The organism is Streptomyces sp. NBC_01257 (genome assembly GCF_035917255.1).
GTDB lineage: Bacteria > Actinomycetota > Actinomycetes > Streptomycetales > Streptomycetaceae > Streptomyces.
In genome coordinates, this window is sequence record NZ_CP108472.1 from 7589077 (window position 1) to 7646276 (window position 57200).

Here is a 57200-nt window from a genome sequence, read left to right on the forward strand (position 1 = left end):
ACGTGGGACCCGGCGAAGATGTCCTCGTACTCCAGCAGGTCGCTCTCGTGGGCGAGGACCTGCTGGATGCGCAGCGACCACTGCTGGTCCCAGGGCCGGGGGAGCCCCAGCGCCTCGTTCCAGGCGGGCAGCTGCACGGCGCGGGCGCGGGCGTCCTTGGAGAGGGTGACGGCCAGCATCTCCAGCACGATGCGCTGGACGTTGTTCTCCGGCTGTGCCTCGGTCAGCCCGAGCGAGTTGACCTGCACGCCGTAGCGGAAGCGCCGCTGCTTGGCGTTCGTGATGCCGTAGCGCTCGCGGGTGACGCGGTCCCAGATGCGGCCGAAGGCGCGCATCTTGCACATCTCCTCGATGAAGCGGACACCCGCGTTCACGAAGAAGGAGATCCGTGCGACCACGTCGCCGAACTTCTCCTCGGGCACCTGTCCGGAGTCGCGGACCGCGTCGAGCACGGCGATGGCCGTCGACATGGCGTACGCGATCTCCTGGACCGGAGTGGCCCCGGCCTCCTGCAGGTGATAGCTGCAGATGTTGATCGGGTTCCACTTCGGGATGCGGTTGACCGTGTACGTGATCATGTCGGTGGTCAGCCGCAGCGAGGGCCCCGGCGGGAAGACGTGCGTCCCGCGCGAGAGGTACTCCTTGACGATGTCGTTCTGCGTGGTGCCCTGCAGCTTGTCCGCGTCGGCGCCCTGCTCCTCCGCGACCACCTGGTAGAGCGCCAGCAGCCACATCGCGGTGGCGTTGATCGTCATCGAGGTGTTCATCTGCTCCAGGGGGATGTCCTGGAACAGCCGGCGCATGTCGCCGAGGTGCGAGACGGGCACGCCGACCCGGCCGACCTCGCCGCGGGCGAGGATGTGGTCGGGGTCGTAACCGGTCTGGGTCGGAAGGTCGAAGGCGACCGAGAGACCGGTCTGGCCCTTGGCGAGGTTGCGCCGGTAGAGCTCGTTGGACGCCTCGGCGGTCGAGTGACCGGCGTACGTCCGCATGAGCCAGGGGCGGTCCTTCTGACGGCCGGTCATGTCAGATGTCCCGGAAGCGGTTGATGGCGTCGATGTGCTGCTCGCGCAGCTCCGCGTCGCGCACGCCCAGGCCCTCGGCGGGCGCCAGCGCCAGGACGCCGACCTTGCCCTGGTGGCGGTTGCGGTGCACGTCGTACGCGGCCTGGCCGGTGTCCTCCAGGGAGTAGACCTTCGACAGCGTCGGGTGGATCTTCCCCTTGGCGACCAGGCGGTTGGCCTCCCACGCCTCGCGGTAGTTGGCGAAGTGCGAGCCGATGATGCGCTTGAGCGACATCCACAGGTAGCGGTTGTCGTACTCGTGGGTGTAGCCCGAGGTCGAGGCGCAGGTGACGATCGTGCCGCCCTTGCGGGTCACGTAGACACTGGCGCCGAAGGTCTCGCGGCCCGGGTGCTCGAAGACGATGTCCACGTCCTCGCCGCCGGTCAGTTCGCGGATGCGCTTGCCGAAGCGCTTCCACTCGCGCGGGTCCTGGTTGTGCTCGTCCTGCCAGAACTTGTAGCCCTCGGCGTTGCGGTCGATGATCGCCTCGGCGCCCATCTTCCGGCAGATCTCCGCCTTCTGGTCGCTGGAGACGACACAGATCGGGTTGGCACCGCCGGCCAGCGCGAACTGCGTGGCGTAGGAGCCGAGTCCGCCGCTCGCGCCCCAGATCAGGACGTTGTCGCCCTGCTTCATGCCGGCGCCGTTGCGGGAGACGAGCTGGCGGTACGCGGTGGAGTTGACCAGTCCGGGCGCGGCCGCCTCCTCCCAGCTGAGGTGGTCCGGCTTCGGCATCAGCTGGTTGGACTTGACGAGGGCGATCTCCGCCAGCCCGCCGAAGTTGGTCTCGAAGCCCCAGATGCGCTGCTCGGGGTCGAGCATCGTGTCGTTGTGGCCGTCCGACGACTCCAGCTCGACCGAGAGGCAGTGCGCGACGACCTCGTCACCGGGCTTCCAGGCGTTGACGCCCGGGCCGGTGCGCAGGACGACGCCCGCCAGGTCGGAGCCGATGACGTGGTACGGCAGGTCGTGGCGCTTGCTGAGGTCGCTGAGCTTTCCGTACCGCTCCAGGAAGCCGAAGGTCGAGACGGGCTCGAAGATCGACGTCCACACGGAGTTGTAGTTGACCGAGCTGGCCATGACCGCCACCAGCGCCTCGCCCGGGCCGAGCTCGGGCACCGGCACGTCCTCGACGTGGAGGGACTTGCGGGGGTCCTTGTCGCGGCTGGCGACGCCGGAGAACATCTCGGCCTCGTCCTTGTGCACGGTCACCGCGCGGTACGACTCGGGGATGGACAGTGCCGCGAAGTCTGCGGCGGTGCTGTCCTGCGACTGGATCGCGTCCAGGATTTCCTTCACGGTGTGCCTCCGGCGGTGCGGCGTTGAGGGAACGCTTCAGGGGTCCCTGAGAACAGGGGTGACGGGTGTGGAGGTGTGCCGTCGGTTCGGCGGGCGGTGCTTCGGCTGCTTGCTCTGTGGAGCAGAAGGGTTTGCCTGTGACGCAGGCGTCCGGGCGCGCAGGCACGTGGCTTGCGGGGACAGCCGGCGTACGAAAGGTCTCTCAGCACGCCGGCCGCCCGGACGACTTCAACGTATGGCACTCCGTGACAGCTGGCAAGGCACTGGGTGCCAGCAATTTCCCTCAATTGTCATCCGGGTGCCACGCATGAGCAACACGAGGGGCGTTTTGCCGCCATGTGCCCCGTGATAGGTGGTTGGCAGGCTGCCGGCCGGTCAGGAGACGGGGCGGTAGACGTACGGCGTCGTCGTGCTCAGGGCCGTGAACCCGAGGCGCTGGAGGATCGGGCGGCTGTCCTCGGTGGCGTCGACCTGGAGGTACCGGTAGCCGCGCTCGGCCGCGATCCCCGCCCGGAAGGCGATCAGGGCCCGGTAGACGCCCCGGCCGCGCCACGCCTCGACCGTGCCGCCGCCCCACAGCCCGGCGAAGCCGGTGCCGGGGTACAGCTCCATCCGGGCCGAACTCACCGGCTCGTCGCCCGCCAGGGCCAGCACCCCGACGAAGTGGTCCGGATCCTCCTTCAGCCGGGCCAGCACCTGGTGCCGCAGCCGCGACCAGTCCGAACCGAACGCCTGCCCATGGGCCCGGGCCATCAGCTCCACATCGGCCTCGTCACGCACCGTGTGCAGCCGGACGCCGTCCGGGAGCCGGACCTCGGTGGACAGGTCCGCGACCGGCGCCACGAGCAGGGTCTCCGGCTCCTCCGGCTCGAAACCGGCCGCCAGCAGCCGCGCCCCCAGATCGGCCGGCCGGTCGTGCGCGTACAGCTTCCACTCGAACTCGTCGTACCCGAGCTCCGTCCAGTGGGCCACCTGCGCGGCGATGGCCGCGTCCGCCCGGGCGGCGTCCAGGCCGGGTGACGACCAGACGACGCCGTTCCAGTCGTGGGGCGCCCCGACCTGCCGTACGACGTCGCCGGCACGCTCGACGCGGACACCGGGGCCGTCGGGCCGGGCGAGTTCGCGCATCTCCCGGTCGAAGACGGCCAGCAGACTTTCGCGGTGTGGGGTCGTCCGTTCGCTCATCCGCACACCACAGCACCAAGCCGAGGCACCGGCAACCGATTTCACGGCCGTTGGATCACGCGGGTCTGGGCAGACGGCAGAGATGAATGATCTTGGAAGACTCATATCGGCACGGGCGGGGCGGCGTGCATGACGGCACCGATACGAGAGCGGTGCCCCGAGGGGTACACGAAGGCCTTCAGCGTGCGCAGGACTGCTTTCGGCTTCGGTGCCGTAGCCCTGCTGATCTGCGGTGGATGGCTGGCGGTGCGCACCGCGTGGGAGGGGGCGTGCAGGCATCCGGCAGCCGTGGTGCCGGTCGTGGCCCTCGTCGCGGCGGGCGTCCTGTTCCTCCACCTCCGCAGGCCGGGCCCCGCGCCGCGCGGAGGTCGCGGCCCGCTCTCCGAGGCCGTGCAAGAGCTCTTCGACCCGCCCCAGGAGCTGTTCGACCCCCCTCAGGAGCCGTCCGAACCGGTCAGCGAGCCGTACGGTCACCCTTACGAGGACGACGTCGCCCGTACGGCTGTCCTGACCGGACCGGAGTCGGAACCGGTGGATTCCGAGGAGGAACTCGCGGGCTACGCGGCCCTGGACGCCGACGCCTTCGAGGATGCCGTCGCCGCGCTCTGCGAGCGGGACGGCTGCTCCGACGTGGAAGTCGTGGGCGGTGCGGGTGATCTGGGGGCGGACGTGATCGCGACCGCCCCGGACGGGCGGCGCCTGGTCGTCCAGTGCAAGTGCTACGGCCCCGCCACCAAGGTCGGTTCCCAGGACCTTCAGAGATTCGGCGGAACCTGCTACGCCGTTCACGAGGCGGAGATCGCCGTCTGCGTCACCACCAGCGCCTACACGAGCCCCGCTCTGGACTACGCGGACCAGTGCGGGATCCAGTGCCTGGACGGCGAGGCCCTCGCGGCCTGGAGTGAGGGTTCCGCGCCGCCGCCGTGGCAGACCGACGAGGGACTCTGACGCTCCGGCCGGGCGCGCCGGGCGGGGCGGGCAGCCGGGAGCCGCACGGCCCCGCTCAGCGCTCCTTGAGCGCCTGCTGGATCGTGCGCATCACTTCGTCCAGCGGGGCGTCGGTACGCGCCACGGCGACCAGCACCTCACCCTCCGTGCTCACCGAGGCGGCCGGCGGTCCCGCCGGCTCGGTCCCGGCGGTCCGGCCCGCGCCGATCCCGGTCCCGAAGGTGTCGCGGACGATGGCGAACGCCTGGTCGAGCTGGGCCTCCACATCGCCCTGGCCGTCCGCCCGCAGCCAGCGCCGCAGCACGTGGTTGTGCGCCGTGACGACGGCGGACGCCGCGACCTCCGCCAGCAGCGGGTCGTCGTTGCCCGCCTGGTGGTCGCGCTCGTCGAAGTGGCCCAGCAGATAGCGGGTGAACAGCCGCTCGTAGCGGGCCACCGAGGCGATCTCGGCCTGCCGCAGGGTGGGCACCTCGCGGGTCAGCTTGTAACGGGCCACGGAGACCGCGGGCTTCGCCGCGTACATCCGCATGACTTCCTTGATGCCGCGGCACACCGTGTCGAGCGGGTGCTCGTGCGCGGGGGCGGCGTTGAGCACGGCCTCGGCCCGGACGAGGGTGTCGTCGTGGTCCGGGAAGATCGCCTCCTCCTTGGACCGGAAGTGCCGGAAGAAGGTCCGCCGGGCGACGCCCGCGGCGCCCGCGATCTCGTCGACCGTGGTCGCCTCGTACCCCTTCGTGGCGAAGAGCTCCATCGCCGCCGCGGCCAGTTCGCGGCGCATTTTGAGCCTCTGGGCGGCGGCGCGGGTGCCTGCGGCACTCTCCGGGACGTCGGGCGCGGCGGACACACGGGGGGACCTGGCGGGCTGGGACATGGTGTGAACGTACTGCATCGGTGCAGGAGAGCGCGCCTGTGGGGGCGGGCCGCCCGGTCGGCCGAGCAGCCCGCCCCAGCCCGCCTCCCGGTCAGCGGCGGGCATATTCGCGGAAGCCGCGCCCCGTCTTGCGCCCGAGGCAGCCGGCGGCCACCAGATGCTCCAGGAGCGGGGACGGAGCGAGGCCCGGATCGCGGAACTCGCTGTGCAGCACCTTCTCGATGGCGAGCGAGACGTCGAGGCCGACGACGTCCAGGAGCTCGAAGGGCCCCATCGGGTAGCCGCCGCCCAGCTTCATCGCCGCGTCGATGTCGTCGAGGGTCGCGTAGTGCGACTCGACCATCTTGATCGCGTTGTTGAGGTACGGGAACAGCAGGGCGTTCACGATGAACCCGGCCCGGTCCCCGCAGTCCACCGGGTGCTTGCGCACCTTGCCGCAGACCTCGCGGACCGTGGCGTGCACGTCGTCCGCGGTGAGCACCGTACGGACCACCTCGACCAGCTTCATCGCCGGCGCCGGGTTGAAGAAGTGCATCCCGATGACGTCCTCGGGCCGCGTGGTGGCCCGGGCGATCGACACGACGGGCAGCGAGGAGGTGGTGGTGGCGAGCACCGCGCCCGGCCGGCACACCTTGTCCAGCGTGGCGAAGAGCTGCTGCTTGACCGCCAGGTCCTCGGCGACGGCCTCGACCGCGAGGTCCACGCCGTCGAAGGAGTCCAGCGAGCCGGCCGCGGTGATCCGGGCGAGGGTCTCGTCCCGGGCCTCGGCCGTCAGCCGTCCCTTGGTGACCGACCGGTCGAGGGACTTCGCGATCCGGTTCTTGGCGAGGTCGGCCTTCTCCTGGCCGCGACCGGCCAGCACCACGTCGTATCCGGCCTTCGCGAAGACCTCCGCGATCCCCGAAGCCATCGTCCCGGAGCCCGCGACGCCCACCGAGCGCACGGTGCGTCCGCCACCCGTCCCGGCGTCCGCGGCCGGGGTCAGCGCGTCCGGCACCACGCTCTGGCTGCCCGGCTCCGCGTACGTGTAGAAGCCGCGGCCCGACTTGCGGCCGGTCAGCCCGGCCTCGCTGAGCTGGCCGAGGACCGGCGCGGGGGCGTGCAGCCGGTCGTGCGAGGCGGAGTACATCGCCTCCAGGACGGTGCGGGCGGTGTCGATGCCGATCAGGTCGAGCAGCGCGAGCGGCCCCATCGGCAGACCGCAGCCGAGCTGCATCGCCGCGTCGATGTCCTCGCGGGAGGCGTAGTTCGCCTCGTACATCGCGGCGGCCTGGTTGAGGTAGCCGAACAGCAGACCGTCGGCGACGAACCCCGGCCGGTCACCGACCGCGACCGGCTCCTTGCCCAGCTGCCGGGCGAGCGCGGTGACGGCCTCGACGGCCGGCGGCGCGGTCAGCACGGACGAGACCACCTCGACCAGCTTCATCGCCGGCGCCGGGTTGAAGAAGTGCAGGCCGAGGACGCGCTCCGGGTGCTGCGACTCCGCGGCCAGACGGGTCACCGACAGGGCGTTGGTGCCCGTGGCGAGGATCGCGGTGGGCGAGACGACCGCGTCGAGCTCCCGGAAGACCTGCTGCTTGATCTCGTACGTCTCCGGAACCACCTCGATGACCAGCTCCGCGTCCGCGGCGGCCTGGAGGTCGGAGAAGGTACGGAACCGGGCGAGCACGTCGCGCCGCTCCTCCTCGGTGATCCGCTCGCGCTGCACGGCGCGGGCGGTGGAGGCCTCCAGGGAGGCGACGGCCTGGCGGGCGGCCGCTTCGCTGACGTCGATACCGATGACCTCGCGGCCGGCGCGGGTCAGGACCTCGGCGATGCCGGTGCCCATCGTGCCGAGGCCGACGACGGCAATGGTGCTGAACGGGGTGTCCATCACGGGACTCCAGGGATGAGTGACGGCTGAGGGACGCACGCGGGGCGCGGCCGATGAGAGGGGCCGAAGGGCCCGACCGGCGCATGGCGTACGGGAATTGCCTGTCGTGGTGCTCGGGTCCCGGGCGCGAACCGCACGCCGGGGACGGGAAGGGGCGACGGACTCTGTCCCGGAGTCACGTCTCGCAAAGCTGCCGAACCGACAAACACTCCGGGTGGCTGCGTCACCAGGCCACCGGAGCCGGCGGGGGAGTGTCCCGCTCACATGAGGTTAACCGACGGGTAATGAGCGCGCCAGCCCCCGATTGTTGTGGCCCCCCTCACACCGAACGCCCCCGTCGGCACGCTGTGTGTCCACCGATACGCTGACGGTCATGGATGAGGAGTTCCGGTCACTGGCCCACCGGCTCGCGGACGAGTCGGGGGAGTCGGATGCCTACCGAAGACTGCTGGCCACCGATGACGACGAGGAACTGGCCCGGGTGCTCACCGAGCGCGAACGCCCGCTGTGGGCGCGCGAGATCGCCGCGTTCCGGCTGGGCTGCGGCGGCGACCGCCGCGCCTTCGAGCCCCTGGTGCTCCTGCTGAACCACCGCGACCCGGAGCGCTGCGTCGGCGCCGCCCACGCCCTGGCCCGCCTCGGCGACCCGCGCACGCCCCGCGCCGCGGCCGCCCTCGCCACCAACTCCCTGCGCACCGCCTACGCCCTGCACCCGGTCCGCCTGCTCACCGAACTGCGGGCCCCCGAATCCGTACCCGCCCTGATGCGCACGCTCTCCCGGCTGCTGGGACCGGACGAACCGCACTGGCGGGTGGCCCTGGCGTGTGTGGAGGGCCTGGGGCAACTCGGCGACACCCGGGCCCGTCCGGTCCTGGAGGCGGCACTGCCGCACCCCCGCCTCGGCGGCGCGGCCGAGGACGCGCTCAGCCGGCTGCCGTCGGGCTGAGGGGGCGTCAAGGTGTGTCTCCGCCGAAGGGGCCCCGGCACCCTTCGGCGCGCAAGCCCGCGCGTGCGTACGCAGAGCGGAGGGGCGTGCGCCGGAGCGGCCGTGACGGCCGGCCTCGCGCACGCCCCTCATGAGGTCACCGCCTCCGTCAGCCCCGGAACCCGAGCAGGCCGTGCAGCGTGCCGCCGCTCGCGTCCGTGCGGGATGCCGGTCGTGCGGACTTGGCCGTCACCGGCTTCGGGTCCGGCGTCTTCGCGCATACCGCGTCCACGTCCCCGCTACCGCCGCGCGGCACCGTCCCCTTGGCGAGATAGGCCGCCAGGTGGCGGTCCAGGCAGGCGTTGCCGCTCAGGGTGACGCCGTGGTTGCCGCCGCCCTCCTCGACGACCAGGCTCGAACCGGCGAGCTTGCGGTGCAGGGTGACTCCGCCCTCGTACGGTGTGGCCGCGTCCTCCGTCGCCTGGAAGAGCAGCACCGGCGGCAGCTTGTGGTTGGAGACCCGGACCGGGTTCAGCGGCTCCACCGGCCAGTCGGCGCAGGGGGCGTTGTACCAGGTGTTGCCCCAGGTCATGAAGGGCGCCTTGGCGTGGATGCGCAGGCTGTCGTTGCGCCAGACGTTCCAGTCGCGCGGCCACTGGGCGTCGCGGCACTGGACGGCAGAGTAGACCGAGTAACCGTTGTCGCCCTCGGCGTCGACCGCGCCGAAGCGCTCGTACGCCTTGACCAGGGCCTTCTCGTCCTTGTCGTTGACGTAGGCGGCGAACGCCCCGGCCAGGGCGGGCCAGTAGCCGTTGTAGTAGCCGCCCGGCAGGAAGGTGTCGTCCAGTTCGCCGGGGCCGACCTTCTTGCCCGCGGGATGCTTCCTGACCGCGTCCCGCATCCGGTACCAGGCCGCCTCGACCTTCGCCGGGTCGCTGCCCAGCTCGTAGGTGCTGTCGTACTTCGCCACCCAGGCCGCGAACGCCTTGTGGCGGCTGTCGAACGCGTAGTTCTGGGCCAGGTTGTCGTCGTACCAGACACCGTCCGGGTCGACGTTCGAGTCGAGGACCAGGCGCCGGACGCGGTCCGGGAACAGCTTGGCGTACACCGCGCCCAGGTAGGTGCCGTAGGAGTAGCCGAAGTAGTTCAGCTGCCGCGAGCCGGTCGCGCGCCGGATCACGTCGAGGTCCTTGGCCGCGCTGACCGTGTCCATGAACGGGAGCAGGTCCGGGTACTTCTCGCCGCAGGCGGCCGCGAAGTCGCGGGCGCGGTTCCGGTTCACCTGCTCGTCCCGCACGGAGTGCGGCACCGGGTCCGGCCGCACCGGGTCGAAGTACTTCGGCACGCAGTCCAGCGCCGGCCGGCTCTTCCCGACGCCCCGCGGGTCAAAACCGATCACGTCGTACTGGGCGGCCACCGCCTTCGGCAGCGAGGCGGCGACGAAACCCGCCATCGACAGACCGCTGCCGCCGGGGCCGCCCGGATTGACCAGCAGCGGCCCCTGGAAGGTCTTCGCCGTGTGCGGGACCCGCGACAGGGCGAGGGTGACCTGGCGGCCCGACGGGTCGTCATGGTCGAGCGGGGCGCGGACCGATCCGCACTGGAGCGTGGGGTACGACTCGGTGCCGCAGTCGGTCCACTTGACCGATGCGGCGCGCTGCGCGGCGGTGCCGGCGCTCGCCGGGGACGGCGCGGCGGTCACCAGACCGGCGACCGTCGCCCCGACGGCGAACAGAATTCCTGAACGGTTCGTCATATGGCCTCCCGTGGTGGGGGAACACGGCTGCGCGTGGCGCAGCCCCCGCCGGATGCTCCCCGTATTCGGAGGCGGAAGGACCTGTTCCGGTGAGAGATGACCCGTTTGCCCCGGGGCGTCACGCCCAGGTCAGAGCAGGGTCAGCTGAGTGGGCTCGGGACCGGCCGGCGGGGTCCGCTCCTCGCCGCGTTCCGGGAAGCCGCGCGGCGTGCCGTGGTGCGAGGGGCCGATGCCGTACTCGGCCGCCAGCTCGTGCACGTACCGGGTGATACGGCGCTGGTACCAGGTGGGGGCGTAGGCGCCGTCCGCGTAGAGCCGCTCGTACCGCCGGACCAGATGCGGATGGTGCAGGCCGAGCCACTCCATGAACCACTCGCGGGCACCGGGCCGCAGATGGAGGACGAGCGGGGTGACGGACGTGGCGCCCGCGTCGGCGACCGCGCGGACCGTGGCCCGCAGCTGGTCCGGCCGGTCGCCGAGGTAGGGGATGACGGGTGCCATGAGCACCCCGCATCCGATGCCGTGCTCGCTGAGGGTGCGGACGACGTCGAGGCGCCGCTCGGGGGAGGGCGTGCCGGGCTCCACGGTGCGCCACAGCTCCGGGTCGGTGAAGCCCACCGAGACCGAGACGCCGACCTCCGTGACCTCGGCCGCCTGTCGCAGCAGCTCCAGGTCGCGCAGGATCAGCGTGCCCTTGGTGAGGATGGAGAAGGGGTTCGCGTGGTCGCGGAGGGCGGTCAGGATGCCGGGCATCAGCCGGTAGCGCCCCTCCGCCCGCTGGTAGCAGTCGACGTTGGTGCCCATCGCGATGTGCGCGCCGTGCCAGCGGGCGGCGGAGAGCTCGCGGCGCACCAGCTCCGGGGCGTTGATCTTGACGACGATCTGCGAGTCGAAGCCGAGCCCGGTGTCGAGGTCCAGATAGCTGTGGGTCTTGCGCGCGAAGCAGTAGACGCAGGCGTGCGTGCAGCCCCGGTAGGGATTGACGGTCCATTCGAACGGCATCCGGGACGCACCGGGCACCCGGTTGACGATCGAGCGGGCCCGTATCTCGTGGAAGGTGATGCCCCGGAACTCGGGGGTGTCGAAGGTACGGGTCGTCACCGCGTCGGCGGCGAAGAGCGCGCCGGTACCAGGTGTGGTGGTCTTGGCGGGGTTATCGGCCAGATTGTCCCAGCGCATGGACGCCTCCTCGGTAGCACTGGTCCGAGAATAGAACACTTGTTCCCTTGATCGTTTTCTCCCCTTCGTCCCGGACCGGATTTTGAGCCGGGCTGCCGAGGTGGTTGGCTCAGCACACCCCGAACAACCGAGTGCTGGAGGAACAGCCATGGCGCAGGTCGAGGCCACGACAGAGCGGATCATCGCGGCGGACGCGGAAGCGGTGTTCGACGCGCTGGCCGACTACAAGGAGGTCCGCGGCAAGGTGCTGCCCGGCCACTTCAGCGAGTACGAGGTCCGTGAGGGCGGCGACGGCGAGGGCACCCTCGTCCACTGGAAGCTGCAGGCCACCAGCAAGCGGGTGCGCGACTGTCTGCTGGAGGTCAGCGAGCCGACCGACGGCCAGCTCGTCGAGAAGGACCGCAACTCCTCGATGGTCACCACCTGGACCGTCACCCCGGCCGGCGAGGGGAAGTCGCGGGCCGTCGTCTCCACCGTGTGGAACGGCGCCGGCGGCATCGGCGGATTCTTCGAGAAGACCTTCGCGCCCAAGGGACTTGGGCGCATCTACGACGAACTCCTCCAGAACCTCGCCACCGAGGTGGAGAAGTAGCGTCCGGTCCCGGCTTCCGGCCTCACCGGTTCGGGTGGTCTTTCCGGCCGGTCGGTTGTGCGCCGTAGTGGCTCTCACCGGGGGATAAGCCCCTGAATGCGCCCTCAGCGCCCCCTCGTCACGTTTGCCCTTGCTTGTTGCCCAATGCGCAAAATGGGTGGCGGCAGCGCGACGAGGGGAGCGGCACGTGGTGGGTGGCATCACTCTGGTGGAGGACGAGCCCGGCGGTACGGGGAGCGTCGAGGCGCGGCCCGCGGCCGCCCCGCCCCCGCCGCCCGCCGCGACGGAGTCCGTCGCCCCGGCCCCGCCCGGCGACGGTGCCGCGGACCGCCGCCGGATCCGCCTCGTCTTCATCGGTCTGATGCTCACGCTGCTGCTCGCGGCGCTCGACCAGATGATCGTGGCGACCGCGCTCCCGAAGATCGTCGGCGAGCTGCACGGCCTGGAGAAGATGTCCTGGGCGGTCACCGCCTATCTGCTCGCCTCGACCATCGGTCTGCCGATCTACGGCAAGCTCGGCGACCTCTTCGGCCGCAAGAGCGTCTTCCAGTTCGCCATCGTCGTCTTCGTCGTCGGCTCCGCGCTGGCCGGCTGGTCGCGCACCATGGACGAACTCATCGCCTTCCGGGCCATCCAGGGCGTCGGCGGCGGCGGGCTGATGATCGGCGTCCAGGCCATCATCGCGGACGTCGTGCCGCCCCGGGAGCGCGGCCGGTTCATGGGGCTCATCGGCGCGGCCTTCGGACTCGCCTCCGTGGCGGGCCCGTTGCTCGGCGGCTTCTTCACCGACCATGCCTCCTGGCGCTGGTGCTTCTACATCAACGTGCCTTTCGGCCTGGTGACGTTCGTCGTCATCACCGTCGTGCTGAAACTGCCGAAGCCCACGGTCCGGCCCCGGCTCGACATCCTCGGCGCCGTGCTGCTGGCCGCCGCCTCCACCTGTCTGGTTCTGCTGACCAGCTGGGGCGGTACGGAGTACGCCTGGGGCTCGCGCACCATCCTGGGGCTGGCCGCCGGAGCTGCCGGAACGACCCTGCTGTTCATCGCCGTCGAGCACCGCGCGCCCGAACCCATCATCCCGCTGCGGCTGTTCCGCGACTCGATCTTCAACGTCACGGCCCTGGTCGGCGCGGTCGTCGGGGTGGCGCTGTTCGGCGCGGCCAGCTATCTGCCGACCTTCCTGCAGATGGTCGACGGGGCCACCGCCACCGAGTCCGGCCTGCTGATGCTCCCGATGATGGGCGGCATCGTCGGCGCGTCCGTCGTCTCGGGCCAGCTGATCTCCCGTACCGGGCGCTACCGCGTCTACCCGATCGCGGGCAGCGCGGTCTCGGCGGTGGGCATGTGGCTGCTGTCCCGGCTGGAGACGGACACCCCGCGCTGGGAGTACAGCATCGCGCAGGCCGTCCTCGGCCTGGGGATCGGGCTGATCATGCCGGTGCTTGTCCTCGCCGTGCAGAACTCCGTGCGCCCCGCCGACCTCGGCACCGCGACCAGCGCCAACAACTACTTCCGGCAGATCGGCGGCAGCGTCGGCGCCGCCGTGTTCGGCACCCTGTTCGCCGGCCGGCTGGCCGACGCGCTCGCCGTCCGGCTGCCCTCCGGGGCCGGTCTGCCCGACCCCGAGTCGATCACTCCGCAGCTGGTCCACGCCATGGAGCCCGCGCTGCGTGACGCCTACATCCAGGCGTACGCCGACGCGATGCCCCGGATCTTCCTCTATCTCGTGCCGGTCCTCGTGCTCGGCCTGTTCTTCGCCTTCTTCCTCAAGGAGAAACCGCTGGTGTCCCACCACAGCCCCGAAACCGCAGCCGAGCCCGCGTCGATCCCCTCCGCCCGCACGGACCAGGGCCCCCCGCCGGCCGGATACCTCTCGGGCGTGCCGGTCTGCGGCAGCGTCCAGCATCCCGACGGTACGAAGGTCCCGCGCGCCGCCCTCACCCTCATCGACGTCCAGGGCCAGCAGGTCGGCCGGGGCGCCAGCGGGGACGAGGGACGGTACGCGCTGAGCGTGCCCGGGGCGGGTTCGTACGTCCTCATCGCCGCCGCCGGGGGCCACCAGCCGCAGGCGGTCAGCGTCACCGTGGGCGAACGGCCCGTGGAACTCGACGTGGTGCTCGGCGGTGCGGGCCGGCTGGCCGGGACCGTCGTGACGGCGGACGGTGTTCCCGTACGGGACGCGGCCGTCACCCTGACCGACGTACGCGGCGAAGTGGTCGCCTCCACCCGGAGCGGGCGGGAGGGCGGGTACGTCATCTCGGAGCTGGTCGCGGGGGAGTACACCCTCGCCGCCTCCGCGCCCGCGTTCCGGCCCGCCGCACTGCCCGTCAGCGTGCAGGCGGCCAGGGAGACCCGGCAGGACGTCGAGCTGGCCGGTGGCGCGGTGCTGCGCGGGATCGTCCGGGCCAGTGGCGGGCGGCCCGTCGAGGACGCCCGGGTGACGCTCCTGGACGCGGCGGGCAACGTGGTCGACACGCTGACCACCGGACCCGACGGGGCGTTCCGGTTCGTCGACCTGTCCACGGGTGAGTACACCGTGATCGCCGCCGGATACCCGCCGGTGGCGACCGTCCTCCAGGTCGCGGGCGGCGGGCGCACCGAACGGGATCTCCAGCTGGGGCACGAGGACTGACGCCAGGGGGGGGGCTGTCCCGGACGGTCCCCGGGTGTGGGTGGTGCGCCGGAGTGCGTGGGGCGCACCACCCCTGGGGGTGATTCCGTCGATGACCGGCGGACGCCGGACGGGGCGCCGTACCGTGGACGCACGGACCGCGGAACCTCGCGGTGAGGAAGGAGCCTTCCGCCCATGGACCTCGGTGTGCCGCCGCAGAGGACACCACAGCCGCGTGACGCCGCGGCGGGCCGCGTGCCGCTCGCCGTGGTCGTCGTCGACGCGGACGGACGGGTCTCGCACTGGTCGGCCGGTGCGAGGAGACTCTTCGGGGTCGCCAGGGAGGACGCCGTAGGGTGCCAAGCAGGTGAACTCCTGCCGGTGTCCGGGGCGTTACGGCAGCGGGGCGACCCGCTGCCGGACGGGGCGTACGAGGAGTTCGGTCCCGGCCCCGACAGCTCGCCGCCGATCGGCACCGTCGGCTATCCGACGGCCGGCCGGGCCCGCGTGGACGACGCCGGCCGGGGCCGCCTCGACGTGCTGTGGTGGGCCTACCCGCTGGTCGGTCCCGGCCCCGAGCGGCTGCTCGTGCTCGCCGCCGACTCCGGGCCCCTGCGGCGTGGCGGAACCGACGGGGACACCGAGACGATCGCCCCCGGATTCGCCCTGCACACCGACTTCCCCGGCTACCGGGAACTCTCCGGGCGGCTGCCCGAGATCCTGCCCAGCATGAGCGTCCGGGAAGCCACCAGGATCGTCTCCCAGGTCCTCGAACTCGGCTATCCGGTACTGGAGTTCAGTCATCGCGACCGGATCCCCGTGACCCCCGACTGGGGAGTGCCGCGGCGCACCGGACACCGCGCGGCCGACGGCCCGCGGCACACCGGCCCGGAGGCGCCCGCCCCGCACACCGCGCCCCGCCCCGAGCTGGACCTCGAATACGCGGCGGTCCGCGAACGGCTGGAGTTCCTCAACGAGGTCAGCGGCCGCATCGGCACCTCCCTCGACCTGGAACGCACCATCCGTGAGGTCACCAGCGCCGCCGTGCCCCGGTTCACCGACTTCGCGGGCACGCATCTGCGCGCCGCGGTCCTGGCCGGCGAGGGCTTCCCGGACGGGCCGCCCGACGTCACCACGGTCTGGCACCGCGTCTGGGTCGAGCACAACGACGAACCGGGCCGCTGGGACGACACCGTGCCCGTCGGCGAGTCCATCGCCTTCCCCGAGCACACGCCGTTCTTCCAGTGCATGGTCACCGGCGAACCCGTCATCGTCCCCCATGTCAGCGAGGAGTTGAGCAACCGCATCTCGGGCGAGTTCGAGAAGCGCGACCTGCGCCCGCTGATCACGCACCGCTCGCTGCTCATCGTGCCCCTCAAGGCCCGTGACGTGGTGCTGGGCTTCATGGTTTTGATGCGCCGCCCGGGCCGCGAACCCTTCGACGACATGGACCGCACCACCGGCGCCGAACTCGCCGCGCGGGCCGGGCTCGTCCTCGACAACGCCCGCATGTACACGTACCAGGAGAACGTCGCCGAGACCCTCCAGGACAGCATGCTGCCGCAGATCGAACCGCGCATGGCGGGCTGCGACATCGCCACCCGCTATCTGCCCGGAGCACGGCTCGGCAGGGTCGGCGGCGACTGGTTCGACTCGGTGAAGCTCCCCGGCTCCCGGACCGCCCTCGTCGTCGGCGACGTGATGGGGCACGGGCTCAACTCGGCTGCGATGATGGGCCAGTTGCGCACCGCCGTGCTGACGATGGCGACCATGGAGATGCCGCCCGCCCGACTCCTGCGCAACCTCGACGACCTGGCCCAGCGGCTCGGCGAGCAGTACCTCGCCACCTGCCTCTACGCGGTCTACGACCCGATCCGCTCCGAGCTCCAGATCGCCAACGCCGGACACATCCCACCGGTGCTGGTCCGCGCCGAGGACGGCCGGGCCGAGCTGCTCGACCTGCCGACCGGTGCGCCGGTCGGTGTCGGCGGGGTCGCCTTCGAGACCGCGACCGTTAAGGTGCGGCCCGGTGACCGGCTGGTGCTCTGCACCGACGGCCTGGTGGAGGTGCGCGGCCAGGACATCGGGGCAGGTCTCGCCGCCCTCTGCGCCTCCGCGGCCCACCCGGCCGCGTCGATGGACGACGCCTGCGACACGATCATCCGGGCCCTGAACCCCAGTGGCGGCCGCAAGGACGACGTCGCCCTGCTGATGGCCCGGCTCAACGGCATCCCCGACGGTGACGTCGCCGAGTGGCAACTGGCCCTGGACCCGCGCGAGGTGTCCCGGGCCCGCCGGCTCGTCCGCGGCAGGCTCCTGGACTGGGAGCTGCCGGACGCGGTCGAGGCAGCCGAGCTGATGGTCAGCGAGCTCGTCACCAACGCCGTGAAGCACGGCCGCACCCGTCACATCGGCCTCCGGCTGGTCCGCACCGGCGCCCTGCTGTGCGAGGTCAGCGACGACGAGCCGGCCCCCGCCACACTCCTGGGCACCACCGCACAGGACGAGTCCGGCCGCGGACTGGTCGTGGTGAGCGGCCTCGCCAGGGAATGGGGCACGAGCGCCACGGCGCACGGCAAGACCGTCTGGTTCGAACTGGCGCTCCCCCGTCTCCCGCACCCCCGGTCGAACGCCCGGTGAAATGCCCCTTCACCAGGCCGCGGATCCGGTGCGGCCCCTTGCCCCGCGCCGCCGCGACCGGTAGTCCGGTGCGGGGCGAAAAGCCTCGGGACGGCCTGACTCGGGAGTGCGCATGGATGTGTCACAGGGATACCGCGAGGCGTGGGAGGGGTTCTGGTCGACGACCTCGGACACCCCCGGCGAGGCCATCTGGGACGCCGACCCCTCGCTGAGCGCCGTGCCGCACAGTGAGCGGCTCCTGCCGTACGCCGACGCCTCACTGCCCGTCGTGGACCTCGGCTGCGGAAACGGCACCCAGACCCGCTACCTCGCCACCCGCTTCCCCCGCGCCATCGGCGTCGATCTCTCGCACGCCGCCATCGGCCACGCCCGCCGGGCGGACCCCGACGGCGTCGCCGAGTTCGCCCAGCTGGACCTCGTGGACGGCGCAGCGGTGCGCGCCCTGCACGAGCGGACCGGCGATGTGAACGTCTACATGCGTGCGGTGATCCACCAGAGCGAACCCGAGGCCCGGCCGGCCGTGGCCGCCGCCGTGGCGACGCTGATCGGGCAGCGGGGCCGGGCGTTCGTCGCGGAGCTGACCCCGTCGTCCAAGACGGTGCTCCAGCAGGCCGCGCAGGGTCCGGACGGGCCGCCGGCGAAGCTGCGCCGGGTCTTCGAGCACGGGCTGAAGCCGGCGGGCGCCACCGATGAGGAGGTGCCGGACCTGCTGCGGGCGGCCGGACTGGCCACCCTGGACAGCGGCGCCACGGTGCTCCCGCAGACCGAGTACCTGCCCGACGGAACCCGGATCGACCTGCCGGCGCGTTGGTTCGTCCTGGCCGCCCGCTGATCCGAGGACACCGGCACGGCCCCGACGGGGAACCCCGTCGGGGCCGTGCCGCCCCGGCGCGCGTCAGCGCGCGGAGTCGTCCCGTACCAGGGCCATCAGTGCCCGCGCTCCCGGACTCATCGCCTGCGCGGCCGGAAGCACCATGACGCTCTCGTAGTACGGCTGGTCCGCCCCGTCGAGCGTGACCGCGACCAGCCCCCGGGCCTCGGGCTTGCGGGAGAAGTGGTGCGGCACCACCGCGATCCCCAGCCCCTCGTGCACCAGCTCCAGCAGGCTGTGCACGTCGTTGACCTCCAGCGCCACCGTGCGGCGCACCCGCGCCGCCGCGAACGCCTCGTCGGCCGCACGGCGCGGGCCGAAGTCCGGATGGAAGTCGATGAACGCCTCGCCGGGCAGCTCGTCCCAGCCCGCCCGGTGCGCCGCCGCCAGCCGGTGGCCGGGGGCGCACAGCAGGACCATCGGTTCACGGGCCAGCGGGACCAGTTCGCCGCGCCACTCCACGGAGGACACCGTCGCCGCGAAGGCGATGTCCAGACGCCCGCCGGCCACCCCGTCCACCAGATTCGTCGTGCCCTCCTGGCGGAGCCGGATCTCCATGTGCGGGTGCGCGCGGTGGAAGGCGGCGAGCAGCCGCGGCAGGCTCACCCCGGCCACGCACTGCTCCACGCCCACCGACAGGGTGCCGCGCAGCAGCCCCCGTACGGCGTCGACGGCGTCCTTGGCCGCCCGCGCGCCCGCCAGCGTGCGCTCGGCCTCCACCAGCAGGGCGCGCCCGGCCTCGGTCAGCCGCACGCTGCGCGTGGTCCGGCTGAACAGCGGCGTCCGCAGCTCCTGCTCCAGGGCACGGACGGAGGCGGAGAGACCCGACTGGGACACCGCGACGCGCTCGGCGGCCCGGGTGAAATGCTGCTCCTGAGCGACGGCGACGAAATGTTCCAGCTGGCGCAACTCCATGATTGAGAAATATAGACGCTGAATCCAAGCGGAATCTCCTGTTGGACTACTGGATCGTTCTGCGCGAGCCTGGACCCCGCACGGCGTAGCCGCACCTCGTCGTGAACCGGCACGAACTATCCCTCCCGTGGAGTCCCGCATGTACATCCCGTCCGCCGACCGCTACCAGGACATGCCCTACCGGCGCACCGGGCGCAGCGGTCTGAAGCTGCCCGCCCTCTCGCTCGGCCTGTGGCACAACTTCGGCGGTGACCGGACACCGGAGTCGCAGGGGCAGATCCTCCGCCGCGCGTTCGACCTCGGCATCACGCACTTCGACCTGGCGAACAACTACGGCCCGCCTCCCGGCTCCGCAGAGACGGCGATGGGCCGCGCGCTGGGCACGGACTTCGCCCGGCACCGGGACGAGATCATCGTCTCCACCAAGGCCGGCTACCTGATGTGGGACGGTCCGTACGGGGAGTGGGGCTCGCGCAAGAACCTCCTGTCCTCGCTGGACCAGAGTCTCACCCGCCTCGGCCTCGACTACGTCGACATCTTCTACTCCCACCGGCCCGACCCGGAGACCCCGCTCGAGGAGACGATGGGCGCCCTCCACTCGGCGGTGCAGCAGGGCAAGGCGCTCTACGTGGGCGTCTCCAACTACTCGGCCGAGCAGACCCGGGAGGCCGCCCGGATCCTGAAGGACCTCGGCACCCCGCTGCTCATCCACCAGCCGCGCTACTCGATGCTGGACCGCTGGGTCGAGGACGGTCTGCTGACGGCCCTGGACGAGCTGGGTGTCGGCTCCATCGCCTACTCGCCGCTGGAGCAGGGCATCCTCTCGGACCGCTACCTCCGCGGCATCCCGGAGGGCTCGCGGGCGGCGGGCAGCAGCCCCTTCCTGTCGGCCGCCGCGGTCACCCCCGAGCTGGTGGGCCGGCTGCGCGAGCTGGACCAGCTGGCATCCGAGCGCGGTCAGTCGCTGGCCCAGCTGGCACTGGCCTGGGTACTGCGCGGCGGCCGGGTCACCTCCGCCGTGGTCGGGGCGAGCAGCGTGACCCAGCTGGAGAACAGCGTGGAGGCGATCCGTAACCTCGACTTCAGCGACAAGGAGCTCGCGAGGATCGAGAAGCTGCTGAAGGGCGCGAAGCGCCGCTGAGGCGAGGGAAGGCGCACGTACATGAAGATTCTGGTCGTAGGGGCAGGAGCCACCGGTGGCTACTTCGGAGCCCGTCTCGCGCAGGCGGGCAGGGACGTCACCTTCCTGGTCCGGCCGGGCCGCGCCGCCGCCCTCCGGGAGCGCGGCCTGCGCCTCACCGGGGTCGGGGAGACCGAGACCGTCACCCCGCGGCTCGTCACCGCTGACCAACTCTCCGGCCCCTACGACCTGGTGCTCCTCTCGGTGAAGTCCACGGCCCTGGAGCCGGCTCTCGACGACATCGCGCCGGCCGTCGGACCGGGGACCGCGATCGTGCCCCTCCTCAACGGCATGGCGCACCTGGCACGGCTCAACGAGCGGTTCGGCGACGAGGCGGTCCTGGGCGGCGTCGCCAAGATCATGAGCACGCTGAACGCCGAGGGCGACATCGTCCGCCTCGCCCCGCTCGCCGCGCTGGCGATCGGCGAGCAGCAGGGCGGGAGCTCCGCACGGGTCGAGGAGATCGCCGCCGTCTTCACCGACGCGGGCATCGACACCCAGCTGCCCAAGGACATCATCTCGGCCATGTGGAGCAAGTGGGTGCTCATCAGCACCCTGGCCGGGCTGACGTGCCTGATGCGCGGCACCACCGGCGACGTCGTGGCCGTACCCGGCGGGCGCGGCTTCGTCACCGCCCTGCTGGCCGAGTGCGCCGCCGTCGCGGCGGCCGCCGGCCACCCCGTGCGGGAGAAGGAACTCGCCGGTGTGTCCGCGATGCTCACCACGGAGGGCTCGGCGCTCACCGCCTCGCTGTTCCGCGATGTGAGCCAGGGCGCCCCGACCGAGGTCGAGCACGTCTTCGGTGACCTGGTGGACCGGGCGCGGCTCCTGTCCGTCGACACGCCGCTGCTCGATCTCGTCACGCTGAACCTGCGCGTCCACGGCCACCGCACCGCCTCCGCCGCCTGAGACTTGCGGGGCCGTACGCCAGGAGCCGCGGCCTTCAGTGGATTGGACCTCTGGAGGTCTCGGCGGCCCTGGCCTGCGCGTTCATCGGCGCGTACCGTGTGGCCGCATGAAGATCCTCGTCAGCGCCGACATGGAAGGCGCCACCGGTGTGACCTGGCCGGCGGACGTGCTTCCCGGCACGCCACAGTGGGAGCGGTGCCGCTCCCTGTTCACCTCGGACGTCAACGCGGCCGCCCTCGGCTTCTACGACGGCGGCGCCGACGAGGTGCTGATCAACGAGGCCCACTGGACCATGCGCAACCTGCTGCTGGAGCGGCTCGACGACCGGGTCCAGATGCTCACCGGCAAGCACAAGTCGCTGAGCATGGTGGAGGGCATCCAGCACGGTGACGTCGACGCCGTGGCCTTCGTCGGCTACCACACCGGCGCCGGCACGGAGGGCGTCCTGGCCCACACCTATCTGGCCAACTCCATCACCGGGGTCTGGCTGAACGGGACCAGGGCCAGCGAGGGACTCCTCAACGCCCATGTGGCCGCCGAGTACGGCGTCCCCGTCGTCCTCGTCACCGGCGACGATCTGACCTGCGTGGACGCCGAGGGGTACGCCCCCGACGCCCGCACGGTCGCCGTGAAGGACTATGTGTCGCGCTACGCGGCGGTCTGCCGCACCCCGGCCCGTACCGCCGCCGACATCCGTGCGGCGGCCAAGGAGGCGGTCGCGCTCGCCGGGCGGTACACGCCCGTCGACGGCGGCCCGTTCACCGTGGAGCTGGAGTTCGACGCCGAGCACCTGGCCGCGGCGGCAACGGTCGTGCCCGGCGTGGCGCCCTCCGGCGAGAGGCGTGTCGCGTACACGAGCGCGACGATGTACGAAGGTATCCGCACGTTCAAGGCGGTGACGACCATCGTGTCGTCCGCCGTGGAGGAGCAGTATGGCTGAGGCGAGCACCCCCCAGGACGGCGACGGCGTCGATGACCTCGCGCTCGACGAATCGGTGACGTTCACCTCCGAACTGATCCGCATCGACACCACCAACCGGGGCGGCGGCGACTGCCGCGAACGCCCGGCCGCCGAGTACGTCGCCGAGCGGCTCGCCGCCGCCGGGCTCGAACCGACGCTGCTGGAACGCACCCCCGGCCGCACCAACGTGGTCGCCCGCATCCCGGGCACCGACCCGGCCGCCGACGCGCTCCTGGTCCACGGTCACCTGGACGTGGTGCCCGCCGAGGCGGACGACTGGACCGTGCACCCCTTCTCGGGCGAGGTGCGCGACGGAGTCGTCTGGGGCCGCGGTGCCATCGACATGAAGAACATGGACGCGATGGTCCTGTCCGTCGTCCGGTTCTGGGCCAGGGCCGGTATCCGCCCCCGCCGCGACATCGTGATCGCCTACACCGCCGACGAGGAGGCCAGCGCCGACGACGGCTCCGGCTTCCTCGCCGATCAGCACGCGGCCCTCTTCGAGGGGTGTACGGAGGGCATCAGCGAGTCGGGCGCCTTCACCTTCCACGCCGGGCCGGCCATGCCGCTCTACCCCATCGCGGCCGGCGAGCGCGGCACCGGCTGGCTCAAGCTCACCGCCCACGGCAAGGCGGGCCACGGCTCCAAGGTCAACCACGCGAACGCGGTCAGCGCACTGGCCGCCGCCGTCGCCCGGATCGGTGAGCACGAGTGGCCGGTGCGCCTCACCCCGACGGTCCGCGCCGCACTCACCGAGATCGCCGCACTGCACGGCATCCACCCCGACCTCGACGCCCCCGGCTTCGACGTGGACGAACTCCTCGGCAAGATCGGACCGGCCGCCGAGCTCGTCGCGCCGACCGTCCGCAACAGCTCCAACCCGACGATGCTGGACGCCGGTTACAAGGTCAACGTGATCCCGGGCCACGCCACCGCCTACATCGACGGCCGGATGGTGCCCGGTGGCGAGGACGAGTTCCGCGCCACCCTGGACCGGCTCACCGGCCCCTCCGTCGACTGGGAGTTCCACCACCGCGAGGTGCCGCTCCAGGCACCGGTCGACTCGCCGACGTACGCCAAACTGCGCGCCGCCGTCGAGCGGTTCGACCCGGACGGGCATGTCGTGCCCTACAGCATGTCGGGCGGCACCGACGCCAAGCAGTTCTCCCGGCTCGGCATCACCGGATACGGCTTCTCGCCGCTGAAGCTGCCCGTCGGCTTCGACTACCAGGCCCTCTTCCACGGCGTGGACGAACGCGTCCCCGTCGAGGCCCTGCACTTCGGTGTCCGGGTCCTGGACCACTACCTGCGCACCGCCTGAACCACTCGGGGGAAACTCATCATGGAATCCACAGCGGCCTACGGAAGCTGGCCGTCGCCGATCGACGCCGCGCTCGCCGCCTCCCGCGACGGCCGCCCCGAGTACGTCGGAGCGGTCGGCGACGAGCTGTGGTGGACGGAGCCGCGCCCGGCCGAGGCCGGCCGCCGCGCCCTCGTCCGCCGGCTGGCCGACGGGACCACCACGGCGCTGCCCGCCCCGTGGAACGCCCGCAGCCGCGTCATCGAGTACGGCGGCCGGCCCTGGGCCGGCACCGAACGCGCCGAGGGCGGGCCGCTGATCGTCTTCGTCCACTTCGACGACCAGCGGCTGTACGCGTACGAGCCCGACGGCCCGCGCGCACCGTGGCCGCTCACCCCCGTCTCCGCCGTCGGTGGGGGACTGCGCTGGGCCGACCCGCGGCTGCACCCGGACCGGGGCGCGGCGGGCGAGGTCTGGTGCGTCCTTGAGGAGTTCACCGGCGAGGCGCCCACCGAGCTGCGCCGGGTGATCGCCTCCGTGCCGCTGGACGGATCGGCGGCCGGCGACCGGTCGGCGGTACGCGAACTCTCCGACGACCGGCACCGGTTCGTCACCGGCCCCGAGGTCTCGCCGGACGGGCGGCACGCGGCCTGGATCGCCTGGGACCACCCCCGCATGCCGTGGGACGGCACCGAGGTGATGCTCGCCGGTATCGGCGACGACGGCACCTTCCACGACGCCCGCACCTTCGTGGGCGGCCCGGAGGAATCCGTACCGCAGATCCACTGGACCGCGGACGGCCAGCTGCTGTTCGCCAGTGACCGCAGCGGGTGGTGGAACCTCTACCGCGCCGATCCGAACGGCTCCACCGTCGAACTCTGCCCGCGCGACGAGGAGTTCGCGGGGCCGCTGTGGAAGATCGGCCTCAACTGGTTCCGCCCGCTGGAGAACGGCCTGATCGCCGCGCTCCACGGCAAGGGGTCCACCACACTCGGCGTCCTCGACCCGGAGACGGGCGACCTCGTCGACATCGCAGGCCCCTGGACCGAATGGGCCGAGACCCTCGCCGTGCAGGGCAGCCGGGTCATCGGGATCGCGGCCGGCCCGCGCAGCGCGTACGAGATCGTGGAGCTGGACACGGCGACCGGGCACAGCCGCATCATCGGCGCACCCCACGAGGACGCGGTCGACCCGGCGTACTACCCCGAGCCCGTCGTCCGTACCTTCACCGGACCCGGCGGCCGCGAGATCCACGCCCAGGTCTACCCGCCGCACAGCCCCGACCGCACCGGCCCGGAAGGTGAGCTGCCGCCCTACGTGGTGTGGGCCCACGGCGGGCCGACCGGTCACGCCGCGCTCGTACTCGACCTGGAGATCGCCTACTTCACCTCGCGCGGCATCGGCGTCGCCGAGGTCAACTACGGCGGCTCCACCGGCTACGGCCGTTCCTACCGCAACCGGCTGCGCGAACAGTGGGGCATCGTCGACGTCGAGGACTGCGCCGCCGTCGCCGGGGCGCTCGCCGCCGAGGGCACCGCCGACCCGGACCGGCTCGCCGTCCGGGGCGGCAGCGCCGGCGGATGGACCACGGCCGCCTCCCTGACCGGCACGGACGTCTACGCCTGCGGCACGATCATCTACCCCATCCTCGACCTGACCGGCTGGGGCACCGACGAGACCCACGATTTCGAATCCCAGTACCTGGAGTCGCTCGTCGGCCCGCTCGCCGAGGTCCCCGACCGCTACCGCGAGCGGTCGCCGATCAGCCGCACCGACCGGCTCGCCACACCCTTCCTGCTCCTCCAGGGCGAGGACGACCCGATCTGCCCGCCCGTGCAGTGCGAACGGTTCCTGGCCGCCGTCGAGGGACGCGGCATCCCGCACGCCTACCTCACCTACCCGGGCGAGGGGCACGGTTTCCGGCGCGCCGAGACCATGATCAGTGCGCTGGAGGCCGAACTCTCCCTGTACGCGCAAACCTTCGGCATCGACCGGACCGACGTGCCGCGGCTGGAGCTGGAGAAGTGACCCTCGCCCCCCTGACCCGTCCCGCCCGGCTGCGCGCGGGCGCCAGGGTCGCCGTCGTCTCCCCGAGCGGGCCCGTCCCCGCCGAACGGCTGGAGCCCGGTCTCGGCCTCCTGCGCGACTGGGGTCTCGAACCGGTCGTCATGCCGCACGTGCTGGACGTGCACCCGGAGCTGGACTACCTCGCGGGCGCGGACGCCGTGCGGGCCCGCGACCTCCAGGACGCCTGGTGCGATCCCTCCGTCGACGCGGTGATCTGCGCGCGCGGCGGATACGGGGCGCACCGCATGGTCGACCTGGTGGACTGGGAGGCGATGCGCGCCGCCGGTCCCAAGGTGTTCGTCGGCTACAGCGACATCACCGTGCTCCACGAGGCGTTCGCCCTGCGGACGGGGCTCGCCACCCTGCACGGTCCCATGGTGGCGACGGAGACCTTCCAGAAGGACCCGCGGACCCAGGAGTCGCTGCGAGCCACGCTGTTCGAGCCGGAGACGGTGCTGACGCTGGGTCTCGAGGGCGCGCGGGCCCTGGTGCCGGGCCGGGCGCGCGGCGTCACCTACGGCGGCTGCGTGAGTCTGCTCGCCGCCGACCTGGGCACCCCGCACGCCCGGACACCGGCCCGCGGCGGGCTGCTGGTCATCGAGGACACCACCGAGGACCCGTACCGGCTCGACCGCATCTTCACCCAGTTGCTGCGGTCCGGGGCGCTGGCCGGCGTGACCGGTGTGGCCTGCGGCTCCTGGGCGGGGTGCGAGCCGTACGCGGAGGTGCGGGCCGTACTCGCCGACCGGCTGGGGCCGTTGGGCGTTCCGGTCGTCGAGGAGCTCGGCTTCGGGCACGGGCCCACCGGGCTGACGATTCCGCTCGGCGTGCCCGCCGTGCTGGACGCTCCGGCGGACGGCGGACCGGCCACGCTCACGGTCGAGGGGCCCGCGCTGGTCTGAGCGCGCGGCCGGCGACGCGGCCGGGTCCGGGCCGTGATGCGAAGAAGCTGAACAACTCTCAGGAAACGCTGTCCCGAGCGTTGACATCGCCATGACCTGTGTCACAGCATGAGCGCGGCCCAATACTTACCGGTCGGTAAGGTGTCCTCGGTGTGGAGGTCCTCGTGTCGCGTGCTGTCTCCGGTTCCCGCTTCCGTTCCCGGTCGAAGTCACTGTCCCGCAAACCGCTCGCCCTCGTCGCCGGAGCCGCGCTCGCCGCGCCGCTCGCACTCGCCGGCACCGCCCAGGCGGGAACAGCGGCCGCGGCGTCCGAATACACCGTCACCGCACTGAAGTTCACCGTGTCGGCGGGCGGGCGGTCCTGCACCGTGGATGCCGACCTGTACCGCCCGGCCGGGGCCGACGCCGCGCATCCGGTCCCCGCCGTCCTCGCCACCAACGGCTTCGGCGGCAGCAAGTCCGACGGCTCGACCGACGGCATCGGCAAGGCGTTCGCCTCGCGCGGCTACGCCGGACTCGTCTACTCCGGCCTGGGTTTCGGCAAGTCCGGCTGTCTCATCAGCCTCGACGACCCGCAGACCGACGGCAGGGCGGCCGCCGCCCTCGTCGACTTCCTCGGCGGGACCCGCGCAGCCGACGACGGCACGAAGGCCGACTTCGTCACCCAGGACGCCCCCGGTGACCCCACGGTCGGCATGATCGGCGGCTCGTACGGCGGAGCCATCCAGATGGCCACCGCGGCCGTCGACCCCCGCGTCGACGCCCTCGTCCCGCTCATCACCTGGAACGACCTCGCCTACGCGCTGGCCCCCAACAACGCCGGCCCGGCCACGGGTGTCTCGTCGGACACCCCGGGCGTCTTCAAGTGGCAGTGGACCAACGGCTTCTACCTGATGGGGGAGGGGCAGACGATCCTCAGCCCCAGCCTCGACCCGTCCCGCTTCGGCAGCCTCACCTGCCTCCACTTCGCCCCGCAGGCCTGCGACACCATCCGGCTGCTCAACTCCGGCCGCTACCCCGACGACAAGTCGGCCGCGATGCTCGACTACGCGCGCAGCGTCTCGCCCGTCTCCTATCTGAAGCGCGTCAAGGCGCCGACCCTCCTGATCCAGGGGCAGGCCGACAGCCTGTTCAACCTCAACGAGGCGACGGCCACGTACCGGACGCTCAAGGAGCAGGGCACCACCGCCAAGATGATCTGGCAGGCCTGGGGCCACAGCGGCGGCCAGGCGGAGGGCGAACTCGACCTGGCCCAGGGCAATCTGGAGAGCAGCTACGTCGGCGGGCGCATCCTCGCCTGGTTCGACCGCTACCTCCGCCACGAGACGAGGACCGACACCGGCCCCGAGTTCGCCTACTACCGCGACTGGCAGAGCGGCTACGGCACCGCGGCCGCCGTGCCCGGCCCGACCAGGAAGATGTACCTCTCCGGCGACGGCAAGCTCGTCGACAACCGCGCCAAGGTGGCCCGCGGCAGCCGCCAGTACACCAACTGGCTGGTGCCCACCAGTCATTCGGAGAGCTCCCTCGCGGGTCTCATCGGACTGCCCGACCCCAAGCCGTACGACACCAAGGGCACCTACCTCGGCTGGAGCAGCGACCCCCTGACCTCGGCCGTCGACGTCGTCGGCGCCCCGAAGGCCACCCTGAAGGTCGTCTCGCCGAAGACCGAGCGCGTGCAGAACAGCGGCGACGCCGCCGACAAGCTCGTGCTGTTCGCCAAGGTGTACGACGTGGCGCCGGACGGCTCCAGGACGCTGGTGAACCGGCTCGTCTCACCGGTCAGGGTGCCCGACGTGACCCGGCCCTTCACCGTGCAGCTGCCCGGCATCGTCCACCGGTACGAGGCGGGCCACCGGCTCGAATTCGTGATCGCCGCCAGCGACACCGCCTACTTCGGCAACCGCGGCATCAAGCCGGTCACGGTCGTGAGCGCACCCGAGGACACCGGAGTGCTGGAGCTGCCGGTGGTCGGCGGTACGGCCGACTGACGCGGCACACCCCCGGGCCGTCACCCGAATGGCGGTACAGCACCGCCCCCCGGCCCCCGGACGGAGCCATCCTGGGGCTCCGGGGGCAGTGGTGCACCCGGTCGAGGGAAGGGGCCGCTTCATGAGCCCGAAGGATGTGTCGAGCGGTGGCAGGGGCAGTTCGGGCGCGTTCACACCGGCCCGCATCCTGGTCCTCGTCATCGCTGTCCTGTCGATCGTGTTCATCGCCGAGAACACCGACGAGGTCGAGGTCCGCCTCATCGTCCCGCTCGTGACCGCGCCGCTCTACGTGTGGCTGATCGTGATGTTCCTGGCCGGGATGGCGTGCGGAGCGTACGTCTTCCGCAGGCGGACCAAGTGACCTGCCCGGCGCCTCCCGGAACCGTGTGAGAGCGGGATCGGCCGCCCTGTCGTTTCGTCCGTTCGGCCTGGGCCTCTTCGAGGCTCAGGCCGCTTCGGCGGTCTGCGCCTCCAGCGCCGCGAACAGCCAGTCGTGTGCGGAGCCCGGCGTCGGCTCGGGCCGGCCGCCGGGCGGGGTGATCACCTCGGTCACCAGTTCCCAGTACCGGTCGATCCGCGGATCGTCGGCGAGCTGGCCGGCCAGCAGCCGGCGGAAGCCGGGGGTGTCACGGCCGCCGTACGCGCTCGCGTACGCGTCCACGAAGCTGTCCAGCTCCTCGCCGGGAACCGGCTCCAAGCCCTGGCGCAACGGGGCGCCCGCCAGTTCGTAGGCCTGGGCGAGGCCCGCGTACAGCACGGCAGGACCGCGGGACCCCGGGGCCTTGTGCGCCTCGGGCTGGCACGGTCCGGAGCCCGTGCACGGCTGGGTCACGAGCGCGTACAGCCGGGCGAAGGCCAGCACCTGGGCCGGTGCCGGGTCGCCGGGCGGCTGGGGCACCGCCGCCTCCAGGAACGCGGCCGTCGCCCGGGCCGGCATCCGCGGCGGCAGCCAGGCCCGCCAGAACCGGGCCAGCGCGGCGGTGTCCGGCGGGGCGCCCACCGCCCCGATCAGGCGCAACCGGTCGGCCCGGTCCCCGGGCGGGCACTCCAGCACCAGCCGCAGCCCGGCCTCCCGCCAGCGCAGGGCCGCGAGCTCCGAGCCCAGTTCGCGCAGCTGCCCCGCGACGGCGTCCTCCAGCACGCGGTCCGCCGCGTCCTCCTCGTCCAGGACGCGCCGCACCTCGCGCACCGGCAGGCCGAGAGCGCGCAGGGAGCGGAGAAGGCGCAGCCGGCCGAGCGCGTCGGGGCCGTAGCGGCGGTGTCCGCCCGCGCTGCGGGCGGCCTCCGGCAGCAGGCCCCGGTCGGAGTAGAAACGGACGGTCTTGACGGTGAGGCCGGCGCGCTCCGCGAGCTCGCCGATACTGCACAGTCCGTCGTGCGACAGGAACACTTGAACCTCCCTCCGGGGGAGCTTCTACCGTACCGGCGAGGGCGGCCGGAGCGTGTGACCGGTCCGCCGACCACGGATCGCGGAGGAGCGGACCATGACCGAATTCGTCCTGGTGGCAGGGATGTTCACCGGTGCACACGTGTGGGAGGAGACCGCCGCACACCTGGTCTCGGCGGGCGCCGGGGTGCACACGGTGAACCTGGCCGGTCTCGACGGGCGCCCGGGCGACGCCGTCGGCCTGGAGACGCACATCGAGGACGTGCTCGCGGTGATCGACTCGGTGGGCGCCGGGCCCGGCCGGGACGGGGGAATCGTCCTGGTCGCCCACGGCTACGGCACCTACCCGGTGCTGGGCGCCGCCGACCGGCGCGCGGAGCGCATCGGCCGGATCGTCTGCGTGGACACGGGCCCGGGCCACGACGGGGTGCCGGCCCTGGCCACCGTGCCGGACCCGGCCCTGCGCGAGGAACTGGTCGCCCGGGCCGGTGCGGAAGGCACCGGCGGGGACCTGGATCCTCCGGCCCGCGACGCGTGGCAGCGCTGGGGCAGCACCGCGGGCATCCCCGAAGCGGCGCTGGACCGGCTCACCGGCCTGGCCTCCCCGCAACCCCTGGGCACCCTCCTCCAGCCGCTGCGGCTGACCGGGGCGGTCGGCGCACTGCCCGTCACCGGGGTGCTGTGCGACGCGAACGGTTCGAGCATCGCGATGGTCCAGCAGCGGGTCGACTTCGGTGACCCGGCTCTGGTTCCGCTGGCAGGCCCCCTGGTGTCGTTCTTCGATCTCCCCACCGGACACTGGCCGATGCTGTCCCTTCCGGCCGAGCTCGCCGACGTACTGCTGCGGGCCGCCGCGGGCGAGGGACACCACCTCGTGCCGCCCGGCTCCGCCGAACCGCCCACCCACCTGCGGCCGTTCGTACTGGACGTGCCGCAACTCCCGTCCGAGCGGCACGGGAACGTCGACCTCTGTCTGCCGGACGCCGACGGCCCCCGGCCGGCCGTGGTGTTCGTGCACGGCGGACCGGTGCCCGCCGGGGTCGAGCCGACCCCGCGGGACTGGCCGCTCCTCCAGGGGTACGCCCGGTACGCGGCCTCGGAGGGGGCGGTCGGTGTGACACTCGATCACCGGCTGCACGACATGGCCGGCTATCCGCGGGCCGCCGCCGACGTGGCCGCGGCGGTGGAGCTGGTCCGGGCCGATCCACGGGTGGACCCGGACCGGATCGCGCTCTGGTTCTTCTCGGGCGGCGGCCTGCTGGCGGCGCACTGGCTGCGGGAGCCCCCGGCCTGGCTGCGCTGCCTGGCGGCCTCCTACCCGGTCCTGGTCCCGCTCCCCGCCTGGGGACCGGTGGATGCCAGGTTCCGCCCGGAGGAGGCGGTGGCGGGAGCGGGCACGCTGCCGCTGGTCATCACCCGGGTGGGGCGCGAGATGCCCGGGATCGCGGCCACGGTCGAGGAGTTCCTGACCGCGGCCACGAAGTACGGGGCGGACGCCGAGGTGATCGACGTACCGAACGGCCGTCACACCTTCGACGCCCTCGACCGGACGGAGGAGTCACGCGAGGCCGTGCGCCGCGCGATGCGCTCGGTGCTGGGACACCTGACGGGCTGAGCGCGCACCGGTGACCGAGGCGGTCCCGCGGTCACCGGGCCCTGCCCGTAGGCTCGTTGGTCATGCGTATGACGAGACCCGCACCCCGCACCCGGCGCCGTCTGGCGGCCGCCGCCGTCCTGGCCGCCGTGTTCGCCGCCGGCTGGTACCTGGGGCAGCCCGTCACTCCCGCACAGTGCGAGCGGGAGGCGGCGCGGGTGCGGTACAGCGATCACCTGGCGGCCGACCGGTTCACGGCCTGCGCGGACCGGCCGCGCCTGCGGGCCTGGTTCGCGGGCGACTGGCGTGGCTGAGGGACGCATACGTGGGCCGGACCGTCCGACGACGGTCCGGCCCACGTACGGGTACCCGGATCAGGGATTCCGGCGCAGCGCCACCACGTCGATCTCCACCAGGATGCCCATCAGCTCGGAGCCCACCGTGGTGCGCACCGGGCGGGGGTCACCGAAGTGTTCCCGGTAGACCTGATCGAAGCCCGCGAAGTCACGGTGCACGTCCTGGAGATGGACGGTCGCCTTCACCACGTCGTCGAGCGTCAGCCCGTCCGTGGCGAGCAGGGCGCTCACGTTCGCGAGGACCTGGCGGGTCTGCTCCTCGATGGTGTCGCCCAGTGCGCCGGTGACCGGGTCCTGCGGGCCGAACCCGGAGGTGAAGAGGTACGGGCCCGCCGCGATGCCCTGGCTGTACCCGCCGATCGGCGCGGGCGCGCCGGCCGTCGTGACGGCGCGGCGTCCGGGGCGGAGGTGGTCCGTCGTCACTTGGTCAGGTCTCCTTCGCGTGCGTTGACCTCCGCGTAGTGGCGGAGCTTGTCCTCGTCGACGGTGACGCCGAGACCCGGTCCGTCCGGCACCCGCAGGCTGCCGCCCGCCAGGGTGAGCGGCTCGATGATGTCGTCCGCGTGCAGGTAGTACATGGAGTCGATGGCACGGGACAGCACCGGGGTGCTGGCGACGACCGCGAGGTGTGCGGCGGTCGCGATGCCCAGCTCGCCGCCGCTGTGCAGGTTCATGCCGAGGCCGAACGTCTCGCAGTGCGCGGCCAGCGCCTTCGTCGCCGCGATGCCGCCCCACTTGTAGACGTCACCGTGGATCACGTCGACCGCGTTGAGGCGCATCGCGGGCGCGAAGTCCTCGAAGCGGACCACACACATGTTGGTGCACAGCGGGATACGTACCTTCTGGCGGACCTGGCTCATCCCCTCGATCCCCACGCACGGGTCCTCCAGGTACTCCAGGTCCAGCTCCTCCAGGGCGATGCCGGCACGTATCGAGTCCGGCACCGACCAGGCGGCGTTCGGGTCGACGCGCAGATTCACCTCGGGCAGCGCGGTCCGTACCGCCCGCAGGATCGCGACGTCGCCCTGGACGTCCTTGGTGCCCTTGAGCTTCACGGCGGTGAACCCGCCCTCGGCCACCACCCGCTCGGTGTGCTCGGCGAGCGCCCCCGGCAGGTCGCCCGCGGCGGCACCCGGTGCGTCGGCGCGGGTGATCAGCGCGGTCAGCGGCACCTCGTCGCGGACCGGGCCGCCCAGCAGATCGGTCACCGACTGCCCGGTGGCCTTGCCCATGGCGTCCCAGCAGGCGACATCGATCGCGGCCAGGGCGGCGTAACCGAGGTACCCGTAGAAGAACGGCACCATGTGGTGGCGGCGGTGGAAGGACTCCAGGGCGAACGGGCTGGTGCCGATCAGGTCCTCGGCGAGGTCACGCACGATCGCGGCGACCGGCCGACCCCACATCGTCTCGCCCCAGCCCTCCACCCCGGAGTCCGTCCTGATACGCACCACGGTGCGCGTCTCCCCGGTCTTCGTCTCGAAGGAGCTGGTGAAGGGGTTGACCAGCGGCAGATTGACGACGTGGACGTCGACCTCGGTGATCTTCATGAACGGTTCCTTACGTGTGAAATCTGGGGGGACGGTCACGCGAGGGGGCGCGACGCGGCGTCGAAGGCCAGGACGGCGCGGGCGAGGCCCCGGGCGCGCCGGTCGAGCAGGCGCTCACCGTGCGCGGCGTCGGCGCCGGCCGCGTCGTCGGTGGCGCCGCCCACCCGCTCCCACTCGCCGTGCCGCTCCACGGTCAGCCCGGGATACGGCGGCTTGTCGAACAGGGGCGGCGGCTCGACCGGTGCGTGCCGGGCCCGCTCGGTGCGTACCAGGGCCGGCTGCGCGGCCAGCATCAGCGAGGTCTCGAACCAGCCGGCGTGCCCGGGCACCAGCTCGGCATGCCGCTCGTCCGCCGCGTCCGCCTCGGCGTCGGCCCCGGGCTCACCGGTGTCCGTGAGCGTCCAGTACGAGCAAGCGGCCGCCGTCACCTCGGCGCGCAGCGCGAACCGCTTGACCGCGAGCCGCATGATCTCGTCGTTGCCGCCGTGCCCGTTGACGACGAGCACCCGGCGGTAGCCACAGGCGGCCAGCGAGTCCAGGAGCTCGTCCAGGACCATGCCGAGGACCGGCGCGGACAGGGTCAGCGCCGCCGCGAACAGATGGTGCGGGCTGTGCCCGTACGGCAGCGTCGGCAGCCGGACGAGACCGGGCACGTCCTCACCGGCGGCGGCCCGCTCCTCCAGCAGGGCCAGGGCCCGGGAGACGACGGCGTCGGCGAGCATCGTGTCCGTGCCCATCGGCAGGTGCTCGGCGTGCTGCTCCTGCGAACCGATCGGCAGCACGGCGATCGAGCCGGCGGCCGCGGCCCGCGTCTCGCGCCAGGTGGCCTCGGTCAGATTGCGGTGGGTCATGCCGCTGTCTCCCCGGTCCGGGGGCATGACAGAGTCGGCGCATGGCGCATGAACGTATTCCTTTGCGGTTGGTACCCGATCCGCAGCCGGACGAGCCGGCCGGGCGGGGCGTCGGTGTGCTGGGCGCCGTCGAGGTGCTGCCCGGACTGGTGCGTGCCGCGCTGCTCACCCGCGCCGGAGCCGTCCGTGAGCGGACGCAGGCCCGCTTCGACGCGGGCAGCGCCGACCCGGCCGCCGTCGACGCGGCGCTGCGGGAGGCGGCCGCGGTGTTCGCCGGCCAGGACCTGCTCGGCGTCGGTGTGGCCGCGGCCGGTGTGGTGGACCCGGTGGCGGGCCGGATCATCGAGGTGAACGACGCCCCGGCGCTGCGCGGCTACCCGGTCGCCGACCGGCTCGCGGAGCTGGCCGGTGCGCCCGTGCGGATCGAGCACCGGGCCCGGGTGCAGGTGCTCGGCGACCGCTGGTTCGGCGCGGGACGCGGCCGTCGCTCGTTCGCCTCCGTCGCGACCGGTGAGGTGCTCGGCGTCGGCATCCTGTACGAGGGTGAGGTGCTGGCCCCGGCCGGTGGCCGCAGCGGCGCCCATATGACGGTCACCGCGAGCGGCGAGCTCTGCACCTGCGGCCGGCGCGGCTGCTGGAAGACCGTGGCGACGACCCGCTGGCTGCGCGAGCGCGCCGCCGAACAGGGCTTCGCCCCCGAGGCGGCGACGCTCGCGGCCCTGACGGCTGCAGGCACCCCGGCCGCCGCCGGTCTCGTCGCGCGGTACGCGGAGAACCTGGTGCTCGGCCTGGCCACCGTCCAGCAGCTCTTCGCGTGCGGACTGTTCGTGCTGCACGGTGAGGCACTGGACGGCGGTGAGCCGTTCCGGGCCCTGGTCGAGTCCCGGCTGCGCGCCGATGTGCTCGGCGGCGGCGAGGTCCCCACCGTGGTCCTCGGCGAGCCGGCGGACACCGGCGCGCTGCTGGGAGCGGCGGGCCTGGTCCTGTCGGGGCCCCGGCCCTAGGGCGTGTTTCGGGAGTCCCGTCTGCTCGGCGACGCCTGGCAGGCACGCTCGCACCGCGCTCATGCCGGGACGCTCCCCAGGATCCGGCGGCCGGGGTCCGGCACCGGCACGGCGTCCAGCAGCCGCCGGGTGTACGGGTCCTCGGGCGCGGTGAACACCTGGTCGGCGGTGCCCGACTCGACGATGCGGCCCTGGCGCATCACGGCCACCCGGTCGGCGATCCGGCGGACGACGGCCAGGTTGTGCGAGATGAAGAAGTAGGTCAGGCCGAGCCGGTCCTGGAGCTCTGCGAGCAGGTCGAGGACGCGGGCCTGCACGGACACGTCGAGCGCGCTCGTCGGCTCGTCGAGCACGACCAGCCGCGGCTCCAGGGCCAGGGCCCGTGCGATGGAGATGCGCTGGCGCTGCCCGCCGGAGAACTCGTGCGGATACCGGTCCAGGATGCTCTCGTCCAGACCGACGGAGTCCAGCAGTTCGCCGGCCCGCTCCCGCACCTTCGCCCGGCCGCGCCGCCCGCGCGCCCACTCCTCGTGGGTGACGAGCGGCTCCCCGACGATGTCGGCGATCCGCAGCCGTGGGTTCATGCTGGAGTAAGGGTCCTGGAGCACGACCTGCATCTGCCGGCGCAGCGGCCGCAGTTCGGCGCCCTTCAGGGCCAGCAGGTCGGTGCCGTCGAACCGGACGCTGCCCGCGGTGGGTTCGAGCAGCCGCAGCAGCAGCCGGGTCAGTGTGGTCTTGCCGCAGCCGGACTCGCCGACCAGGGCGAAGGTCTCGCCCTCCATCACGGACAGGGAGACGTCGTCGACGGCGACGCTCGGCGGGCGGCCGGGGAACTCCTTGCGCAGGCCGTCGATCTCCAGCAGCGGTTTCGTGGTCATGCGACGGGCTCCAGTCGGGGAGTGGCGGCCAGCAGATCGCGGGTGTACGGGGCTGCGGGGCGGGTGAAGACCTGCTCGACACCGCCGGTCTCGACGACCTCGCCGTGCCGCATGACGACGACCCGGTCGGCGGTCTCGGCGACGACGCCCAGGTCGTGGGTGATCAGCAGGACGGCCATGCCGTGGCGTCGCTGGAGGCCCACCAGGAGCTCCAGGATCTGCCGCTGCACGGTCACGTCCAGGGCCGTGGTGGGTTCGTCGGCGATCAGGACGCGGGGCCGGGCCACGAGCGCGGAGGCGATCATGACGCGCTGGCGCAGGCCGCCGGACAGCTCGTGCGGGTACTGGCCGTAGCGCCGTTCCGGGTCGGGGATGCCGACCTCGTCCAGTGCGGTCAGCGCCGCCCGGCGGGCCTCGGCGCGGGAGTGGCCGCCGTGCAGCCGAAGCACCTCGGACACCTGGTCGCCCACCCGCTGCAAGGGGTCGAGGCTGGTCATCGGGTCCTGGAAGACCATGGAGATCTGCCCCCCGCGGACCTTGCGCAACTCCTTCTCGCGCAGGGCGAGTACGTCGCCGCCGTCGAGCAGCACCTGCCCCCCGGCGTACACGCACGGAGGCTCGGGGTTGAGGCGCAGCGCGGACAGCGCGGTGGCCGACTTGCCGCTGCCGGACTCGCCGACGACGGCGAGGGTCTCGCCGGCGTGCACCGCGAAGCTCACCCCGCGCACCGCGTGCACGGTCGAGGCGGCGAGGGCGAAGTCGACGCGCAGGTCCCGGAATTCGAGGACGGGTACGGACGGCGGGGTCTGTGCGGAGTCGGTCATCGGCGGTACGCCTTCGGGTCCGCGACGTCGCGCAGCGCGTCGCCCAGGATGTTGATGGACAGCGAGGTGAGCATGAGCGCGATGCCGGGGAAGACGGCGATCCACCAGGACGTGCCGAGGTAGAGCTGCCCGTCGGAGAGCATGCCGCCCCAGGTCACCGTCTCCTTCGGGACGCCGAGGCCCAGATAGCTCAGGGACGCCTCGGCGACGATGGCCGACGCGATGTGCAGGGTGCCGATCGTGGCCAGCGGGGCCATCACGTTGGGCAGCAGGTGCCTGCGCATGATCGCCATGTCGCCGACGCCGATCGCTCGGGCCTCGGTGATGAAGTCGCGGGTGCGCAGCGACAGCACCTCGGAGCGCACCACTCGGGCGTACGACACCCAGCCGGTGATGCCGATCACGAGGATGACGTAGCCGAGTCCCGAGCCGACGAAGCCGACGACGGCGAGCGCCAGCAGGATCGCGGGAAAGGCGAGCTGGACGTCCGCGACCCGCATGACGACGCGGTCGGTCCAGCCGCCGAGGTACCCGGAGGCCAGGCCCGCGATCGTCCCGATGACCCCGGCGAGCAGGGCCGCCCCGGCGCCGACGAGCAGCGAGACCCGGGTGCCGTAGACCACCCGGGAGAGCAGGTCGCGGCCGAGCTGGTCGGTGCCCAGGAGGTGGTCCGCACTGCCGCCGGACTGCCAGGCGGGGGGCTGGAGCCGGCCGAGGAGGTTCTGGGCGGCCGGGTCGGCGGGAGCGATCAGGGGCGCGAACAGGGCGCACACGATGATCAGCAGGAGGAAGAGGAGTGCGATCGCGGCCAGCCGGTTGCGCAGCAGCGAGCGCAGCACGGACGGCTGGGACGGTGCGGGGGCGGTTGCGGCGGTGGCCGCGGGGGCGGTGGTGATGGTCATCGGGAGTTCCTCACCCTCGGGTCGAGGAGGCCGTAGGACAGGTCCACGAGCAGGTTCACCGCGACGAACGTGGCGGCGAACAGCAGCACGGTGCCCTGTACCAGGGGGAAGTCGCGGTTGGCGATGGCCTGCACGGTCAGCTGGCCGACGCCCGGCCAGGAGAAGACCTGCTCGGTGAGGATCGCGCCGCCGAGCAGGCTGCCGACCTCCAGACCGACGACCGTCACCACGGGCAGCGACGCGTTGCGCAGGCCGTGCCGCAGCACCGTGCGCACCGGGCCGAGACCGCGGGCGCGGGCCGTGCGGATGTGGTCGGAGCCGAGCACATCGATCAATGAGGACCGCAGCAGCCGCGCGACGACGGCGACCGAGTAGACGGCCAGTGTGATCGACGGCAGGACGAGGTGGGCGAACGTGCCGTAACCGGAGGCCGGGAGCGCGTGCAGACCCACGGCGAACACCAGGATGAGCAGGATGCCCACCCAGAAGGCGGGCGTCGACTGGCCGATCAGCACGGCGGTGATGACACCGCGGTCCGCGGCCTTGCCGCGGCGCATCGCCGCGATCGTGCCCGCGGGCAGCGCGATCACCAGCGTCACCACGAGGGCGCCGGCCGCGAGCAGCAGGGTGGCCGGGATGCGGTCGGCGAGGACCGAGCGGACCGGCTGGTTGTAGAAGAGGGAGTTGCCGAAGTCGAAGCGCGGCAGGCCCCACAGGTAGTCCAGGTACTGCGTGACGAGCGGCCGGTCCAGGCCGAGGCTGTGCCGGAGCACCGTCTCCTGCTGGGCGGTGGCGTCCGGCGGCAGCATCACCTTCACCGGGTCGCCGGACAGGCGGACCAGGAAGAACGCGACGGTCGCCGTGCACAGCAGGACCAGCAGCGCGGTGCCCAGCCGCGCGGCGGCGGGCCGCAGCACGGTCCAGGCACGGCCGGGACCGGTGACGGAGGTGGCGGGCGCGGCGGGGGCGGTCAGGGTCCGGCTCATCACAGGGCCACCTTCGCGCTCGCCATGTCCAGCACTCCTGCCGCGCCGGGCGTCCAGCTCGGCCGGGTGTTGTGCACGTAGATGTTGTCGATCTGGTAGAGGGGCACGAACGGCGCCTCGTCCTTGATCAGTTGCTGGAGCTCGGAGAAGGCGCGGCGGCGCACGGCCGGGTCCACCGACAGCTCCTCGCGGTCCACGAGCTGGTCGGCGCGCTTGTGGTGCCAGCGGCTCTGCCGCCGGTCGCTGCGCACGTTCGACTGGAGCATGCTCTCGCCGTCCATGGTCCAGACGGTGGACGCGGCCAGGTACATCGGGCCGAGCGCACCGTGGTTGGAAGAGGTCAGGCGCTGGGAGTACGTGCCCGGGTCGAGCAGGTTCACCTTGGCGCGGATACCGGCCCGGGCCAGCAGGCCCGAGATCGCCTCGGCGACGTTCGCGTCCAGGTTGGACGCGGTGATCGACGTGGTGATGCCGTCGGGATGACCGGCGTCGGCAAGGAGCGCGCGGGCCTTGGCGAGCGAACGCTGATACGGCTTCACGGAGGCGTCGAATCCGAAGGCGCCGCGCGGGATCATCGCCGGGACCTCGGTGGCGTTGCCGCCGAGCACCGCCTTGATGAGCAGCGGCACGTCGACGGCGTGGTTGAGCGCCTGCCGTACCCGCCGGTCGCGCAACGGCCCTTCGGTCAGGGTGTCGAGGGACAGGTACGAGGTGCGGATACCGGTGTGGTGGTCGATCCGCACGCCCGGGTATCCGGCCAGCTGCTCGGCGGCGTCCGGGGTCATGCCCGCCACGATGTCGACACCGCCGCTCTGCAAAGCGGCCAGCGCGGACGAGGAGTTGGGGGCGGGCACGAAGACGAGCTCGTCGACGTGCGGGCGGCCCTGCCAGTGGTGGTCGTAGGCGGCGAGGCGCAGTTCGTGGTCGCGCTGCCAGCGCCGGAACGTGAACGGGCCGGTGCCCACCGGATGCGCGGCGAAGCCCTCGTCCCCGACCTTCGCCAGATAGCGCGGAGGCACCACCACGCCGCCGAACAGGGACAGTTTCGCGGGCAGGATCGGGTCGTGCACCGAGGTGCGGACGTCCACCGTGTACCGGTCGACGACGCTGACCGACTCGACGTAACGCAGCTCCACGATGGGCGACTTGGTGGCGGGGTCGAGCAGCCGCTCGATGCTGAACCGGACCGCCTCGGCATCGCACGGCTCGCCGTTGTGGAAGGTGACGCCGCGGCGCAGTTCGAACCGCCACACCTTCGGCTCGACGGCCTTCCAGGACAGGGCGATCCGCGGCTGGAGGGAGTTGTCGCGGCCCCGCGTGGTGAGCGTGTCGAACATGTTGATCAGGGCGTTCATCGACGTCATGTCGCCCTGTTTGTGCGGGTCCATCGTCTTGGGATCCCCGGTCTGGGAGACCCGCAGTACGTTGCCGGCGGAGGCCGCCGACGGGGCTCCGCACCCGGTCAGCAGGGCCGGGGCGGCGAGGGCGGGCACCGCGAGGCCACCCAGGCGCAGGGCCGAACGGCGGGAGTACCCGACGCGCGGGCCGCCTCCCCCTTCACATATTCGTTCCATTGGACAACACGCTCGTTCCGGTGAATGGAATGCAGTTCGGGTAAGGTAGGCCACATGGGGAAACCGGTCAACAGTCGTTCGCAGAAGCAGGCCTCCGCCGCAGCGTCCATCGGCGCCTCCGGAGGCCCGGGAGGGGACGCCGCGCCGCCCGTTCCCGGGCCGGTCGACAAGGCGATGGAGGTCCTGGCGGCTCTCGCCGGGGCGGGTGCGCCGCACCGCCTCGCCGACCTCGCCCGCCGGACGGGCCTCGCCAAGCCCACCGTGCACCGGCTGCTGCGCTCGCTCGCCGCGACGGGGTACGCGGAAGCGGCGTCGGGCGGCAGCTACCGGCCGGGTCCCCGGCTCCTCGGGCTCGCCGCGGGCGCGCTCGCCGACGATGCCGCGATGCGCAGGGTCGGCCCGGTCCTGGACGAACTCCGCGTACGCACCGGCCTGTTCGCCTCGTACGCGGTGCGCGACGACCGCACCGTCATCCACCTGGACGTCCGCGCGCCCGCCCAGGGCCTCGGGCTCGACCTGGCCCCCGGCTTCCACGAACCGGTGACCGCGGGCGCGGCGGGCCTCGCCCTGCTGGCCGCCCTGCCGCCCGAGGAGAGCGAGCCGCTGTCGGCAGGACCCGACGGCACACCCGCCGATGACGCGACGCGCGCGGCCCTGACGGCCGCGGCCCGTGACGGCTACGCCTTCGACGGCACGGACGCCTGGCTCGACCGGCGCGCGCTCGCCGCCCCGGTGCGCGACGCGACGGGCCGCGCGGTCGGCGCCGTCGTGCTGACCGGCCTCGCCTTCACGCTCGACGAGGCCGCGGCACAGCTGTACGGACCGATGGTGCGCTCCGCCGCGGCCGCGGTGTCGGCGAGCCTGGCCGCGCAGCCCGGCGCCCGGCTCGGACTGGTCGCCGGCGACGGCGCCCCATGGGGCACAGGCGGAGCCGAGGCGGCCGGGGCGGGGGAGACGCGATGAGCGCCGAAAACCCGCGGACAACCTCCGCCGCCCGCCGCCGCCTGCTGGAGGACGGCCGGGCGCGCGGTCTCTACTCGGGCGCCGCCTGGTCGCTGGGCGACGCGGCAGGACCGTACGACCGAGGCTGGACCGGCACCCGCGCACTCGAAGGGCCGGCGCTGGACGGCCACGACCTGTGGGACCTCGCGTCCGTGACGAAGCCGATCGTCGGTCTGGTCGTCATGGCACTCGTCGACCGGGGCGTCCTCGGTCTCGACGACACAGTGGCCCACCACCTGCCCCGCTACTCGGACAGTCCGCACGCCGCCCGCACGGTCGCCCAGCTCCTCGACCACACCGCGGGCCTGCCCGGCGGCGTCCCGCTCTACCGGGACCACCCCACGCGCGCGTCACTGCTCCGGGCGCTCGGCCCGCTGCCGCGCAACGCCGAGCCCGGCACACGAGTGACGTACTCCTCCCAGGGGTTCATGCTGCTCGGCCTCATCGCCGAACAGGCCGCGGGCCAGGGCCTGGAGCAGCTGATGGCCGACCTCGTCGGCGCGCCCCTCGGCCTGACCGGCACCGGTTTCCGCCCCGGACCGGCCGACCGGAGCCGCGCGGTGGCCACCGAGGACTGCCCGTGGCGCGGCCGGACCGTCGTCGGCGAGGTGCACGACGAGAACGCCGTGGTCCTCGGCGGAGTCGCCGGGCACGCCGGCCTCTTCTCCACCCTCACCGACCTGGAGCTCCTGGCCCGCTGCCTGCTCGACGGCGGCGCACCGCTCCTGGAGCCGGACACCCTCACTCTGATGACGACACCCCGCACGGACCACCTCAACCTGCGCCGGACACTGGCCTGGCAGGGGCAGGACCCGGTCGGCTCACCGGTGGGCGACACCTTCGGCCCGGCCTCGTACGGCCACACGGGCTTCACCGGCACCAGCCTGTGGATCGACCCCGAGGCCGGCCGCTACGCGATCCTGCTCACCAACCGGGTCCACCCCAGCCGCGAGGAGCGCGGATTCGTGGCGCTTCGGCGGGAGTTCCACACGATCGGAGGGTGACGGACGGATTCCTCTCCTGCGGATGAGGCGGCCCCCTGCGCCGGGGGCCGCCTCATCCACCGTGGGCTACTGCTACTGCTGCTGAGCCGGCCAGTCCGCGAACCGGGCGCCGCCGACATGGGCGCCGGGGCCGGGGGCGTGGAGACGGAACCACGGGTGCCCGGCCGGTCCGGGTGGCTCCGTCAGCCGAACTGGCCGGGCTGGTAGCTCCCGGCGGGCTGCTGGTTGATCACGTTGATGCGGTTGTAGGCGTTGATGACGGCGATCAGCGAAATCAGCGCGACGAGCTGGTCCTCGTCGTAGTGCTTGGCGGCGTTCGCCCAGGCCTCAGCCGTGACGCCACCAGAGGCATCGGCGATCCTGGTGCCCTGCTCCGCCAGCTCCAGGGCCGCACGCTCGGCCTCGGTGAAGACGGTGGCCTCCCGCCAGGCGGCGACCATGTTGAGGCGCGCCGGTGTCTCCCCGGCGGCGGTGGCGTCCTTGGTGTGCATGTCGGTGCAGAAGCCGCAGCCGTTGATCTGGCTGGCGCGGATCTTCACCAGTTCCTGGGTCACGGACGGCAGGCCCGAATCCGAAACGATCTTGCCGGCCGAGTTGATGTGCTTCAGCACCTTGCCCGCGAGGGGATTCCCGAAGTAGTCGAGACGCGATTCCATGGTCTTCTCCTGGCCGAGTTGCAGATACGTACTACTGACAGCGCGGACCGCGGAAATGTGACAGGGGCCCGCGGCCGGTGCCGCGCATGCCGTCGTCGTCGCCGTCGGAGAGGGAGCCGGCCGACGCCGGCCTGTGGTTCCCGCCGTGACCGGAGGCGGCTGTGTCCCGGTCGGGAGCGAGCCAGGGTGACGGCTCCTATGACACGCGCCGGTGCGGCACATGTCCGGACACGTCAAGCGGTCACGGAGGCGGCGTAGGGCGCCAGCTTGGCGGGGTTCATCACCCACATGATCCGGTCGATGCCCTCGGCCGACACATCGAGGGAGAGCAGGGCCACGGGCTCCCCGCCGACCGAGACGAGAGCGGCCTGCTGTCCGTTGGCCTCGACCCACCGCACCTGCGCCGGGGGCCAGAAGCGCGGCGCGAAGGCGACCAGGTACCTGGAGACGTGGGGGAGTCCGACGACCGGGATCCTGGAGGCGCCTCGTATTCCGCCGCCGTCGGAGATGCTGACGACATCAGCCGTGAGCACGTCTTCCAGCGCCGCCAGATCGCCCGTCTGCGCGGCGTTGAGGAACACGGTCAGGAGCCGTCGGTGCTCGGCCGGGCTGACGCGGTCCCGGCGCTCGGCGGCCAGGTGCTTGCGCGCACGGCTGACCAGTTGGCGGGTGTTGGCCTCACTCGTCTCCAGGATGTCCGCGACCTGCTTGTACGGGTAGTCGAAGGCCAGCCGCAGGACGTAGGCGGCCCGCTCCGGCGGGTTCAGCTTCTCCATCAGCAGGAGCAGGGCCAGTTCGAGCGCCTCTGCCCGCTCGGCGCCCAGATACGGGTCGGCCAGGGTGCTGACCGGTTCGGGGAGCCACGGACCTGCGTACGACTCCCGCCGCACCCGGGCGGACTGGGCGACGTTGATGGCCAGACGTGTCGTGACCGTGGTCAGGAAGGCCGCCGGTTCATGGACGTCGGCGCGGTCCGCCTTCTGCCACCGCAGCCAGGCTTCCTGGACGATGTCCTCGGCCTCGGTGACGCTGCCGAGCATGCGGTACGCGATACCGAAGAGCCGCGGGCGTACCGAGAGGAAGTCCTTCGTCGCCCGCTCGAGGGAGTTGGCATCGGCGCCGTCGTGCATGGTCGTCCTTCCGGCCGCGTCCGCCTGATGCTACAAGTCCGCCCGCGGAAGGTACGGCCTCGACCGGCCGACCGGACGCAACCATTCAAGGGCGGGGGATCCGGTCGCGAGCGAGGAACCTGCGGGTGACGGCGCCCCGGATGAGCGTACGAACGTGTTGTGCCGTACTGCCGACGCCATGCAAGCGGACGACCGGACTCCGGCGTCCGTGCGGGGCGATTCTCGTCCCATCAGCGGGAACCCGGCGGTCGTGCGGTGAAAGCGGAATGTTTCTCGAACATTGAATGATCATGAATGCGCACATTTTTAGTTGAAGATACCAACTAATCGGGTCTTAACCTTCACAACTCCGGGGAACGTTTAGGGGTCCGCCCGCGTGATGCGGGTCCTGGGCGACCTTGACCTCCTGGATTCCGTGCGGCAGGGTATCCCGGGGTCGGAACGCACATTGGAGTTGTGTGTTCCCGTACCCGCACTGCTGAAATGCCCGCAGAACTGCTGCTTTTGATCGCCATGTGACGTCAAGGGAGCTTTGGTGAGTTCAGTGCACGACGAAACCGCGATGGATAAGAAGCAGTCGCTTGCGGGCATGCTGGCACGTGCACGTGCCAAGATCACCGAAGGACCCCGGCCGCGCCAGGACCGGAACAATATTCCGCTCTCGCATTCGCAGAATACCCTGTGGTTCGTCGACCGGTTACGGACCGGGATGTCGACCTATAACGTCGCATTCCTGTTCCGGCTGGAGGGTGATCTCGATGTCGAGGCCCTCACTGGGGCACTCACCAGTATCGTCATGCGCCACGAGGCGCTGCGGACCTATGTGCTCGTGGAGAACGACGAGTACTTCCAGGGCATCGTGGATTCCCCCGAGATCGTCATCGAGAGGACGACCGCGGAATCCGAGAGCGAAGCCGGCCGGCTCATGGACGAACTCGCCGCGACCGCGCTCGACCTGACGGAGTTTCCGCTGTGGCGGGCCACTCTGGTCACCGTCGGTCCCGGCCTCCACTACTTCGGCTTCCTCGTGCACCACATCATCTTCGACGGTGTGTCGACGTCGATCTTCTTCGAGGAACTCGAGCGGGAGTACAACGCGCGGCGGACCGGCGCCCAGCCCAAGATCGAGCCCCCGACCGTTCAGTTCGCCGACTTCAGCGTCTGGCAGCGCAAGCGCATGAGCGCGGGGGCCTGGCAGGAGAGCGTGGACTACTGGGCGGGCGCACTCCGAGGCGTAGATGTCATGGACATACCAGGTGACCGGCCTCTCCCGCCCGAGACGACGTACGCCGGCTCCGCGGAGGTGGACACCTGGCAGGGTCTGGCGGCGCAGGTGAACGATCTCGCCTCGTCCCTGTCGACCACGCCGATCACCGTCTATGCGACGGCGATGGAATGCCTCTACAACAGATACTCCGGATCCGAGGACGTCATCTTCGGAATGCCGACGGCCAACCGTACCGAAGCCGAATGCGAGAGAACCATCGGCTTCTTCATCAACATGCTGCCATTACGCTGCCGGATCGACCCCGACGCGACGTTCCGGGAATGCCTGTCGGACGTACAGCGGCGCTTCCGTGAGGCGCAGTCCCACGGGCAGCTCCCGCTCGAAGAGGTCATAGCGGGAGCCGGCGTCAAACGTGAGTCATCGCGCTCCACCTTGTTCCAGTACACGCTGACGATGAACGAGTGGGCCGAACCGCTCAGGCTCGACGGACTTACCGCGACCGAGAACGAGCCCGACACCACGCACGCGAAGTTCTTCCAGTCCTGGACGGTCACGCAGCACGGTGCGGATCTGGAGATCCATACCGCGTACAACACCGATATCTTCGACGCGGCGACGATCGCCACCATGCAGCGCGTATTCGTCGGAATACTGCGCAGGGCCGTTTCCCTGCCGGATATCAGTATCAAACAGTCGTGGGCCCATGACGAGGAATCCCGTGCGGTGCAGGCGGTTGTCGGAAAGGGCCGCGTGGCGCCGTCGCCCACCGGAAACGTCTTCACGCATTTCTGTGCCGTCGCGGACGAGCACGCCGAGCGCCCGGCCGTGAGCACCCCCGACGCGACGGTGACCTACGGTGCCCTGCGGCGCCGGGCGGAGGCGCTCCGTGCCCACTTCGCCTCGCTCGGCATCGGTGCCGGCGACCGGGTGGGCGTCGCGCTCGAACCGTCCCCCGACTTCCCCGCGACCGTGCTGGCACTGATGGCCCTGGGCGCCGCGTACGTCCCGATCGACGCGATGAACCCGCCGGGCCGCATCGAGTCGATCGTCGGCAACGCCGGGCTGCGGAGCGTGGTCTGCGACGCGACGACGGCCGGTGTCGCCCCCGCGCTGGAGTTCCGGCTGCCCCCGGACCTCCCGGACGCGGCGCCCGCGCCCGCGGAGAGCCCCGGCAAGGACGCCGTCGCCTATCTGATGCACACCTCGGGAAGCACCGGCACACCCAAGGGTGTGCTCATCACCCACGACAACATCCTGGGGTTCATCCGCAACGTACGCACACTCTTCGAGCTCACTCCGGAGGATCGTTTCCTCGGCTATGCCTCGTGCGGGTTCGACGTGTCGGTCTTCGAGATGTTCGGCGCCCTGCTGACGGGTGCGTCGCTCCACTTCGTACCGTCCGCGACACGCCTCGACATGGCGGGCGTCCAGCGGTTCCTGGAGGAGCACCGCGTCACGGTGACCGACCTGCCGCCGTCGGTCATGAAGCTGCTCGATCCCGCCCCGCTCAGTGACCTGCGCATCGTGTTCGTCGGCGGCGAGGCCTTCTCGCACGAACTCGTACGGGCCTGGGGCAAGGGCCGCCGCATCTTCAACGGATACGGCGTCACCGAGTGCACCGTCACCAGCATCGTCGAAGAGCTGAAGGAACCGCTGTCGCCCGCCGCCCTGCCCATGGGCGGACCGATGGACAACCACGTGGCGTACGTGCTGGACGCACAGAACCGGCCCGTGCCCCAGGGCGTCATCGGGCAGCTGGCCATCGGCGGGGTCGGGCTCGCCGCGGGGTACTGGAACCGTGACGAGGACAACCGGCAGCGTTTCATCCCCGACCCGGTGGGCGACGACCCGTCGGCGCGGCTCTACCTGACCGGCGACCTGGCACGGCACAACGGTGACGGCCGGCTGGTGTACGTCGGACGGGCCGACAAACAGGTCAAGATCAACGGTGTGCGCATCGAGATCGGTGAGATCGAGAGTGCCATCCGCGCCGCCCGCGGAGTGCGCAACGTGTTCGTGCAGGTCCAGCAGGACGAGGACCACAAACGTGTGGTCGCCTACTGCGCGACCGGCGGAGCGCCCGACGTCTCCGAATCGGCGCTGCGTGACCACTGCCGCAGGCACCTGGTGTCCACGATGGTGCCCAGCAGGTTCGTCCTGCTGGACGAACTCCCCATCAACGGGAGCGGCAAGATCGACGAACGCGCGCTGCCGGGGGTCGGAGCCGCCGCGGAGCCGGAGCCGACGGACCGGCTCACCGATGTCGAACGCAAGATGATGACCCAGGCCTTCGGCGCGATCCTCGGCAGGACCGACTTCGCGAAGAACGTCAGCTTCTTCGACCTGGGCGGTACGAGCCTCCAGGCCGCCCAGCTGGTGTCCAAGATCAAGAAGATCTTCGCGACCGACATCTCGCTGGCGGCGTTCTTCGCGGACTCCAGCGTGCAGAGCCTGGCCCTGGAGGTCGAACGCTCCAGGCTGGCCAGTCTGTCCCCCGATGAACTCCAGCAGGCCATCGATCAGATGACAGAAGAGGACGTCACCCGGCTGCTGTCCGAGTGAGTACCCCAGGACATGGATCGCGACGGCAGCAGGGAACGTGTGATGCAACGTGAAGGCGAGCGCCTGAACGCCTATCTCCGTACGAGGTCGGCGACGGCGGAATCATCCTCTCTCATCGAACTGAGCCGCTCGGCGGCCTCCGGCCGGGTGCTCCTGTTCGCCCACCCGGTGGGCGGCAGCCTGCTGGCCTACCAGCCCCTGGTCCGCAGACTCGGCGACCACCGGTGCTTCGGCATCGAGGCGTCGTCGCGGACGCTCGCCGACGGCGGGCCCGCCGAGTCGGTGCAGGAGCTTGCCCGGCGCTATGTCGAGAGCCTGGGCGAGGACTGCCCCGAGGTCGACGTGGTCTGCGGCTGGTCCTTCGGCGGCGCACTCACCTGGGAGATCGCCTGCCTGCTCGCGGCACGCGGGAACCGCCCGAAGGTGGTGCTCCTCGACTCCACCTGGGCGACCGGGAAGGTCCCGGAGTGGACGCCCGCCGAAGCGGTGCAGGGCTTCCTGCACGACGCGTTGAGGCTCAGCGGGCGCGACGTCGAGGTCACGGCGGACACGAGCGACGAAGCCGCCGCGGTGCTCGACATGGACCCGGAGACGTTCGCCGAACGGCTGGAGATCTTCGCGCACAACCGGCGGCTGGTCGGCCGGTGGCGGCCCACACCGGGGGACCTCGACGTCGTCTCCGTACGGGCCGTGGAGTCCCTCATCTCCGACTGGCACACGGCGACCACGGGCGACGTCCGTCTCCACGATCTGCCCGGTGACCACTACAGCCTGCTCGGCGACGCCGACAACGTCGCCGTGATCGAGCAGATCATCAGGGACGAGCGACCCGTCACCGCACCGGGCGAGCCGGAACGGCTCGCCGAGGAACGGGAGTTCGACGCGTCAGATCTACACGCGTCATTGGCGAAACTCGTGGACACCCCGCGCTGGCGTGATCTCGTGATCCGCGCCAGGCGGATGGACCCGGAAGCCATCTCCGAGGCCTACCGTGAGCTCGGCCGGCGCGGACTGCTCACGCCCGACTGGCCCCGGGAGTCCGGCGGCGGGGGCATGCCGACGCGCGTCGCCATCGAGCTGTTCGAGGGCTTCTGCGCGACCGGACTGCCGGACCTCGTCCACGCGCTCACCGTGCAGATCGTCGGCAACTTCGTCCTCAAGTCCGGTTCCGACCGGCTGAAGCGCGAACTGCTCCCGCGCATCAGCAGGGGCGAGGAGTTCTCCACCGTCCTCTACAGCGAGCCGCGCGCCGGCAGCGACCTCGCCGCGCTCCGCACCAGGGCCGAGCGGCGCGGCGACCGCTACGTCCTCAACGGCGTCAAGGTGTTCAGCATCTACAGCGACCTCGCGGGCTCCGCCCTGGTGGCCGCGCGCACCGGACAGGGCGGGAACAAGTACGACGGCATCACGCTCTTCGTCATCGACCTGGCGGCCGACGGCGTGAGCGTCGAGCTCGTCGAGACGGTGCAGCGCGAACGGATGTGCCGGGTACGCCTCCAGGACGTCGAGGCCGAGAGCTGGCGCCGGGTGGGCGAAGAGGGCCGCGGATGGGCCCTGCTGGACGGGGCCCTGGCCATCGAACGCACCGGCATCGACCACGTCGTCAGGGCGGCCCGGTGGCTGAACGCCCTGCGCGGGGCGACCGGACTGCCCCGGGACCTCGAACGGCTCGAAGGGCAGGTCGAATGCGCCACCACCCTGGCCCGCTCGGCGACCGAGGTCTTCCTGCGGGACGACGTCAGGGCGATCGACACCGCCGTCGCCAAGCTGTACACGAGCGAGACGTGCCAGCAGGTCGGGCACGAGGTGCTGCGCCGCTGGAGCTCGCTCGGCAGGGCATCCGGCACCGATGAGCTGGTCCACGAGGAGCTGTTCTCGGCGCTGACGGAGTCGCCCGGCCTCACCCTGTCCGCCGGTACCTCGGAGATGATGCTGTCCACCATCTCGGCGGATCTCAAGGAGGAGTTCTCCGGGCGCTGTCTGGGGATCCTGAACCGCTTCGGCGGCGAGGTGGCCGACACCGTCCTGGAGGTCCTGGAGCCCGTCGGCGCCGGCGTCAGGGTGGAGCCCCTGTTCGCCGATTCACCGGCCCGGCGCGCGGCGCTGGCGAAGACCCTGTCCGACCTCGGCTTCGACGGGATCGAGCGCCCCGAGGACGAGGGCGGTCTCGGTCTCGGCCTCACGCTCGGCTGCGCGATCAGCCTGAGCACGGGCTACCTCGGCTACGAGAACGCCTACCGGCCGTGCCGCCTGCCGGAATCCGGCGACACCTCCCGCGGCTGCGGGGAACCCGCGTGCCGGCTGCGTCACGCGGCCTACGTGCTGGGACTCGGCATCGGGCTGTTCCGTTGTGCGTGGGAACACGCATGTGCCCGCGAGCAGTTCGGCCGGCAGCTGGTGGAGCTCGACGCGCTGATGTTCCCGCTGATCCGCGGCTACGCCGAGCTGAACGCCCTGAGTGTGCGGCTCCGGGAACTCGCGGACAACGTGGCGGACGTGGACGAGGCTGCCGTGCGGCGGTTCGAGCTCGTGGAACAGGACGCCATGGTGCGCGTCGTCCGCGGCGCGATGCAGGTGCTGGGTGCCCAGGGCATCACCGAATGGTCGGTCGCCTCGCGTTTCTACATGAAATGCGCGGAGAACATCGGCCTGCTCGACCGCGAAGGCACGGTGACGGACGGATAACCCGGACTGCGGTTCCGGCGGCAGCGCCGCCGACGATCCCGGCCCCCACCGGATCGTACGAGTGTTGTTCGAGTGTCGTGCATTCCCTGCGAAGGCGGTCTTTCGATGCGAGTTTCTCTCACGGGTCCTGAACCCTCGGACATGATGACGGCTGACCTCTACGAGGAGTCGCAGTACGCGACACGGAACATGCATTCCGTGTGGCGGGATCTGCGCAAGAGCGACGGACTCCAGCCGCAGCGGACCCCCGACGGCCAGGAATTCCTCGCGGCCCTGCGCTACTCCGACGTCCGCGAGATCCTGGGCGACCACAAGGCCTTCTCCTCCGCGTACAGCACCATGCTCACGGTGCGCGGGGACGGCGACGTGGCGGCGGGGGCGGCGATCCACCTCACGGACCCGCCGCTGCACGCCGGCATCAAACAGCACTTCACCCCGCTGATGACGGTGCAGGCGACGCAGCGCCTCCAGCAGGGCATCACGGACCGCATGGCCGAGCTGTTCGAGACGGTCCGCGGCCGTGAGACGTTCGACTTCTGCGAGGCCATGATCACCCTGCCCATGACGATCACCGGGCTGCTGATGGGCATTCCGCAGCAGGAGTGGGCCGTCACGGGCCGGGCGACGGTGCGTGCGATGGGCGGAGTGGACACGGACCGGTCGGAGTACCAGCGCCGGTTCGACCTCTTCGAGGCGCACACGACCATCATGTCCGTACTCGGAGGCGTCCTGGAGGACTCCCCGCCCGCCGACTCGGTGAGCGGCCGCTGCCCGGCCACGGCCCAGGTGGTGGGGGACACGGACCGGGACGTGCCGCTGCTGAACGCGTACGCGTTCCTCATGGGCGCCAATCCGACCGTGCCCCAGACGATCAACCAGACGCTGATCCTGCTGGCCGGCGACGACGAGCTGTGGTCCTGGTTCGCACGCCAGGAGGAGACGGACCAGAGGTTCATCGACGAGGCGCTCCGCTGGGCGAGTCCGGTCAACCATGTGCTGCGGCGCGCGACCGCGGACACCGTGATCGCCGGGACCGAGGTGCCGGAGGGGGCCCTGGTCTCCGCCTGGATCGGCTCGGCCAACCGGGACGAGGAGGTGTTCGCCGATCCGTTCCGGTTCATTCCGGACCGCTCCCCGAACCGCCATCTGGCATTCGGACTCGGCGTCCACCGGTGCATCGGACAGCACGTCGCCGCACTCGGCATGAGGATATTCTTCGATCTCTGGCGAAAGAACGTGCGATCCGTGTCTCTCGACGGTGATCCCCGGCATCTCATTTCGAACTTCCTGAACGGCGTAACCTGTCTGCCGCTGGCAGTGACCTGGAAGTAACCGGCCCCGGTGAAAAAGGTCGACGATTGCATACGCGGAAGGCAGAACCGATGAGCGATTTCGAAACCAAAGTGGTCGGACCGAATGACTGGCCCGAGGTCGGCACGTTCTTCCGGCCGAAAGGTCTCGTGGAGAACTGCTGGTGCACCTACTTCCGCATGACCGCCAAGGAACGCTCCTCTTGCGGATCCTCGGCACGCGAGGAGAAGCTGCGCGACCTGGTCGAGTCCGGTGAACGGGTGGGCGTCATCGGCTCGGTCGACGGCGTCCCCGTCGGCTGGATCGGAGCCGGCCCCCGGCCGGCCTTCCCGAGGCTGCGCACGTCCCGTGCGGCGAAGCTCTTCAAGGGCGAGGACCCGGAGCGGATCTGGTCCATCGTCTGTCTCTACCTGGCCCGCGAGCACCGGCACCAGGGACTGGCCAGGGTGCTCATCGACCGGGCGGTGGAGTGGGCCCGGGACGAGAAGGCCGAACTCATCGAGGCGTACCCCGAGGACGACCGGAAGCCCGAGTTCGAACGCGGCAGCTTCCACGGCAGGGTGAGCACCTTCGAGTCCTGCGGATTCACCGTCGTCGAGCCCCGCCTGCAGCGCAGAGCGCTCGTACGGAAGGAACTGCGTTGACCGTTCACCAGATACTCGCGCTCGACCCCTTTCTGAACAACCAGGCGGCGACCACACCGGAGAACCTCACCGAAGGCCGGCTGAACGTCTGGCGCAACTCGCTCCCGGCCCAGCCCGCGCCCCTGGACATCGTCGTGGACGACGTCCCGCTGCGCAGCGCCCCGCTCGACGGCCGCGGACCGGACAACGTCCTGTGCTCCGGCCAGCGGATCGAGGTCCCGGAGCGGCGGTGGGACTGGCTCTACGTCATCGGATGCGGCGAACGCCGGGTCAGGGACGTCGTCACCTGGCACTTCTCCAACGGCACGGTGGACCGGGACCAGTTGGCGCTCTCCGACCTGTGGGAGGGCCGCTCGGACTTCGGTGAGGATCTCGCGCTGCGCACCGACGTCATCCACTACCCGCACCACGTGCAGGAACGCATCGGGATCACCCTCTGGTGCCAGCGCGTCCCGGTCACGTCGCGAAAACCGCTCGGCGCCATGTCGCTGCCCAGGAATCCGGCCGTGCACCTCTTCGCCATGACGCTCGTCGGCCGGCAGGCGGGCGTCGACTCCGCAAGTGATCCGCAGATACGGGGGAGCCGGCCGTGAACGCAGGCACTACGACCGAAGCGACAGCGCGCCCGGCCCGGTGGGACGGCGTCACCGGTTCCTACCCGCAGTGGTACGAGGACCCGTTGAGCTGCCTGCACACCACGCTGGGCAGCGTCCTGATGGAACACGGGCTGGAGCCGGTCGACGTGCTCGGCGCGGCCTGCGAGTTCGCGTTCGCGCCCGGCGATGTCATGTGCGAGGAGTTCTACCGTCCCGCGCAGAGCAGCCGCGGAGTGGCGGCCGACCTCTGCCCGTACCACGACGTGGAGTCCGCCTGGACGACGGGATCGGACGCGGACGACCTGATCCGCCTGATCGAGACGCACTCCGGCGTCATCGTGGCGGTGGACAACTACCACCTGCCCTTCCGTCCCGCCTTCCACGACGTGCACGCCGCGCACCTCGTCGTGGTGCCGGGCTGGCGCCGGACGCCCGCGGGCGACGTGGAGTTCTACGTCTCCGACGCGCAACCACCCGGATTCCAGGGATGGTTGTCCGCGGAGCACTTAGTGAACAGCTGGACGTCCGGCAATCCGTCGGACACCCAGGACGTGTTCTTCTCCAGCCGGGAGATCGGCGGCCGCGTCCTGACGACGAAGGTGCGCCCGCAACCGGACGGATCCGGCACCGTCCCGACCGCGCAGGCGGTCCGGGGCAACCTCGACCGCTGGACCAACGGTACGGCCGGCCCCTCGGACCGGGTGTGGACCGGCCGGGCCGGACTGCGCCGCTTCGTGGAGCGCCTGCAGGACAGCTGCGGCGATCCGGAGGCACTCCGCAGCGCCTACACGTTCGGCTGGACGATGCAGGCGCAGGCCTTCCTGCACGGCCGGTTCGCTCAGGAACGCGCGCACCGGACACGGCAGTCCCCCCTCCTCGAAGTGGCCGCGTCCGCGGACCGGGTCGTGTCGGCGTGGTCCAACGTGCGGCTGCTCAGCGCCCACGCGGCACGGACGGACGGCATCACCGAGCTGATCCCGCGTCGCGGCGCCGAGCTGGTGCTCGCCTACGAACAACTGGCCGCCGACTGGCGGCTCGTCCTCGCGGGTGAAGGGGCGGACCCCCGATGAACAGCGGACCGACGGGCGAACTGGCCCTCACCGGAGGCGAACCGGTCCTGGGCGAGCTCGCGCCGGTGCACTGGCCGAGAACGACGGACGCGGACCGCGCGGCGGTGCTCTCCGTCCTGGACACGAACGTCCTGGTCTCCGACCGGACGGCCCAGGAGACCGCCGTCGAACGGCTGGAGCGGTCCTGGGCGCACTACCTGGGCGTGCGGCACTGCGTCGGCGTCAGCAACGGAACCACGGCCATCGAACTGGCCCTCCTCGCACACGGGGTGGGCCCCGGCGACGAGGTCGTGGTGCCCGCCCTCACCTTCGTCGCGACGGCGATGGCCGTGGTGCACGTGGGGGCGACCCCGGTGTACGCCGACGTCGACCCGGTCACCTTCACCATGACCCCGGACAGCCTGGCCGCCGAGATCACGGAACGGACCAGGGCCGTCGTCCCGGTCCACCTGCACGGTCTCAGCGCCGACCTGGTCGCGATCGGCGACATCGCGCGCCGCCACGGCTGCGTGGTGATCGAGGACGCCGCGCAGTCCCAGGGAGCCCGCTACCTGGGCGTCCCGTCCGGCGCGTCCGGCAACACGGCCACGTTCAGCCTGCAGATGACGAAGAACCTCCCCACCTGCGGGGAAGGGGGGCTCGTCGTGACCGACGACGAGCGCGTCGCCGAACGGATGCGCCAGCTGCGCCAGTTCGGGGAGACGATCCGCCCGGACCGTCCGCGCCGCTACGTGAGTCACCGGCTGGGCTTCAACGCGAAACTCAACAACGTCCAGGCGGCGTACACATCGAGCCAGCTGGAGCGGTTCGACGCCTACCGCGCGGCCCGCCGGTCCAACGTCAGGGCCTTCCTGTCCCGGCTGCGCCCCCTCGACGGACTGACCTGCCCGTCGGAGCCGGACGGATACGAGCACGCGTGGCACATCCTGCGCTTCGTCGTCGACTTCGAGCGGCTGCTGCCCGGCGTGGACACCGCGACGGCACGGAACCTTCTGATGCGGGCCCTGCGCGCGGAGGGGATGCCGGTCACCAGGTACCAGATGATGCCGGTCCCCGAGCAGCCGGCGCTGCGCACCCTGTGCCGCCAGACGCCCGCCTCATGGCCCGTCACCCAGGACGTCGTCGACCGCAGTTTCACCCTTCAGCAGCGGCATCTTCCGCCCGACGCGGGCCCGTTGCTCCAGAGCTTCGCCGATGCCGTCGAGAAGGTCTGGTCGCACCGGGAGATCCTGGCGAAGCTCGCGGAAGGTGCGGACCGCTGACCGGGACCGAGCACCTTCCGAGCATCGCGCAGATGGAAGTCCGCGCACGCGCCGTCCGTGAGCACATCGTCGACATGTGCACGGGCCCCGAAGGCGGACACCTGGGCGGTTCGATGTCCGCCGTCGAGATCCTGGTCGCGCTCTTCTTCCACACGATGAACATCGACTCCGACGACCCCGAGTGGAAGGAACGGGACGTCTTCGTGCTGAGCAAGGGCCATGCGGCGATGGCCCTCTACGCCACCCTCGCCGAGCGGGAGTTCATCACCCGCGAGGAGGTCTCCACCTTCTGCCGGCCTGGCAGCAGGCTCGCCACGCACGGCAACGTCACCGTCCCCGGGGTCGAGTTCGCCACCGGCTCCCTCGGACACGGGCTCGCGCTGGCCAACGGCACGTCCTGGGCGCAGCGCCAGGCCGGCCCGGCACCCGCGCACACGTTCGTGCTCCTCGGTGACGGAGAACTCCAGGAAGGGACGGTCTGGGAGGCGGCCCAGGTGAGCCGTGCCCTGGACGCGACCAACCTCGTCGCGGTGATCGACGTCAACCGCTTCCAGCAGACCGGGGCCGTGCACGAGGTGAGCGACGGCGCACCGGTGGCCGACCGCTGGGCCGGCTTCGGCTGGCACACCGTCGAGGTGGACGGCCACGACCTGGCGGCACTCTGCTCGGTCCTCGACGAGGCGGTCCGTACGCAGGGGCCGACGGCGGTGGTCTGCCGCACGGTCAAGGCCAGGGGCGTGGGAGCCCTCGCGGGCCGGGCCTCCTCCCACTTCGTCCGGCTCGACACCGAGAGGAAGCGGGCGCGCGTCAGGGCCAGCATGAGCCCCGCCGCTCCAGCGGCGACCGCGACCGCGAAGGGGGAGCCCGGCCATGCCTGAGATCACGCCGGAACGGGTGAGCACCCGGGCGGTCTTCGCGGACGCCCTGCCGGAACTCGCCGTACGCCACAACGTGCTGGTCGTCGACACCGACACGGGCAGCATCAAGCCGACACCCGAGATGGACTACCTCAACGTCGGCATCGCGGAGAACGCCGCCATCGGGCTCGCCGCCGGTGCCGAGCACTGCGGACGGCGCGCCCTGGTCTGCACGTTCGCCGCCTTCTCGGTGAGCCGGGCGTTCGAGTTCATCAAGCTCGACATCGCCTATCCGCGGCGCCGGGTGTGCATCGTCGGCACCCACGGAGGCGCCAGCGGCGGCTGGCTGGGGCCGACGCACCACGCCACCGAGGACCTGGCGCTGATGAACGCCCTGCCGCACATGCGGGTGGTCGTCCCGGCCGACGCCCGCCAGGCCGTCGCGCTGCTGGAACAGTGCCTGGAGTACGACGGCCCGGCCTACCTGAGACTCGGACGCAAGGCCTCGCCGGTCTTCGCCGACCTGCCCGCACCGGAGCTCGGCATCCCCCAGGAGGTCCGCCCCGGCAGCGACATCGCGCTGGTGGCCACGGGACCGGAGATCCTGGCCACGGCCCTGGAGGTCGCACAGGGGCTCGCCGGGGCGGGCTACAGCGCCCAGGTGATCAACGTCCACACCGTCGACCCGGAATCCGCCGGAGCCGCCGGCCGGGCGGTGTCCGAGCAGTGCCGGTGGCTGGTCACGCTGGAGGAGGCGTGGACATCCGGCGGCATGGGAGCGCAGGTCGCCGCGGCGGCCGGAGCCCGCGGCATCCCGTGGCTCCCGGTCGGCGTGACCGGCTTCCTCCCGCCCGGCAGCCACACGTCCTTGCTGGAGGCGAGCGGACTCACCACCGAATCCGTTCTCCGCCAGGTGCTGAGTTTCGTCACCCACCCGAAGTGATCGAGAAAGGACCGAAGAGATGGATACGGAGTGCGTCAGCTGCACCGGCACACTGCAGATACCGGCGGACAGCTATCAGGGGGAGATAGTGAGCTGCCCCGGGTGTTCGGCCGAGCTGGAGATCCATTCGACGCAGCCGCTGCAGCTGGCGATCGCGCCCGAGCCCGAAGAGGACTGGGGTGAATGAGCCGGGGAGAGCGCCGATGCCGGTCGGGGTCCTGCTGTCGACCGTCCGCTACGAGGAGCGGCGGCTCCTGTCCGAGCTGGAGCGCCGCGATGTCAGGGTGCTCCGGCTGGACGCCCGCGC

Annotated in this window: 49 protein-coding genes (2 of these 49 only partly in view); 30 read left to right on the forward strand and 19 right to left on the reverse strand. The window is 71.6% G+C overall.

Annotation, left to right across the window (positions count from 1 at the left end; all coding sequences use genetic code 11):
* The 3 genes from OG408_RS33155 to OG408_RS33165 form a co-directional block, all read right to left on the reverse strand.
* Positions 1 to 1025, reverse strand: the 5' portion of a protein-coding gene (locus OG408_RS33155) for a protein meaA (RefSeq protein ID WP_266784929.1). Its footprint begins 988 nt before the window's first position; 1025 of the gene's 2013 nt are visible here — the first part of the coding sequence; the start codon lies at positions 1023 to 1025; its stop codon lies off the left edge, out of view.
* Position 1026: 1 nt separating this feature from the next.
* On the reverse strand, positions 1027 to 2364 hold the full coding sequence (gene ccrA / locus OG408_RS33160) for a crotonyl-CoA carboxylase/reductase (RefSeq protein WP_266784930.1): 1338 nt from the start codon (positions 2362 to 2364) through the stop codon (positions 1027 to 1029).
* Positions 2365 to 2739: 375 nt separating this feature from the next.
* Positions 2740 to 3549, reverse strand: coding sequence for a GNAT family N-acetyltransferase (locus OG408_RS33165; RefSeq protein ID WP_326673511.1), 810 nt, complete (start codon positions 3547 to 3549; stop codon positions 2740 to 2742).
* 129 nt (positions 3550 to 3678) lie between these two features.
* Between OG408_RS33165 and OG408_RS33170 the strand changes: the two genes are divergently transcribed.
* Positions 3679 to 4497 (forward strand): restriction endonuclease, encoded by an 819-nt coding sequence (locus OG408_RS33170; RefSeq protein WP_266784932.1) that lies wholly within the window; start codon positions 3679 to 3681, stop codon positions 4495 to 4497.
* A 55-nt stretch (positions 4498 to 4552) separates the two neighbouring features.
* Here OG408_RS33170 and OG408_RS33175 read toward each other — a convergent pair whose 3' ends face one another.
* Positions 4553 to 5368 carry a TetR family transcriptional regulator gene (locus OG408_RS33175; protein WP_266784933.1) on the reverse strand — a complete coding sequence of 272 codons (816 nt, stop codon included), beginning with the start codon at positions 5366 to 5368 and terminating at the stop codon, positions 4553 to 4555.
* A 91-nt stretch (positions 5369 to 5459) separates the two neighbouring features.
* Positions 5460 to 7241: a 3-hydroxyacyl-CoA dehydrogenase family protein gene (locus tag OG408_RS33180; protein ID WP_266784934.1), complete on the reverse strand. Its 1782-nt coding sequence runs from the start codon at positions 7239 to 7241 to the stop codon at positions 5460 to 5462.
* 373 nt (positions 7242 to 7614) lie between these two features.
* Here OG408_RS33180 and OG408_RS33185 point away from each other — a divergent pair, with 373 nt between their 5' ends.
* Positions 7615 to 8187, forward strand: coding sequence for an adenylosuccinate lyase (locus OG408_RS33185; RefSeq protein ID WP_266784935.1), 573 nt, complete (start codon positions 7615 to 7617; stop codon positions 8185 to 8187).
* 148 nt (positions 8188 to 8335) lie between these two features.
* Here the strand turns inward: OG408_RS33185 and OG408_RS33190 are convergent, their stop codons facing one another.
* Entirely contained in the window at positions 8336 to 9922 is a 1587-nt protein-coding gene (locus OG408_RS33190; RefSeq protein ID WP_266784936.1) for an alpha/beta hydrolase, read from the reverse strand.
* A gap of 129 nt (positions 9923 to 10051) precedes the next feature.
* On the reverse strand, positions 10052 to 11101 hold the full coding sequence (locus OG408_RS33195; RefSeq protein WP_326673512.1) for an Rv2578c family radical SAM protein: 1050 nt from the start codon (positions 11099 to 11101) through the stop codon (positions 10052 to 10054).
* A 148-nt stretch (positions 11102 to 11249) separates the two neighbouring features.
* Between OG408_RS33195 and OG408_RS33200 the strand changes: the two genes are divergently transcribed.
* From OG408_RS33200 to OG408_RS33215, 4 genes are all read left to right on the forward strand, one after another.
* Positions 11250 to 11693 (forward strand): SRPBCC family protein, encoded by a 444-nt coding sequence (locus OG408_RS33200; RefSeq protein ID WP_285565113.1) that lies wholly within the window; start codon positions 11250 to 11252, stop codon positions 11691 to 11693.
* A 187-nt stretch (positions 11694 to 11880) separates the two neighbouring features.
* Positions 11881 to 14325: an MFS transporter gene (locus OG408_RS33205; RefSeq protein WP_266784939.1), complete on the forward strand. Its 2445-nt coding sequence runs from the start codon at positions 11881 to 11883 to the stop codon at positions 14323 to 14325.
* 174 nt (positions 14326 to 14499) lie between these two features.
* Positions 14500 to 16944 carry an ATP-binding SpoIIE family protein phosphatase gene (locus OG408_RS33210; protein ID WP_326673513.1) on the forward strand — a complete coding sequence of 815 codons (2445 nt, stop codon included), beginning with the start codon at positions 14500 to 14502 and terminating at the stop codon, positions 16942 to 16944.
* A 112-nt stretch (positions 16945 to 17056) separates the two neighbouring features.
* On the forward strand, positions 17057 to 17776 hold the full coding sequence (locus tag OG408_RS33215; protein ID WP_326673514.1) for a class I SAM-dependent methyltransferase: 720 nt from the start codon (positions 17057 to 17059) through the stop codon (positions 17774 to 17776).
* Between the two features lie 63 nt (positions 17777 to 17839).
* On the opposite strand, the gene OG408_RS33220 is transcribed toward OG408_RS33215, so the two are convergent.
* Positions 17840 to 18730: a LysR family transcriptional regulator gene (locus OG408_RS33220; RefSeq protein ID WP_326673515.1), complete on the reverse strand. Its 891-nt coding sequence runs from the start codon at positions 18728 to 18730 to the stop codon at positions 17840 to 17842.
* Positions 18731 to 18869: 139 nt separating this feature from the next.
* Here OG408_RS33220 and OG408_RS33225 point away from each other — a divergent pair, with 139 nt between their 5' ends.
* The 8 genes from OG408_RS33225 to OG408_RS33260 all read left to right on the forward strand — a co-directional run bounded on the left by OG408_RS33225 (position 18870) and on the right by OG408_RS33260 (position 28401).
* Complete coding sequence (locus OG408_RS33225; RefSeq protein ID WP_266786575.1) at positions 18870 to 19871, forward strand: aldo/keto reductase; 1002 nt, start codon at positions 18870 to 18872, stop codon at positions 19869 to 19871.
* Positions 19872 to 19892: 21 nt separating this feature from the next.
* The gene (locus tag OG408_RS33230; RefSeq protein WP_326673516.1) at positions 19893 to 20819 is read left to right on the forward strand and encodes a ketopantoate reductase family protein; all 927 of its coding nucleotides are present in this window, start codon (positions 19893 to 19895) and stop codon (positions 20817 to 20819) included.
* Between the two features lie 106 nt (positions 20820 to 20925).
* Positions 20926 to 21759 (forward strand): M55 family metallopeptidase, encoded by an 834-nt coding sequence (locus OG408_RS33235; protein ID WP_326673517.1) that lies wholly within the window; start codon positions 20926 to 20928, stop codon positions 21757 to 21759.
* A complete protein-coding gene (locus tag OG408_RS33240) occupies positions 21752 to 23101 on the forward strand; it encodes a M20/M25/M40 family metallo-hydrolase (RefSeq protein WP_266784948.1) in 1350 nt (449 codons plus the stop codon). Before OG408_RS33235 ends, OG408_RS33240 begins: the two co-directional genes overlap by 8 nt.
* A 21-nt stretch (positions 23102 to 23122) precedes the next feature.
* Positions 23123 to 25108 (forward strand): prolyl oligopeptidase family serine peptidase, encoded by a 1986-nt coding sequence (locus tag OG408_RS33245; RefSeq protein ID WP_326673518.1) that lies wholly within the window; start codon positions 23123 to 23125, stop codon positions 25106 to 25108.
* The gene (locus OG408_RS33250; protein ID WP_326673519.1) at positions 25105 to 26049 is read left to right on the forward strand and encodes a S66 peptidase family protein; all 945 of its coding nucleotides are present in this window, start codon (positions 25105 to 25107) and stop codon (positions 26047 to 26049) included. Before OG408_RS33245 ends, OG408_RS33250 begins: the two co-directional genes overlap by 4 nt.
* A gap of 164 nt (positions 26050 to 26213) precedes the next feature.
* A complete protein-coding gene (locus OG408_RS33255) occupies positions 26214 to 28040 on the forward strand; it encodes a CocE/NonD family hydrolase (RefSeq protein ID WP_326673520.1) in 1827 nt (608 codons plus the stop codon).
* Positions 28041 to 28161: 121 nt separating this feature from the next.
* On the forward strand, positions 28162 to 28401 hold the full coding sequence (locus OG408_RS33260) for a LapA family protein (RefSeq protein ID WP_266784956.1): 240 nt from the start codon (positions 28162 to 28164) through the stop codon (positions 28399 to 28401).
* Positions 28402 to 28485: 84 nt separating this feature from the next.
* Here the strand turns inward: OG408_RS33260 and OG408_RS33265 are convergent, their stop codons facing one another.
* A complete protein-coding gene (locus OG408_RS33265) occupies positions 28486 to 29430 on the reverse strand; it encodes a helix-turn-helix domain-containing protein (protein WP_326673521.1) in 945 nt (314 codons plus the stop codon).
* 94 nt (positions 29431 to 29524) lie between these two features.
* Between OG408_RS33265 and OG408_RS33270 the strand changes: the two genes are divergently transcribed.
* Positions 29525 to 31042 (forward strand): alpha/beta fold hydrolase, encoded by a 1518-nt coding sequence (locus OG408_RS33270; RefSeq protein ID WP_326673522.1) that lies wholly within the window; start codon positions 29525 to 29527, stop codon positions 31040 to 31042.
* Between the two features lie 62 nt (positions 31043 to 31104).
* Entirely contained in the window at positions 31105 to 31335 is a 231-nt protein-coding gene (locus OG408_RS33275; protein WP_266784961.1) for a hypothetical protein, read from the forward strand.
* 60 nt (positions 31336 to 31395) lie between these two features.
* Here OG408_RS33275 and OG408_RS33280 read toward each other — a convergent pair whose 3' ends face one another.
* Genes OG408_RS33280 through OG408_RS33290 form a run of 3 tightly spaced genes read right to left on the reverse strand, consistent with a single transcriptional unit; the run spans position 31396 to position 33775 of the window.
* Positions 31396 to 31800, reverse strand: a complete 405-nt coding sequence (locus OG408_RS33280; protein ID WP_326673523.1) for a RidA family protein — start codon at positions 31798 to 31800, stop codon at positions 31396 to 31398.
* Entirely contained in the window at positions 31797 to 32924 is a 1128-nt protein-coding gene (locus OG408_RS33285) for a mandelate racemase/muconate lactonizing enzyme family protein (RefSeq protein ID WP_285565103.1), read from the reverse strand. Before OG408_RS33285 ends, OG408_RS33280 begins: the two co-directional genes overlap by 4 nt.
* A 35-nt stretch (positions 32925 to 32959) precedes the next feature.
* Positions 32960 to 33775 (reverse strand): creatininase family protein, encoded by an 816-nt coding sequence (locus OG408_RS33290; protein ID WP_266784965.1) that lies wholly within the window; start codon positions 33773 to 33775, stop codon positions 32960 to 32962.
* Positions 33776 to 33816: 41 nt separating this feature from the next.
* Between OG408_RS33290 and OG408_RS33295 the strand changes: the two genes are divergently transcribed.
* On the forward strand, positions 33817 to 34779 hold the full coding sequence (locus tag OG408_RS33295; protein WP_266784967.1) for an ROK family protein: 963 nt from the start codon (positions 33817 to 33819) through the stop codon (positions 34777 to 34779).
* A gap of 59 nt (positions 34780 to 34838) precedes the next feature.
* On the opposite strand, the gene OG408_RS33300 is transcribed toward OG408_RS33295, so the two are convergent.
* The 5 genes from OG408_RS33300 to OG408_RS33320 are packed head-to-tail and all read right to left on the reverse strand — an operon-like array spanning position 34839 to position 39943.
* Complete coding sequence (locus OG408_RS33300) at positions 34839 to 35657, reverse strand: ATP-binding cassette domain-containing protein (RefSeq protein WP_266784969.1); 819 nt, start codon at positions 35655 to 35657, stop codon at positions 34839 to 34841.
* Positions 35654 to 36481 (reverse strand): ATP-binding cassette domain-containing protein, encoded by an 828-nt coding sequence (locus OG408_RS33305; RefSeq protein WP_285565101.1) that lies wholly within the window; start codon positions 36479 to 36481, stop codon positions 35654 to 35656. Before OG408_RS33305 ends, OG408_RS33300 begins: the two co-directional genes overlap by 4 nt.
* Positions 36478 to 37383, reverse strand: a complete 906-nt coding sequence (locus OG408_RS33310; RefSeq protein ID WP_326673524.1) for an ABC transporter permease — start codon at positions 37381 to 37383, stop codon at positions 36478 to 36480. Before OG408_RS33310 ends, OG408_RS33305 begins: the two co-directional genes overlap by 4 nt.
* Positions 37380 to 38369, reverse strand: a complete 990-nt coding sequence (locus OG408_RS33315) for an ABC transporter permease (RefSeq protein ID WP_285565100.1) — start codon at positions 38367 to 38369, stop codon at positions 37380 to 37382. The genes OG408_RS33310 and OG408_RS33315 overlap by 4 nt, the downstream gene beginning before the upstream one ends.
* The gene (locus OG408_RS33320) at positions 38369 to 39943 is read right to left on the reverse strand and encodes an ABC transporter substrate-binding protein (protein WP_266784977.1); all 1575 of its coding nucleotides are present in this window, start codon (positions 39941 to 39943) and stop codon (positions 38369 to 38371) included. The genes OG408_RS33315 and OG408_RS33320 overlap by 1 nt, the downstream gene beginning before the upstream one ends.
* 54 nt (positions 39944 to 39997) lie before the next feature.
* On the opposite strand from OG408_RS33320, the gene OG408_RS33325 reads away from it, so the two are divergent.
* Together OG408_RS33325 and OG408_RS33330 are read left to right on the forward strand one after the other, a co-directional pair.
* Positions 39998 to 40906, forward strand: a complete 909-nt coding sequence (locus tag OG408_RS33325) for a helix-turn-helix domain-containing protein (RefSeq protein WP_326673525.1) — start codon at positions 39998 to 40000, stop codon at positions 40904 to 40906.
* Positions 40903 to 41949 (forward strand): serine hydrolase domain-containing protein, encoded by a 1047-nt coding sequence (locus OG408_RS33330; protein ID WP_326673526.1) that lies wholly within the window; start codon positions 40903 to 40905, stop codon positions 41947 to 41949. Before OG408_RS33325 ends, OG408_RS33330 begins: the two co-directional genes overlap by 4 nt.
* A 182-nt stretch (positions 41950 to 42131) precedes the next feature.
* Here OG408_RS33330 and OG408_RS33335 read toward each other — a convergent pair whose 3' ends face one another.
* Together OG408_RS33335 and OG408_RS33340 are read right to left on the reverse strand one after the other, a co-directional pair.
* Positions 42132 to 42605 (reverse strand): carboxymuconolactone decarboxylase family protein, encoded by a 474-nt coding sequence (locus OG408_RS33335; RefSeq protein ID WP_266784983.1) that lies wholly within the window; start codon positions 42603 to 42605, stop codon positions 42132 to 42134.
* A 233-nt stretch (positions 42606 to 42838) separates the two neighbouring features.
* Positions 42839 to 43735: an RNA polymerase sigma-70 factor gene (locus OG408_RS33340; RefSeq protein WP_266784985.1), complete on the reverse strand. Its 897-nt coding sequence runs from the start codon at positions 43733 to 43735 to the stop codon at positions 42839 to 42841.
* 589 nt (positions 43736 to 44324) lie between these two features.
* On the opposite strand from OG408_RS33340, the gene OG408_RS33345 reads away from it, so the two are divergent.
* The 11 genes from OG408_RS33345 to OG408_RS33395 form a co-directional block, all read left to right on the forward strand.
* A complete protein-coding gene (locus tag OG408_RS33345) occupies positions 44325 to 47525 on the forward strand; it encodes a non-ribosomal peptide synthetase (RefSeq protein ID WP_266786577.1) in 3201 nt (1066 codons plus the stop codon).
* 42 nt (positions 47526 to 47567) lie between these two features.
* Entirely contained in the window at positions 47568 to 50210 is a 2643-nt protein-coding gene (locus tag OG408_RS33350; protein ID WP_326673527.1) for a thioesterase domain-containing protein, read from the forward strand.
* A gap of 141 nt (positions 50211 to 50351) precedes the next feature.
* Positions 50352 to 51542 (forward strand): cytochrome P450, encoded by a 1191-nt coding sequence (locus OG408_RS33355; RefSeq protein WP_326673528.1) that lies wholly within the window; start codon positions 50352 to 50354, stop codon positions 51540 to 51542.
* 50 nt (positions 51543 to 51592) lie between these two features.
* Positions 51593 to 52165: a GNAT family N-acetyltransferase gene (locus OG408_RS33360; protein WP_326673529.1), complete on the forward strand. Its 573-nt coding sequence runs from the start codon at positions 51593 to 51595 to the stop codon at positions 52163 to 52165.
* The gene (locus tag OG408_RS33365) at positions 52162 to 52758 is read left to right on the forward strand and encodes a hypothetical protein (RefSeq protein WP_326673530.1); all 597 of its coding nucleotides are present in this window, start codon (positions 52162 to 52164) and stop codon (positions 52756 to 52758) included. Before OG408_RS33360 ends, OG408_RS33365 begins: the two co-directional genes overlap by 4 nt.
* A complete protein-coding gene (locus OG408_RS33370) occupies positions 52755 to 53831 on the forward strand; it encodes a BtrH N-terminal domain-containing protein (RefSeq protein WP_326673531.1) in 1077 nt (358 codons plus the stop codon). The genes OG408_RS33365 and OG408_RS33370 overlap by 4 nt, the downstream gene beginning before the upstream one ends.
* A complete protein-coding gene (locus OG408_RS33375; RefSeq protein ID WP_326673532.1) occupies positions 53828 to 55093 on the forward strand; it encodes a DegT/DnrJ/EryC1/StrS family aminotransferase in 1266 nt (421 codons plus the stop codon). The genes OG408_RS33370 and OG408_RS33375 overlap by 4 nt, the downstream gene beginning before the upstream one ends.
* Before the next feature lie 32 nt (positions 55094 to 55125).
* Positions 55126 to 55971, forward strand: coding sequence for a transketolase (locus OG408_RS33380; RefSeq protein WP_326673533.1), 846 nt, complete (start codon positions 55126 to 55128; stop codon positions 55969 to 55971).
* Positions 55964 to 56893 carry a transketolase family protein gene (locus OG408_RS33385; protein ID WP_266784998.1) on the forward strand — a complete coding sequence of 310 codons (930 nt, stop codon included), beginning with the start codon at positions 55964 to 55966 and terminating at the stop codon, positions 56891 to 56893. The genes OG408_RS33380 and OG408_RS33385 overlap by 8 nt, the downstream gene beginning before the upstream one ends.
* 19 nt (positions 56894 to 56912) lie before the next feature.
* On the forward strand, positions 56913 to 57080 hold the full coding sequence (locus OG408_RS33390) for a lysine biosynthesis protein LysW (RefSeq protein ID WP_266785000.1): 168 nt from the start codon (positions 56913 to 56915) through the stop codon (positions 57078 to 57080).
* 16 nt (positions 57081 to 57096) lie between these two features.
* Positions 57097 to 57200, forward strand: the 5' end (the start) of a protein-coding gene (locus OG408_RS33395; RefSeq protein ID WP_326673534.1) for an ATP-grasp domain-containing protein. The gene runs 757 nt beyond the window's last position; only the first 104 of its 861 coding nucleotides appear in the window; it begins with the start codon at positions 57097 to 57099; its stop codon lies beyond the right edge, outside the window.

What these genes read in the sequence shown, in the direction of transcription:
- OG408_RS33165 (WP_326673511.1), bottom strand. Translation starts at nt 3,549, where the DNA reads ATGAGCGAACGGACGACCCCACACCGCGAAAGTCTGCTGGCCGTCTTC.
- OG408_RS33170 (WP_266784932.1), top strand. Translation starts at nt 3,679, where the DNA reads ATGACGGCACCGATACGAGAGCGGTGCCCCGAGGGGTACACGAAGGCC.
- OG408_RS33175 (WP_266784933.1), bottom strand. Translation starts at nt 5,368, where the DNA reads ATGTCCCAGCCCGCCAGGTCCCCCCGTGTGTCCGCCGCGCCCGACGTC.
- OG408_RS33180 (WP_266784934.1), bottom strand. Translation starts at nt 7,241, where the DNA reads ATGGACACCCCGTTCAGCACCATTGCCGTCGTCGGCCTCGGCACGATG.
- OG408_RS33185 (WP_266784935.1), top strand. Translation starts at nt 7,615, where the DNA reads ATGGATGAGGAGTTCCGGTCACTGGCCCACCGGCTCGCGGACGAGTCG.
- OG408_RS33190 (WP_266784936.1), bottom strand. Translation starts at nt 9,922, where the DNA reads ATGACGAACCGTTCAGGAATTCTGTTCGCCGTCGGGGCGACGGTCGCC.
- OG408_RS33195 (WP_326673512.1), bottom strand. Translation starts at nt 11,101, where the DNA reads ATGCGCTGGGACAATCTGGCCGATAACCCCGCCAAGACCACCACACCT.
- OG408_RS33200 (WP_285565113.1), top strand. Translation starts at nt 11,250, where the DNA reads ATGGCGCAGGTCGAGGCCACGACAGAGCGGATCATCGCGGCGGACGCG.
- OG408_RS33210 (WP_326673513.1), top strand. Translation starts at nt 14,500, where the DNA reads ATGGACCTCGGTGTGCCGCCGCAGAGGACACCACAGCCGCGTGACGCC.
- OG408_RS33215 (WP_326673514.1), top strand. Translation starts at nt 17,057, where the DNA reads ATGGATGTGTCACAGGGATACCGCGAGGCGTGGGAGGGGTTCTGGTCG.
- OG408_RS33220 (WP_326673515.1), bottom strand. Translation starts at nt 18,730, where the DNA reads ATGGAGTTGCGCCAGCTGGAACATTTCGTCGCCGTCGCTCAGGAGCAG.
- OG408_RS33225 (WP_266786575.1), top strand. Translation starts at nt 18,870, where the DNA reads ATGTACATCCCGTCCGCCGACCGCTACCAGGACATGCCCTACCGGCGC.
- OG408_RS33230 (WP_326673516.1), top strand. Translation starts at nt 19,893, where the DNA reads ATGAAGATTCTGGTCGTAGGGGCAGGAGCCACCGGTGGCTACTTCGGA.
- OG408_RS33235 (WP_326673517.1), top strand. Translation starts at nt 20,926, where the DNA reads ATGAAGATCCTCGTCAGCGCCGACATGGAAGGCGCCACCGGTGTGACC.
- OG408_RS33240 (WP_266784948.1), top strand. Translation starts at nt 21,752, where the DNA reads ATGGCTGAGGCGAGCACCCCCCAGGACGGCGACGGCGTCGATGACCTC.
- OG408_RS33245 (WP_326673518.1), top strand. Translation starts at nt 23,123, where the DNA reads ATGGAATCCACAGCGGCCTACGGAAGCTGGCCGTCGCCGATCGACGCC.
- OG408_RS33260 (WP_266784956.1), top strand. Translation starts at nt 28,162, where the DNA reads ATGAGCCCGAAGGATGTGTCGAGCGGTGGCAGGGGCAGTTCGGGCGCG.
- OG408_RS33270 (WP_326673522.1), top strand. Translation starts at nt 29,525, where the DNA reads ATGACCGAATTCGTCCTGGTGGCAGGGATGTTCACCGGTGCACACGTG.
- OG408_RS33275 (WP_266784961.1), top strand. Translation starts at nt 31,105, where the DNA reads ATGCGTATGACGAGACCCGCACCCCGCACCCGGCGCCGTCTGGCGGCC.
- OG408_RS33285 (WP_285565103.1), bottom strand. Translation starts at nt 32,924, where the DNA reads ATGAAGATCACCGAGGTCGACGTCCACGTCGTCAATCTGCCGCTGGTC.
- OG408_RS33290 (WP_266784965.1), bottom strand. Translation starts at nt 33,775, where the DNA reads ATGACCCACCGCAATCTGACCGAGGCCACCTGGCGCGAGACGCGGGCC.
- OG408_RS33295 (WP_266784967.1), top strand. Translation starts at nt 33,817, where the DNA reads ATGGCGCATGAACGTATTCCTTTGCGGTTGGTACCCGATCCGCAGCCG.
- OG408_RS33300 (WP_266784969.1), bottom strand. Translation starts at nt 35,657, where the DNA reads ATGACCACGAAACCGCTGCTGGAGATCGACGGCCTGCGCAAGGAGTTC.
- OG408_RS33305 (WP_285565101.1), bottom strand. Translation starts at nt 36,481, where the DNA reads ATGACCGACTCCGCACAGACCCCGCCGTCCGTACCCGTCCTCGAATTC.
- OG408_RS33310 (WP_326673524.1), bottom strand. Translation starts at nt 37,383, where the DNA reads ATGACCATCACCACCGCCCCCGCGGCCACCGCCGCAACCGCCCCCGCA.
- OG408_RS33315 (WP_285565100.1), bottom strand. Translation starts at nt 38,369, where the DNA reads ATGAGCCGGACCCTGACCGCCCCCGCCGCGCCCGCCACCTCCGTCACC.
- OG408_RS33320 (WP_266784977.1), bottom strand. Translation starts at nt 39,943, where the DNA reads ATGGAACGAATATGTGAAGGGGGAGGCGGCCCGCGCGTCGGGTACTCC.
- OG408_RS33325 (WP_326673525.1), top strand. Translation starts at nt 39,998, where the DNA reads ATGGGGAAACCGGTCAACAGTCGTTCGCAGAAGCAGGCCTCCGCCGCA.
- OG408_RS33330 (WP_326673526.1), top strand. Translation starts at nt 40,903, where the DNA reads ATGAGCGCCGAAAACCCGCGGACAACCTCCGCCGCCCGCCGCCGCCTG.
- OG408_RS33335 (WP_266784983.1), bottom strand. Translation starts at nt 42,605, where the DNA reads ATGGAATCGCGTCTCGACTACTTCGGGAATCCCCTCGCGGGCAAGGTG.
- OG408_RS33340 (WP_266784985.1), bottom strand. Translation starts at nt 43,735, where the DNA reads ATGCACGACGGCGCCGATGCCAACTCCCTCGAGCGGGCGACGAAGGAC.
- OG408_RS33345 (WP_266786577.1), top strand. Translation starts at nt 44,325, where the DNA reads ATGCTGGCACGTGCACGTGCCAAGATCACCGAAGGACCCCGGCCGCGC.
- OG408_RS33350 (WP_326673527.1), top strand. Translation starts at nt 47,568, where the DNA reads ATGCAACGTGAAGGCGAGCGCCTGAACGCCTATCTCCGTACGAGGTCG.
- OG408_RS33355 (WP_326673528.1), top strand. Translation starts at nt 50,352, where the DNA reads ATGATGACGGCTGACCTCTACGAGGAGTCGCAGTACGCGACACGGAAC.
- OG408_RS33360 (WP_326673529.1), top strand. Translation starts at nt 51,593, where the DNA reads ATGAGCGATTTCGAAACCAAAGTGGTCGGACCGAATGACTGGCCCGAG.
- OG408_RS33375 (WP_326673532.1), top strand. Translation starts at nt 53,828, where the DNA reads ATGAACAGCGGACCGACGGGCGAACTGGCCCTCACCGGAGGCGAACCG.
- OG408_RS33380 (WP_326673533.1), top strand. Translation starts at nt 55,126, where the DNA reads ATGGAAGTCCGCGCACGCGCCGTCCGTGAGCACATCGTCGACATGTGC.
- OG408_RS33385 (WP_266784998.1), top strand. Translation starts at nt 55,964, where the DNA reads ATGCCTGAGATCACGCCGGAACGGGTGAGCACCCGGGCGGTCTTCGCG.
- OG408_RS33390 (WP_266785000.1), top strand. Translation starts at nt 56,913, where the DNA reads ATGGATACGGAGTGCGTCAGCTGCACCGGCACACTGCAGATACCGGCG.